This window comes from Occultella glacieicola, from assembly GCF_004353825.1.
Taxonomy (GTDB): domain Bacteria; phylum Actinomycetota; class Actinomycetes; order Actinomycetales; family Beutenbergiaceae; genus Occultella; species Occultella glacieicola.
In genome coordinates this window covers 568378-618250 of sequence record NZ_SMNA01000001.1, presented here as the reverse complement: position 1 = coordinate 618250, position 49873 = coordinate 568378, and the positions used below count along the sequence as shown (strand labels likewise).

Sequence of the window (49873 nt, the reverse complement as noted above, 5' to 3'; positions counted from 1 at the left end):
CGCGGCCGGCACCGCCGCGGCCGGTGCGGCACCGGTGGCCGACCCCCTGCCCGGACTCGACCCCGCCAGCCCGGCCGAGGCTCCCGCGCAAGCACCCGAGCCCCCGACCAGCACCAACGGCACAACTACGCCCACGCCCGCCCCGCCTGCCGCCGCTGCCACCGCTGCCGCGACTCCAGCAGGCCCGACCGAGGCTCCCGCCCAAGCACCCGAGCCCCCGACCGGCCCCGACGAGACAGGTGTGCCCACCGTCGTCCCGCCTGCCGCGGCTGCCTCCGGTGCAGCAGGCCCGGTCACCGCTTCCGCGGAAGCGCCCGAGCCCTCGACCGGCCCCGACGAGACAGCTGTGCCCACCGTCATCCCGCCTGCCGCGGCTGCCTCCGGTGCGGCAGGCCCGAGCGAGGCCTCCGCGCAAGCGCCCGAACCTGCGACCAGCACCAACGGGACAGCTGCGCCCACGGCCACCCCGCCCGCTACCGGCGCACCCACGCCCACTCCCGCCGCCGCTCCTGCCGCTCCTGCCACCAAGGACTGGGCCGGGCTACTCACCCGCGGACCCGCGACCTTCACCGACAACACCGGCCCAGTACCCCGCGACCTACTCGAACGGATCATCAACTGCTCCGGCGAGGTCTACCGGATCATCTTCAGCCCCGACAACGAGGTCATCAACCACGGCCGCGCGCACCGACTGTTCACCCCCTCCCAACGCCGAGCCCTCATCACCCGCGACCGCCACTGCACCGCACCCGACTGCACCGTCCCACCCGAACGCACCGAGTCCCACCACGCCACCCGATGGTGGAGCAACGGCGGCGACACCGACCTCGACCAAGCCGCACTCCTGTGCTACTACCACCACCGCTGGGTCCACACCCACAACATCACCATGACCCGACAAGCCGGCCACTGGCACTTCTACCGACCCGACGGCACCGAGATCCACCCCACGAACCCCACCTGGTGACACCACGGCTCGCGCCTGCTCTGGACAGCACGGCAGAGCGACCGCGTGCCCAGCGACCGCGGCTCACCCGGCAGGGACCGCGACGGGCGGTTCAGCGCCATGCGCCACTGACCCGGGAGCCGGGTCAGTGGCGCAACGAGTGCGAACCACCACTTGTGGAGAGTGCGAACACGGCGGCAGGCGGCGGCTCCTCGACGACGACGGTCACCGCACTGGGCTGTGCGTGTCGGTCGCGTACGAGGACTCCACGACGCGCTCCTAGGTACCCGGTGCCCGGCACCCGGCTCCAGGCACCCGGTCGGTGAACTCGACCTGGAACTGCTGCGCGGACGGGCTCGCAGCCGCCGGCTCACCCGATGCGACCTCGACTCCGTTCCCAAGCAGGATGTACGCGGTCGCGTTCGGGACCGACCACGGGTTGGCGGTGACCCCGCGCGCGGGATGGTTTCCGGCCACTCGGGCGGCATAATGCCGGGCATGGCACCCGACGCGCTCTCCGACCTCACGGAGCAGTTGGGTCGGGCCTTGATCACGGCCGCGACGATCGATGCGGGCACCCACGCCTGGCTGCGGATCGACGTCGAGTGGTCCCAGGCGGGCACGCAGCACAGCGGTCGGGCGTTCCTGACCGACACCGGTCACGCGGCGCCGCGAGCGGTGCGGGTGCCGGACGACGCCGTCAGTGCGCTCGCCGCGCTGCGGACGCGGATGAGCACGCCGAGCACGGGTGCGTGGCTGTCTGCGGCGGCGTCGGTCACGCCGGCGGGCCCGCTCGAGGTCATCTACAACTACGACCGCCGGCCCTACTGGAACGCCACCGGCGGCTCGATGCTGGACGCGCCGGACGAGCCGCCCGTGCCGACGGACGAGCGCTGGCTCGCGGACCTGCGGCGCCACCCGCGCGAGCGCGAGCACGTGCCGGCCTGGCTGACCCCGGACGTCGTGGAGGGCGAAGAGGCGGCCCGGCTGCGTGCGGCGCTGAGCACCATCGGGTACCCGCAGCGCGGTGTCGTGCTTCCCGGGGACGACCCGAACGCTGCGCTCGAGGGCACGATCGAGGTGGTCCGCTACGGTCCGCGCCACTACGGCGTCCAGATCGAGGACTACGGCCAGCACGAGCTCCTCGCCGAACACTTCACCGAGCGGGACGCGTGCGCCACCGTCTGGGGCTACCTGACCGCACCGATGCCGGAACCGCTGCGGGTCGCGACGGCGGAGATCGCCCAGCGCGCGCAGGCCGCCGGCGCCAGCTACGCCGACCTGCACCGCCGCCTCCTGCAGGCAGGCCCCGGTGGCATCATCACGAACCTCGCCGCCGGAGTGCCGTACGACCGGATCGGCGTCCTCGACGGCCTCTACTTCTACCCGTGGCGCACGCCCTGGGAGCAGCGCTCGCTGCCGCCGGCGGCCGGCGGCGAGGGCGCGCAGGAGATCATCCTGATGGCGGTGCAGCCGGTCGAGGTGCAGGCCGAGATCGTGCCACCGTGGTTCGACCAGCCCGGCGGCGGCATCCGCTTCCACGTGGAGGGCAGGGGCCGCGGCGTGCGGGACCTGGTCCGCGCCGGGGTGCTGCGTCAGGTCCTGCCGATGGGGTGACCGCGCTGTCACCTCATCGCGACGGCGTGCGTGTAGGTGGGTGTGGAGCGCACACGAGACGGAGGCGTCATGGTGGGACCGGACCTCACCTTCGCCGACGAGGACCCGGACGCCGCGTTCGAGTCGTTCGTCCGCGAGCGGGGCGGGGCCCTCTATCGCGCGGCCTGGGCGCTTGCGCTCGACCCGGCCGACGCGGAGGACCTCACGCAGGAGGTGCTGGCCCGTACCTACCGTCACTGGCGACGGATCCGGCGTAGCGGCGCCGACCCCTTCGCCTACGCCCGCCGGGCCCTGGTGAACCTGCGAGTGGACCGCTGGCGACGGCGGAGCCGCGAGTCCGCGACGCTGCAGGAGTACCTGAGCGGGACCCGGCCGGCGGAGGCGCCGTCGGCCGTCGAGGACCGCGCCGAACTGGCCGGACTGCTCGACCGGCTGTCCCTGCAGCAGCGGCGGGTCGTCGTGCTGCGCTACGTGCTGGACCTTCCCGTGGCGGTGGTGGCCCGGGAACTGCGGATCAGCGAGAGCAATGTCAAGACGACGAGCTCGCGGGCCCTCGCCCTCATGCGCGCCGGTCGGCAGAACAGTCTGGAGGAGTCATGAAGGACGTCGAGCAACTCCTGCGGGAGGCTCCGGCCACGCTGCCGGAGCCGGATCTCGACCCGGCGGCGATCGTGGCCCGAGGACGGCGCGGCCGACGGCGGTCGGCGTTCGCGGCCATGGCGAGCGGCGTGGCGTTGATCGTGGCGGTGGTCCTGGGACTGGTCCAGCTCGGCGGGCCGAACCGCACCAGCCCGCCCGCGGAGCCCACAGAGCCCGCAGCGCTGCCCGTCATCGTGGTCGAGCCGGCTTCCGTGGGGAGTGTCATGGAGGCGGGCATCGTGGGCACCCTTGAGGTCACCGCGGACGGGTGCGTCGTCATCGGGGGGGCCCTGCCCGCGTTCCCGCATGGCACCCAGGTCGGCCGCGACTCCGCCGGCGTGTTCGTGGACTTCGCCGACGGCACCCGGATCCGTGACGGCGAGCCGGTGACCGGCGTCGGCGGCGGGTACGGCGACCGCGCCTACGTGGACTCCCTGCTCCCGGACGACCTGCCGCAGGCGTGCCGGTCCCTACCGCTGGTGCAGTTCCGTCCGACCGCCGTGGCAGCCGCCCCTCTGCCCGTCCTTGTCGAGGACCACGGCGAGGTCCACATGCAGGCTCGCATCGAGGGGGTGCTGGAGGTGACCGAGGACGGATGCGTCGGCATCCGGTTCGCGAACGACCACTTCACCCTTACCGCGTTCCCGCCGGGCACCACGATCGACCAGGTGGGCGACGGTCTCGCGGTGACGTTCCCGAACGGGACCGAGGTGCCCGTCGGTACCTCCGTGGTCGGCGGCGGCGGCGGGTACGGCAACCGGGAGTTCGCCGAGAGCATGCTGCCCGCCGAACTGCCTCAGGCCTGCCGCGACCTGCCCCTGGCGCAGTTCTACCTGGAGGACTGAGACCGGACCCGTCGCCGGCAACCCGGCACCCTTGCCGGGACCGGATCGCCGATGCTACGGTTGAAATCGTTTCCAGTGGAATCGTTTCCACAGCCGTTCGACGACGAACAGAGGTGAAGATGGGCAGGGTCACCCTGGCGGATGTGGCACGCCGAGCCGGCGTCTCCCTCGCGTCGACGTCGCGGGCACTGAACGGGCAGGTGGCGAGTGCCGCGACCGTGGAACGGGTGCGCCGGGCCGCGGACGAACTCGGGTACATCCCGGACGCCTCGGCCCGGTCCCTTCGACTGCGCCGCACCGGACAGCTGGCGTTCGCCGTCGCGGACATCGGCAACCCGGTCTACGTCGAGATGATGCGCGAGATCGAGTCCGTCGTGGCCGCCGAGGGATATCGCCTGGTGGTCTCCCGGACCGGAGACGCCGATGCCACCCTCGACCTCGTCCGTGACCTCAACCAGGGCTACGTCGACGGGCTGATCCTCTCCCCGCTCCGAGTGACCCCGGCCCTGGTCGAGGCCCTCGAGCAGACCACCGTGCCGACGGTCGTCGTCGGCCGCCTGCCGGAGGGTGCCCGCGTGGACACCGTGCTCGCGGACTCCGAGGGCGGCGTGGCGCTGGCGGTCGACCACCTGATCCGCACCGGTGCCCGTCGCATCGCGTTCCTGAACGGGCCGGTGGACACCACGCCGGGCCGGTTCCGGCAGCTCGGGTTCCGGGAGGCGACGGCGGATCGCACCGAGGTGGTGACCGGCGAGTTCCACGCCGAGGACTTCACGATCGACGCCGGCTACGCCGCGGCGCGGGTGATGCTCGCGGCCGACGAGTGGGACGCGGTCATCGCCGTCAACGACCTCGTCGGCATCGGCATCCTGCACGCCGCCCACGAGCGTGGCATCGCGGTGCCCGACGAGCTGGCCGTGATCGGCATCGACAACACCACCCTCGCGGACGTCTGCCACCCCGGCCTGACCAGCGTGGACCTGGGCGCCGCTCGGCGCGGGCACAAGGCGGCCAGGCTGATCCTCGCGCGGATGGAGGACGGCGACCTGCCGCCGCGGGCCGTGCGGGTGGCACCGTCCCTGCACGAGCGCGGCTCGACGGCGGCACTCGCCGGTGCCGCCCGGCCGGGCGGCCCCGCCGCGGTGCCCGGCTCGAGGCGGGTCCGGTGAGCGCCGCCACGGCGGCTGTCGCCACGCCGTCCGCCCGGTCCGCACGGTCCAGGCGGTCCGGCGGCCCGAGCGGTCCCCGGCAGCGCGCGGAGCGGCGCGAGGCGATCGCGCTCGTCATCCCGGCGCTGCTGCCGATCATCGTGTTCTCGGTGATCCCGCTGGCGGTGGGCGTCGCGCTCGGGTTCACGAACGCGACCCTGGCCCGCAACGCCACAATCGAGTTCATCGGGTTCGACAACTTCGTCAAGCTCGCCGGCGACACCGCGTTCTGGAACTCGTTCGGCATCGGCATCGTCTGGGCGACCTCGGTGGCCGTCCTCACCGGGGTTTGCGCGCTGGCCCTGGCCTCGCTGTTGAACGCGAACCTGCGGTTCAAGCCGCTGACCCGCATCATCGTGCTGATCCCATGGGCGATGCCGCCGGTGGTGACCGGGATCGTCTGGCGGATGATCTACGACGTCAACTCCGGTCCCCTGAACGCCGCGCTCGGGTGGTTCGGGCTGGGCCCGGTGAACTGGCTCGGCGACTTCTCCACCGCGCTGCCGGCGGTGATCGTGGTGGGCATCTGGTCCGGCCTGCCCCAGACCACCGTGCTGCTGCTGGCCGGGATGCAGTCGATCCCGACCGAACTGCACGAGGCTGCGGCCATGGACGGGGCCAACGGCGCCCGCCGGTTCTGGCACGTGACCCTGCCGGGGCTGCGCTCGGTGCTGATCGCGATCACCAGCATCGACTTCATCTGGAACTTCAACGACTTCGGCATCGTCTACGTCCTCACCGAGGGCGGGCCGGGCGGTCGGACCATGATCCCGCCGCTGTTCACCTATCTGGAGGCGTTCCGGAACCGGGAGATCGGCTACGCCTCCGCGATGGGCGACGTCCTCGTGCTGGCGATCCTGCTGATCCTCTCCGTCTACATCGTGGTCCAGTTCCGGCAGCAGAAGGAGGGGCGGTCATGAGGACGAGCCCCCGGGTGCGGGCCGGGCAGTACGTGCTGCTGGCCGGCTTCCTGCTGTTCCTCGGGTTCCCGGTGCTGTGGATCGTCTCGGCCTCGTTCAAGTCCTCGGCCGAGCTCAACTCGCTCAGTGCGAGCCTCATCCCGAACGAGTGGGTGTTCACGAACTTCACCGAGGCGCTGGAACGGCAGAACCTGCTCCGGTCGGCGGCCAACTCGTTCCTGGTCGCGGTGTGCACGATGGTGCTCGGGGTCGTCCTGACCCTGCCGATGTCCTATGCGCTGGCGCGGTTGCGTGGCAAGCTCCGCGCGGCCGGCACCGTGTGGATCCTCGCCACCCAGGTGTTCCCCCAGATCCTGATCATCATCCCGCTGTTCCTCGTGCTGCGGACCGTGATGCTCAACGACACCCTGTTCGGGCTGATCCTCGTGTACGTCACGTTCACGCTGCCGTTCACGCTGTGGATGATGCAGGGCTACGTGGCCGCCATCCCCCGCGAACTCGAGGACGCCGGCGCCATGGACGGGGCCAACCGGTTCCGGGTGCTGCTGCACATCGTGTTCCCGCTGCTGCGCCCGGGCCTGATGGCGACGGCGATGTTCACCTTCGTCTCGGCGTGGAACGAGTTCTTCCTCGCACTGGTGCTGCTGCAGAGCCCGGAGCTGTACACGCTGCCGATCACGCTGCGTTCCTTCCTCGGCGCCGAGGGTCAGACCCAGCTCGGTCCGCTCGCGGCCGGCGCCGTGCTCGCGACGATCCCCTCAGTGATCGTCTTCGGATTCCTCCAGAAGAAGCTCACCGGCGGCATGCTCGCCGGTGCCGTCAAGGGCTAGACCCGGAAAGAGAGACAACCATGAAGAAGAACCACGGCATCGTCGCCCTGGCTCTGCTCAGCGCGGGCACCCTCGCCCTGGCGGGCTGCCAGCAGGGCAGCGCGAGTGGGGGTGGTGAGGACGGCGACGGTGGGGACGGCGCCGTCACGTTGCAGTTCCAGTCGCTGTCCGACCAGCCGGGTGCGCAGGCCGCCGTGAGCGCGGCGGTCGACTCCTGGAACGCCGACAACCCGGACGTGCAGGTGGAGATCCTCCAGGCCGGCTGGGACGGGGCGTACGACAAGCTGATCACCCAGTTCACCGGCGGCACGGCACCGGACATCATCCACTTCGACGCCGCCAGCATCGTCCCGTTCGCGAGTGACGGCTACCTCGCCGACCTTTCCGACGGGCTCAGCGACGAGGTCCTCGCGGACGTGCCGGAGGGGATCTGGGACTCGGTGACCGTGAACGATCAGATCATCGCCTACCCGTCCACGATGCAGTCCTACATGGTGTTCGCCAACGCCGACCTGCTCGCGGCGGCCGGGGTGGAGGTGCCCACCGGTGACTCGATGACCTGGGACCAGCTCCGTGAGATCGCGCAGGCCACGACCACGGCCGACGTGTACGGCCTCGGCTGGGGTCTGGGCTCGCCCGCGGCGACAGTGATGACCCTCGCCCAGGGCTTCGGCGGCGACTTCTTCAGCGGCTCCGGAGACGACGTCCAGATCGAGGTCGGGCCGAACGAGCTCGAGGTTCCGGAACGGATCCACCAGATGGCGTACGAGGACGCGTCCCTCGACCCGGTCAGCCTGACCCAGTCCGGCTCGGACGTGCTCGCCTCCTTCTACGGCGGCACCGTGGCGATGACCGTGCAGGGCTCGTTCCAGGCGGCGAACATGGCGGGCGACGCCCCCGAGGACCTGAACTGGGTCACGCTGCCGCCGCTCGCGGGGTCCGAGGGTGCGCTGCAGGCCGCGAACCCGCAGACGTACTCGGTGAACATCGACTCCGCCCACGTCGAGGAGGCGACCGCGTTCCTGAACTACTTCGCCTCGGGCGAGACGATCGGCGCGATCGCGCAGGCCGACGCCCTCATCCCGGCCTCGACCTCGGCGCGGGAGATCGTGGCCACCGAGACCGGCGGGGAGAACGGTTGGGACCAGATCCTGGCCAGCGCCGACGGCCTCGTCGGCGCCCCGTTCCTGCACGCGGACGCGTACGCCGCCTGGAAGGACACCGTGCTGAACCCGGCCCTGCAGCAATACCTCGGGGACCAGATCACGGCGGACCAGTTGGCCCAGCAGCTGACCGAGGGCTGGGGCTGACCCGAGACCGCAGTGCCCCGCCGTCCGCTCCCGGGCGGCGGGGCCCGCCACGGTGACGCACCGCGCACCCCCGGAAGGAACGGAACGACGATGGAGGCAACCAGCGTGACCTGGCTGGAGGATCGGGTGGCGGGCGTGCTCGCGGGCGCCGCCGTGGGCGACGCGCTCGGGGGCGCCACCGAGGGGTGGACCCCCGAGCAGATCGAGGAGCGGCACGGCGGCCGGGTGACCGGCATCGTGGGCCCGTTCCTGCCGGACTGGCGCACCGCACGCCCGATCGCGCCGTACCACAAGGGCGACGGGCACGTCACGGACGACACCCTCATGACGCACGCGCTCGTGGAGGTGTACGCGACACGGCGCAGCCATCTGGACGCGTTCCACATCGCCGGCGACCTCGTGCCGCTCATGATCGGCGAGCGGCGCTGGGTCCCGGAGCTGGAGGACGAAGCCCTCATCCTGCAGCGGGTGTTCCTCGCCGAGAAGTGGCTCGTGGCCCGCCTGCACTACGGGCATGTCGACCCGCGCGAGGCCGGCGTCGGCAACATCGTCAACTGCGGCGCCACCATGTACATGGCACCGGTGGGCCTGGTGAACCTCGGCGACCCGGACGGCGCCTACGCCGAGGCGATCGAGCTCGCGGCGGCGCACCAGTCCTCCTACGGCCGGGAGGCCGCCGGGGTGTTCGCCGCGGCGGTCGCCGCCGCGTGCACCCCGGGTGCGGGCGTGAGCGACGTGATGGCGGCGTGCCGCAGGCTCGCCAAGGACGGCACCGCCGCCGCGATCGACGCGGTGCTCACCGCGGTCGAGACCTTCACCGCCACGGGCGGGGCCGAGGACCCACGGGAGCTGAACCGGGTGGTGCGTGCCGCCGTCGCGCCCTTCGACACGGTCGGGGAGACCTACCGGGCGCCGTCGATGGACGCCCGGCTGCCGTCTCGGACGAAGTCGATCGAGGAACTGCCGGTCGCCCTCGGGCTGGTCCTGGCCCACCGGGGTGACCTGCGCGGCGCGGTCCTGGACGCCGTCAACTACGGCCGGGACTCCGACTCGATCGCCACCATGGCGGCCGCCATCTGCGGCGGCCTGGGCGGGCTGGACGCGGTGCCGGCCGAGTGGGTGAGCGAGGTGACCCGCGCGAGCAGACTCGACCTGGACGCTGTGATCGCGTCGATGACCGGGAGCGTGCGCACGATCGCCGCGGACGACGCCCGCCGGGCCCGCGAACGCGCGCAGGCCCTGGACGCCCTCCTCGGAGGGAACGCGTGAGGCTGACCTGGGCACAGCCGGAGGACCTCGTCGCGCATGAGTTCGTCGCGCTCGCCGAGCAGGGCGTCGACGCCGGCTCCCTCGCCGCGGTGGCGGCGCGATGGGAGCAGGCCGGCGGTTCCCTGCATCCCGAGCGGGCCGGTGCCGGTTCGGATCCGGCCGGACCCGAATTGCGCGCCCGGGCGCGCGCGGTCCTGGACGAGCTGGCCGACCTGGCTCCCGACAGTCCCGACGAACCGGACGACTGGGACGCGATCGCCGCGCTGCTGACGGCGCAGCGCGGCCCTGGTGCACGGGTGGCCGAGGCGGACCGGGTGGCCGGCGCCTGGTTTGGTCGCTGCGCCGGCTGCCTGCTCGGGAAACCGGTCGAGAAGCTCCCCCGGGAGGGCATCGAGGAGATCGCCCGCGCGACCGGCACCTGGCCGGTCACCGGGTACTTCACGGCGCGCGGACTCCCGCAGGACGTGGCCGTGCGCTGGCCCTGGAACCGCCGGTCGGCCCCGACGTCGCTGGTCGAGAACATCGACGGGATGCCCGAGGACGACGACCTGAACTTCCCGCTGCTCGCGCTGGACCTCCTCGAGGCCCACGGCCCGGGGCTGACCACCGAGGACGTGGCGCAGGCCTGGCTGGCCAACCTGCCGGCCGGCCGGGTGTTCACCGCCGAGCGCGCCGCCTACCGGAACCTGCTGGAGGCCCGCCCGGTCCCGGAGACGGCGACCCACCACAACCCGTTCCGGGAGTGGATCGGCGCCCTCATCCGTGCCGACGTGTACGGCTGGGCCCACCCCGGCGACCCGCTCGCCGCCGCCCGGCTGGCCTGGGTGGATGCACGGCTCAGCCACACCCGCAACGGCCTGTACGGGGCCATGTGGGCGGCGGCGCTGTGTTCGGCGTCCCTCGTGGCGGGCTCCGTGGACGAGGTGCTCGACGCCGGCGAGTCGGTGCTGCCGCCCCGGTCCCGGCTGCTCGCCGTGGTGCGCCGCGGCCGCGAACTCGGCGCCTCCATGCGCGCCGGCGACCTCACCGACGCCGGGGCCCTGGACGCCCTGCACACCGAATTCGGTCACCTGCACTGGGTGCACACGCTCAACAACGCGGCCCTGATCGCCTGCGCCCTTGCCGCCGCGGGGGCCGACGGCGGGTTCGGGCGGTTCGGGCACGGCATCGCACTCGCCGTCACCGCCGGCTGGGACACCGACTCGGCCGGGGCCACGGTCGGATCCGTACTGGGCGCGCTGCACGGCCGCGACGGGATCGAGGCGGCCTGGACCGACCCGCTGCACGGCCGCCTGGCGACGTCGTTGCCCGGGCCGCCGGAGCGCTCGCTCGCGGGCCTGGCCGAGCGCACCCGCGCCCTACCGGACAGGATGCGAGCATGACCGTCGTCGTCGTGGGCAGTGTGAACACCGACCTCGTGGCGCGGGTCCCGCACGTGCCCAGGCCCGGCGAGACCCTGCTCGGCTCCGATCTGGCCCGGCATGGTGGCGGCAAGGGTGCCAACCAGGCGGTGGCCGCGGCCCGGGCCGGCGCGGTGCCGGTCGCGTTCGTGGGCGCGGTCGGATCCGACCCCGACGGCGAGGCGCTGCGCGGCGCGCTCGTCGCCGACGGGATCGACACGGCCGGGCTCGTCACGGTTCCCGGACCGTCCGGGATGGCCCTGATCACCGTCGCGCAGGACGGCGAGAACGCGATCGTGGTCGCGCCGGGTGCCAACGGCGCGCTGAGCACTCTCACCGACGTCCAGCGCCGCGTGGTGGCCGCCGCGGACGTGGTGGTGGCGCAGCTGGAGGTGCCGGTCCCGCTGGTGCTGGATGCGGCGCGCACCCGGTCCGACCACGCCCTCCTGGTCCTGAACGCGGCGCCCTCCGCGCCGCTGACCGACCCGGGCACCGCCGCCGACCTGCTCGCCGTCACCGACGTGCTCGTGCTCAACGAGCACGAGCTCGCGGACGTCGGCGGGCCGAGCCCGGCCGGCTCGGCGGGCACGGCGGGCACAGCGGGCACAGCGGGCAAGGCAGGCACGGACACGCCGGAGGCGATCGCGCGGGTGGCCGACCGGGTCCCGGCCCTGATCGTGACCCTGGGCTCCGACGGTGCGGTGATCGCGGTCGGCGACGACCGCCGTCGGGTGCCGGCCTTCCCGGCGAGGGCCGTTGACACCACCGGCGCCGGGGACACCTTCTGCGGCGTGCTCGCCGCGGCCCTCGCCGGTGCCGGAGGCGGTTCCGGCGAGCGGCGGGTCCCGCCGATCGACGCGCTGGCGCAGGCCGCTCGGGCGGCCTCGGCCGCGGCGGCCCTGGCCGTCGGCCGGGTGGGCGCCCAGGCGTCCGTGCCAACCGCCGCCGAGGTCCGTGATCTGCTCGCCGGCGCACCGAAGGAGCACGCATGAGTGGCGGCTTCGACCCGCTGGTCCCCCGCCCTCTCGACCTCCCCACCGACGTCCCGCTGGGGGCGGACCTGACCTCCGGGGAGCGGGCCGAGGTCCTCGACGAGGCGAAGATCCTCGCCGCGCCCGGCACCCCGGCCAACCCCCCGGACCAGGCCACGCTCGCCGCGTGGCGGGCCCAGCTGCACGCCTGGCGCCGCGGCGCGCGGGCCCGGTACGGGACGCCGTCGCGCTACGACGACCCGGCCGCAGCCTGGGCCTCACGCTGCTTCACGGTGGCGCAGGTGTGGCTGTGGGACGAGCTGTTCTTCGACTTCGACGCCCAGGCCTTCACCCCCGAGCGGTTCCTCGACGACGCCCGCGAGCGGTTCGGGGGCCTCGACGGTGTGGTCCTGTGGCACGCCTACCCGGTGATCGGCATCGACGACCGGAACCAGTGGGACTTCTACGACGTCCCCGGGTTGGCGGAGGCCGCCCGGGCCCTGCACGAGGCGGGCGTCGCGGTGTTCGTCGACTACAACCCGTGGGACACCGGCACCCGTCGTGCGGACGGGAGCGACGCCGTCGAGCTCGCCGCCGTGGTCCGCCGTCTCGACGCCGACGGAGTGTTCCTGGACACCCTGAAGAAGGCCGACCCTGACTTCGTCGCGGCCCTCGAGTCCGCCCGCCCGGGGATCGGCCTGGAAGGGGAGTCGAAGCTCGTCACGGAGCGGATCGCCGACCACGCCCTCTCCTGGGCGCAGTGGTTCGCCGACTCCGAGATCCCCGGGGTGCTGCGGGCGCGGTGGTTCGAGCGGCGACACATGCAGCACCACATCCGCCGGTGGAACCGCGACCACGGCGCGGAACTGCGCTCGGCCTGGCTGAACGGTGTCGGGGTGATGGTCTGGGAGGTCGTCTTCGGCGTCTGGGTCGGCTGGAACGACCGGGACGCGGCCACGCTGCGGCGGATGCTGCCGGTGCAGCGGACCCTGCACGCGTGGCTCACCGACGGTGAGTGGACCCCCCTCATCGTGTGCGAACCGCCGCTGTACGCGTCCGCCTTCGACTTCGGCGGTGTGCGGCTGTACACCCTCGTGAACACCTCCGCCGCGGACGCCACCTACCTGGCCCGCGGCCGGGGTTCGTGGCTGCCGCTGCACGACGGCGACGGCGTCGCCCGACCGGGTCCGGTCGAGGTCACCGTCCCCGCGGGCGGCATCGCCGCCCTGGTCCGAGTGCCCGACGGCGGTGCGTGGCCGGAGGAGGTCGCCCACCTCTCGCGGGAGCTCGCCGGGCAGCCGCCGGTGGCGGACGCCTCGTTCCCGCACCGGCGCGCGGTCCGACTGGCGGCACCGGAGTGGACCGGTCCGGTGGCGGAGCCGGCCGCGGCGGCCGGGCTCCGGTCGGGTGCGGTGCCGGTCCCAGCGGGCGAGCGGGTGCTCACGGTCCGGTTCCGGCAGCGTGAGACCGGCATGTACGACGGCGCCCCGTACGTCGAGGAGTGGAAACCGCTGCCGCCGCGGCTGCACGACCAGCGCACGCTCGAGCGCGCCGTGACCATCCGTCCCGGCGTCCGGGTCGGGGCCCTGGAGGTCTCCGCGACCGACTACGCGAGGTTCCTCGAGGACATCGGCGAGGCACCGCCGTCGGGCGGGATCGGCACCGGCTCGGCGACCGGCGTGAGCCTCGCGCGCGCCCGCGAGTTCGCCGCCTGGGCCGGGGGGCGGCTGCCCACCGAGGACGAGTGGCAGCTCGCCGCCGCACGGCCCGGCTTCGGCCGGCGGACCCCGGCGGTGTGGAACTGGACCGAGTCCGAGCACTCGGACGGCCGGACCCGGTTCGTGATGCTCAAGGGCGGTTCCGAGCATGTCAGCCAGGGTTCCGACTGGTACACCGACGGAGGCGTCCGGGAGCCCGAGTTCGCGCTCAAGTTCCTGCTGCCCGGGCTGGGCGTGGACGCCTCGCCCTCGATCGGGTTCCGGGTCTGTTGGGATGCGGGCTGGGAGGATGGGCCGTGAGCACGCCGCTGGAGGATCTGTTCGTGGTGGACGCGTCCACCCTCTTCGCCGGGCCGATGGCGGCGATGCACCTGGGCGACCTGGGCGCGCGGGTGGTCAAGGTGGAGCACCCGCGCCGGCCGGACCCCTCCCGTGGGCACGGGCCCGCGAAGGACGGCGAGAACCTGTGGTGGAAGACCCTCGGCCGGAACAAGCAGACGGTCACGCTCGACCTGCACACCGACGGCGGGCAGGACGCGTTCCGCCGGCTCGCGGCGCGCGCGGACGTGGTCATCGAGAACTTCCGGCCGGGCACGCTCGAGCGGTGGGGGCTCGGGTACGACCGGCTCAGCGCGCTCAACGAGCGGCTGGTGCTGGCGCGGGTGACCGGGTTCGGGCAGACGGGTCCGTACCGGTCCCGGCCCGGGTTCGGGACGCTGGCGGAGGCGATGAGCGGGTTCGCCGCGATGACCGGGGAGCCGGACGGGCCGCCGACCCTGCCGCCGTTCGGTCTCGCGGACGGGATCGCGTCGCTGACGACCGCGTATGCGGTGATGGTGGCGCTGCACGGCCGGGCCCGCACGGGCCGCGGGCGCGAACTCGACATCGCGATCATCGAACCGATCCTGGCGATGCTCGGCCCGCAGATCACCCGCTGGGACCAGCTCGGCACCGTGCAGCCCCGGACCGGCAACCGGTCGGCGAACAACGCACCCCGCAACGCCTACCTGACGGCGGACGCGAAGTGGGTCGCGGTGTCCACCTCGGCCCAGTCGATCGCCGAGCGGGTGGTGCACCTCGTCGGTCGCGGCGACCTGGCGGAGGCGGACTGGTTCGCGACCGGGGCCGGCCGGGCGGCGCACGCCGACGAGCTGGACGAGGCGGTCGGAGCCTGGATCGGGCAACGGACCCGGACCGAGGTGATCGAGGAGTTCGAGCGGGTGCACGCCGCCGTCGCCCCGATCTACGACGCCGCGGACATCGCGGCCGATCCACAGTTCCAGGCGCTCGGGACCGTGCACCGGATCACCGACCCGGTGCTAGGCGAGATGTCGATGCAGGGGCCGCTGTTCCGGATGTCGGAGGGCGAGACCCGGATCGAGTGGACCGGGCGGGCACCCGGCGCCGACACCGCGGCGGTGCTCACCGAACTGGGCTTCTCCGAGCGGGAGGTCGCCGAGATGCGGGAGGCTGGTGCATGCTGACGTCGTTGTACGTGCCCGGGGACCGTCCGGACCGGGTGGCAAAGGCCCTCACCTCCGGTGCCGACTGCGTGATCGTCGACCTGGAGGACGCGGTCGCGGCGCCGCACAAGGCCCAGGCCCGGGCGGCGTTGGCGGACACGCTCGGCGGGACGCTCCCGGTGCCGGTCCAGGTCCGCGTGAACGCACCCGGATCCCGGTGGCACGAGGCCGACCTCGAGGCGGTGGCGGACCTGTCCCTCGAGATCGGGCTGCGGCTCCCGAAGGTGACCGGGCCGCAGGACGTCGACGCCGTCCGCGAGCGGCTGCCCGGGCGGGAGGTGCACGCCCTCATCGAGACGGCGCTCGGGCTGGAACGGGCCTTCGAGATCGCCTCGGCGTCGGTGGCGTCGGTGGCGCTCGGGGAGGCCGACCTGCGCTCCGAACTCGGCCTCGCCGCCGGCCCGGCGGCTGCGGCCGGTGAGCAGGGACTCGCCTGGGCCCGTTCCCGCCTCGTGGTGGCCGCCGCGGCCGCCAATCTCCCGGCGCCCCAGCAGAGCGTGTACGCCGACGTCCGGGATCTCGACGGGCTGGCCCGCAGCTGTGCGGCCGGCCGCGCTCTCGGCTTCGTGGGCCGGACCGCGATCCACCCGGTGCAGCTGCCCGTGATCAGGGAGGCGTTCGCGCCGACCGACGCGCAGATCTCCCGGGCCCGCGAGATCGTCGAACGGGTCGGCGCCGCGCAGGCCGACGGTGCCGGCACCGTGGTGCTGGCCGACGGCACCTTCCTCGACGTGGCCATGGTGCGTTCCGCGAGGCGGGTGCTCGACCTCGCCGCCTCCCTTAGGGTCGACGGATGAGCCACGACTTCGCCGCGAAGCCGGTGCTGACCGGCGAGCTGGTCACCCTCCGTCCGTTCACCGAGGCCGACCTGCCGGCGATCGCCGAGGTCCTCAACGACCCGGACGTCGGCCGGATGACCATGAGCTACACGAGCACCGCGGAACTCGAGGCCGACCACACGGGCGTCGAGGACGTGCGTGAGTTCTACCTGCGCAACGCCACGGCGACCGACCGCCTCGACCTGGCCATCGTGGACAACGCGAACGGCGCCGTCGTCGGCGAGGCGGTCCTGAACGACTACGACGCCGCGACGTCCTCCGCGAACTTCCGGATCCTGATCGGCCCGGCCGGCCGCGGCCGCGGGCTTGGCACCGAGGCGACCCGGCTGATGACCGACCACGGCCTCGACGTGATCGGGCTGCACCGGATCGGCCTGGACGTGTTCTCCTTCAATCCGGCCGGCCGCCGCGCCTACTCCAAGGCCGGGTTCGTGTACGAGGGCACCAAGCGCGATGCCGCGGTGTTCGACGGCGAACGCATCGACGAGCACTTCATGTCCCGCCTCGCCACCGACCCCCGGCCCTGAGCCGCCCGACACGGGCAGAACGGCCCATTCCGGGGCCGCGACCGCCGTCGGGCATCTCCTAGGCTGGGGACCAGATGAGCAACCCGGCCCCCACCCCCAGGCGTACCCCGGCGGGCACGCGTACCCGCAAACGCGTGTCCCGGACCCTCGGCACGATCCTCACCACCGTCGGCGTGCTGTCCACCGCGGTGACCTGCGGCGCGCTCGAGACGACGTATTCCGGTGGCCTCGCGGCGGTCGACGCGATCATCGCGGTGGCCTTCGTGCTGATGGTCGTCACCGCGGTCATCGGCGCGATCTGGGCGTCGGTGGTGCTGATCGGGCAGGCCGTCGTGCGGATCCCGCGGCGCCGCCGGCTGCGGGAGTGGGCCGGCCGGGTGGGCTGGGCGTGGTTCGCCAAGGGCAAGCAGATCCCGCCCGCGCACACCTCTGCGCTGCGGGCCTGCCAGCCGGTCAACGGTCACAACGAGGACAAGCGCGCCAAGTACTCCGAACTACTCACCGGCACCTACCGCGGCCGGGAGGCGCTCGCCTACCACTTCGAGCGGGGCAGCGGGTACCTGCTTGAGGTGGACCAGATCATCGCCCGGCGGCTGCGGAACGTGCTGCCGACGGTGAGTTTCGTGGACCGGGCCACCGACGACGTGTTCACCGGCCAACAGGTGCGCTTCGAGTCAGCCGCGTTCAACCACCACTGGCGGGTGGACGCCGAGGAACCGCGGTACGCCTCCGCGTTCACCCACCCCCGGCTGATGGAGCTGCTCAACCACGCCGACGCCTCCGTCACCGAGATCCACCTGCGTGGGGACTATCTGATCTCGCACGCCCCCACGAACCTGACCCCGTCGATCCTCGAGGACCACCTGCGCGTCCTGGCCGCGATCGACGACGGCATCCCGGAGTGGGTGTGGCGCGAGTACGCCGGCCGGATCAGCACCGACCGCCTGGGTGGGGCCCGGTCATGAGCACGGACCGCCTGCGCTCCTGGGGCACCGAGCTGCGCGCCGTGCACGCCCGGCTGCGGGAGGCGCTGGCACTGGCCCGGGAGACGGTCGAGGACTCCGATGCCATGGGGAGCACGGGGGCCGCCGGACCTGCGGGGACCGCAGGGGCCGCTTCACGGGACCTGCTGCTGTACTGCTGGGGCTTCTGCGCCGCCCTGTCCGGTCACCACCGCAGCGAGGACGCGGCCCTGTTCCCCCAGATCGAGGCGGCCCATCCGGATCTGGCCCCCGTGCTGCAGGGGTTGACCCGGGACCACTCGATGCTCGACCACCTGATCGGCGAGCTCGGCCGCACCCTCGAGGCCGGTGCGCTGCGGGAGGAGACACTGCGCCACCTCGACGGTATCGAGGCGGTCATGGAGACCCATTTCCGGTTCGAGGAGAAGCAGCTGATCTCGGTGCTGGACGCTCTCGACCTGCCCGACGGCGGCCGGCAGCACTACCTCGGCCCGCTCGTCTAGCCGCGTGGTTGCGCCGGCTTGGGTCCGCAGCCGGCGGGTGCGAGGCTAGAGCCATGACGGATGATGTGTCGCAGCAGCGCTGGGTCGGGACGAACGAGGCGTCGAGCGCGTGGGCGGATGCGGCCCGTGAGGTCCTCGTCGAGGTGGCCGGACACTACCCCGGCCTGATCACCTACGCCGATCTCGCCGAGCAGGTCCAGGTGCGCACCGGACTGCGCACCCGCTCGCCGTTCCGCTCCTGGATCGGTGGCGTCCTGGCGACCGTGGTCGCCCGCGTGCGTGCCGACGGGTTGCCGCCGTTGACGTCCCTCGTGGTCAACCGCACCGATGGCGAGGCGCAGACCGAGGAGGCCGTCGCCCACGCCCGGCTCACCTGCTACCGCCGCTACGCCGATGACATCCCCGCCGAGGTGATCGCCGCCGCGGACGCCGAGGCGCGGGCCAAGGAGGTGCAGGCGCAGGAGGCCGCCCGCGCCCGCAGCGTTCGCCCGAGCCGGCCGCGCACGCCTCGGGCACCCCGTGAACGCGCGCAGCCGACCCCCGAGGCGGCCCCGAAGATCTGCCCGACGTGCTTCGTGCAACTGCCCGCGTCCGGGATCTGCGACGAGTGCGGGTAGCAGGCTGAATGCGGCGCGGCTGGGCCGGCGCGCCTGACAGGATGGCGCCATGACCACTCCGCCGGCCAACGGCGTACCCGACACGCTGCCCGCAGCAGTGACCGCGTTCCTCACCGACTTCCGCGCCCTCGCGCACCTGGCCGAGGAGTTGCACGCCCGCGACGACGCCGGCGGAGAGCCGCTGTTGCCCGTGCTCACCGCCCACCTGGGCATCGACCCACGCACCCCGGCCACGCTCACCGAGGAGATCAGCCCGCTCCGGACGGCGGACGCGGACGTCGCCCTGGAGCACGTGATCGCAGCGCACGGCGGCGGCACCCAGCTCGGCATCGGGGGCGGCGACCAGCGCTGGCACAACTCGCTCAGCGAGATCGTGCAGTACTCCGGCCAGCACGGCATGTTCCCGATCGGGCCGGTCGAGTTCCGCCCGGTCCCGGTGGGCCCGGACGCCGAGCGCTCCGTGGTCGCCTTCGGCCTGCACCTGTTCACCTTCGACACCCATCCGGTCGCCGTGCTGCAGCGGGGCAGCAATCCGCAGTTCGGGGCCGCGGCCAAGCTCGAGGTGCTGACGCCGGACCGGGAGGTCGCGACCGCCTTCCTGACCGAGGTTCGCGCCGCGATGAACGCCCACAGCGTGCTGCGCCGGCAGGTCGTCACGTTCACCAGTTCCGAGTACGGGCCCAGCGCGGGCGGGGTCACGTTCCATGCCCGCCCCGCCGTCGGGGCCGGTGACATCGTGCTGCCCGAGGGGACCTTGCACCGGATCGAACGGCACGTGCTCGGCATCGGCGCCCACGCCGAGGCGCTCGCCCGCGCCGGCCAGCACCTCAAGCGCGGGGTGCTGCTGTACGGGCCGCCGGGCACCGGGAAGACCCTGACCGTGCGGTACCTGGTGGGTGCCGCGAGCGACGCCACCGTGATCCTGCTCTCCGGGCAGACCCTTGCGCTGGTGACCCTGGCCGCGGAGACCGCCCGCACCCTGGCCCCGGCGATCGTGGTCCTGGAGGACTGCGACCTCGTGGCGGGAGCCCGCAACCCGCACACGTCCTCGCCGTTGCTGTTCGAGGTGCTCGACGCCCTGGACGGTCTCTCCGCCGACTCCGACGTCACGTTCCTGCTCACCACCAACCGGGTGGACGTGCTCGAGCCCGCGCTCGCGCAGCGGCCAGGCCGGGTGGACCTCGCCGTCGAGATCCCGCTGCCCGACGGCGCGGCGCGGCGGGCGCTGCTGGACCTGTACGCCGATGGTCTGGGCTTCTCCGAGGCGGCCCGCGCGGAGGTCGCCGAGGGAGCGGCGGGCGCGACCGCCAGTTTCGTCAAGGAACTCGTGCGACGCGCGGTGCTGCTCGCCGCCGAGGCCGGAACGCCGGAACGGATGGGCGACGAGCAGTTGCGCTCCGCCCTCGCGGAGATGATGTCCGACGGCGAGGCGATCACCCGGGCCACGCTGGGCGGCTCGCGGACGGACGAGGTCGACGACTTCGACGTCGGCGACGATGACGAAGCGGGTATGGGCTGGTTCGCGTGCGAGGACGACCGCTGACCCCGCTGCGCTCCATTTGCACTTGACGGCCCGGGGGCCTGCTACGCCACCCTGGGACGCCCACCTGTTCGATCCACCCTGGAAGGCCACCTCGATGTCACTGCGCTGGAGCACCCTGGACACCGACTCCGTGCCCGCCTGGGCCGAGCTGACGAACCTGCTCGCCAAGGTCGACCGCACCGAGGAGTACTACGAGGCGGAGGATCTGGCCGAGGAACTCGGCGAGCCGGGCTTCGACCCCGCGCTCGACTCGATCGCGGTGTGGGACGGCGACACCCTGGTCGCCTACAGCCAGCTCCGGGTCTCCCTCGCCCTCACCTACGAGGGCACGGCCCGGGCGATGATCGGCGGCGGGGTGCACCCGGACTGGCGCGGCAGGGGCATCGCGACCCGGATGTTCGACGAGATGGAGCCGCGCGGCCGAGCGCTGGCGGCCGAGCGCCACCCGGGCGAGCCGTTCGAGCTGCGCGCGTCCGGCGGCCTGGAGTCCGACCCGGTCCGGCCTCTGCTGACCGGGCGCGGCTACGAGATCGTCCGCTATTTCACCGCGATGCAACGCCCCCTGCCCGGCGACCCGCTGCCCGAGGTCACCGACCCACGGGTGGTGCCGGTCACCGAGGAGCTGGCCGAGCCGCTGCGGCTCGCGCACAACGAGGCGTTCGCCAGCCACTGGGGCTCCGCGCCACAGGAACCGGAGCAGTGGGCCAAGGGCATGGAGGCACGCTCGCTCCGGCCGGCGACGTCGCGGGCCGCGGTGGCGGACGGCGAGGTGCTCGCCTACGTGATCACCGGCCAGTGGGTGGACCGCGAGCTCTATATCAGCATCGTCGGCACCCGCCCGTCCGCGCGCGGCCAGGGCCTGGCCCGCCAGGTGCTGACCGCGAGCCTGAGGGCGGCCGTGGCCACCGGCGAGTACGACCTGGTCGAGCTCGACGTCGACTCGATCAACCCGACCGGCGCCGGCCGCCTGTACGAGTCGGTCGGCTTCACACCGGTCCGCACCACCGCGACGTTCGCCAAGGTCGACCGGACCGACTGACTGATCCGGTCCCACGCGGGCACCGGAACGGATCGGGCCCATGGACCTAGCCCGACTTAGTCCGATACCCTGCAGGCATGGCGCGACAGGTCAATGTCCACGAGGCGAAGTCCAGCCTCTCGAAGCTGCTGGAACTCGTGGAGGCGGGCGAGTCCGTAGTGATCGCGCGCGCCGGGCGTCCGGTGGCCGACCTCGTTCCGCATCGCCGCACCGACATCACGTTCGGGACCGCGGCCGGGTTGCTTCACTACGACTCCGAGACGTTCGACGACCCCCTCGACGACATCGTCGATTCGTTCGAGGGCTCGGCGCAGCTCTGATGCTCCTCGACACCCACGTCGTTCTGTGGCTGACCGCCGACGACGGCCGGCTGGGCAGCAGTGCCCGCCAGCAGATCGCCGGGAGCGGAGCGGTGCTCATCTCGGCAGCGAGCCTCTGGGAGATCGCGATCAAGGCCGAGCTTGGCAAACTGGGCGTCCCGGACGACCTACCGGAGCGACTCGACCGGTCCGGGCTACGGTGGCTGCCGGTGACGGCCGCACACTCGTGGGCGACTCGTGACGTGCGAGGACTACCTCACCGCGATCCGTTCGACCGCCTGCTCGTCGCGCAGGCCGTGAGTGAGGGCGTGCCCCTGCTGACTGCCGATGCCGCACTTCTCACGGCCCATCTCGAGCCAGCGGTCACCCTCATCGACGCTCGGCGGTGAGGCGGTGCGCGTGAGGCCGCACTACTCGGGGCGCTGCGCGACGTAGACCCACTCCCGGCCGGGCCGGTCCGGTGCGTCACGCACGTCGCAGACGACGTAACCGGCCTCGACCAGCGAGGCCTCGACCTCCTCACGCCCGCGGAACCGCAGCCTCGACGTCGACTCGATGCGGACGCCGTCGGCGTGGAAGAGGGTCGGTGAGGCGAACTCGAGCACGCCGCCCGCGTAGGAGACGACCTCGACCCAGTCCTCGACCAGGCCGGCCGGGCCGCAGTCGACGACCTGACGCGTCGCCTCCGGCGTCCAGCCCTCCCAGGCACGCGCCTCCGGCCGGCGGGCCTCGAACACCAGGTGCCCGCCGGGCCGCAGCGCCCGGTGGATGCCGGCGAGCGTCGCGACCCAGTCGGCGTCGCTGAGGAACACCTGCGCCACGTTCGCCGTCATGGTCGCGACGTCCACGCTCAGGTCCGGCAGCAGGTCCGACACCGTGGTCGCGTCCCCGTCGAGCCAGCGGACCCGGTCGGCTCCCCGCTTGCCGCGGGCAACCTCGACGCTCGCCCGGGCGGGATCGACTCCCACGACGTCGATCCCCCGGTCGGCCAGCATCAGCGCGAACGTGCCCGTGCCGGAGCCGACGTCGAGCACGCTGCGGGCGCCGAGCTCATCGGCGACCAGGGCGACATAGACGTCAAGGTCACTACGATCGGGGTCGAGGGCGTCGTAGACGGCGGCGAGTCGGGGCTCGTCGAAGATCGGATCCGGCATACCGGCACGCTACCGAGCGCGACCAACCGAATTCCTGGGTTCGTTCGGGCGGTCGGGTGCCTCAGGCCTGGATGATCACCGGCTCCCCGTTCGCGACCAGGCGCCAGTCGGTCGCCGAGAACGTCGAGGAGTCGATCTGGCCGACGGCCGTGACCCAGTCGATGATGAGCTGACGGATCTCCACCTGCGCGTTGTAGACCACCGGGGCGGTCGTCACGCCCGGGAAGTTCCCGCCGCCGGACTGGCGGTAGTTGTTGATCGCGATGACGAACCGTTGCGCGGTGTCGATCGGGACGCCGTCGTAGCTCAGGCCGACGATGCGCGATCCCGGCGCCTGCGCGATGTCGATGTCGTAGGTGAGCGGCGCGGTGAAGCCGCCCATGATGTCGTAGTTGTAGTCGGGGGTACCGTTCGGCGCCGTCGGGGTGACGGCGTTGGTGACGTCGTCCGGGGCGAACGGGCCGGTGCCGGAGACCTGCTTGAAGTACGCGGCGGACTGCTCGAGGTAGGCGAGCACCTCGGCGCCGGTGAGCGTGATCGCGAGCAGGGTGTTGTCGAAGATGTACATGCCGGCGACGTCGCGGACCGTGACCTCGCCTGCGGGGATGGCGGCGTCCCGGTTGAACGGGGCCGCGATGGACAGCACCGGCAGGCCCGCCTCGGGAGTTCCGGCGAGGGCCTGGGTGACCGCGTCCGACTGGACGTGGTTGATGAAGTCCATCGCCGCGGTGTCCTCATAGCGCGAGGTCTGCGCGGACATCGCGGTCAGGTTCGTGCCGATGACCGAGTTCACGTAGTCGCGGACGATCTCGTGGTCGGCGGTGAGGATCTCCACGATCGCCGGGTCCTGCGGCACACTGTTCGCGTTCAGCAGGTGGGCGCGGGCGGACTCCACGCGCCAGCGGCCCCGCTCCTCCACCAGGTCCAGGTCCATGACGCTCAGCCGCATGCCCCAGCGCAGCGGTTCGGTGAGCAGCACCTGCGTGCCGGTGGCGGTGTTGGTGACGAACCTCTCCACGATCTCGGCGTGGGCGTGGCCGACGAGGATCGCGTCGATGTCCGGCACCTGTTCGGCGACCAGCGTGGCGGCGTTCTCCGGGTAGGGCAGCGCGTCCCCGTAGGAGGAGGAGGTGTCCGCGCCGGAGTGGGCCGAGACGATGACGATGTCCGCTCCCCTGCGCTTCATCTGCGGCACGAACACCTGCGCCTGCTCGACCAGGCCCGGGAAGTGCAGGATGCCCTCCACGTTCGCCTTGTCCCAGATCGCCACGCCCGGGGTGACCAGGCCGAGGATGCCGACCTTGATCGGGCGGGCACCGCGCGGGCGGACGGTGTGGATGACGTAGGGCTCGTAGGCGGGCTGCCCGGTGAAGTCGTCGACGGCGTTCGCGCAGAGCAGCGGGAAGTCCAACTGGTCGACGAACGTCTGCAGCGTGTCGAGGCCGTAGTTGAACTCGTGGTTGCCCATCGCGGCGGCGTCGTACCCGATCGCGTTCATGGCGGCGGCCATCGGGTGCACGTGCCCGCCCGTGATCGGGTCGATCTTGGCGTAGTAGTACGCGAGCGGGGTGCCCTGGATCGTGTCGCCGGCGTCCAGCAGCAGCGTGGTGCGCTCACCACGTTCGGTCCGCATCGCACTGACCAGGGTGGAGATCTTCGCGAGGCCGATGTCGTTGCCCGCCGAGTCCGTGTACTCGGCGTCCTTGAAGTAGTCCCAGTTGAACACGTTGCCGTGCAGGTCGGTGGTGCCCAGGACGGTCAGCCGCCGGCGGTGCGCGTCGTTGCGCCCGGGACCGTCCGGCGCGGCGTGTGCGCTCGGGCTGCCGACGATGCCGGCAGCCGCGGTGCCCGCGGTGCCGACGGCGGCCATCCCGAGCAGCCGGCGCCGGGTCACCTCCGAGTTCAGGAGGGCGGCGTGCGCGGTCTTCGCGTCGGAGGTGGGGGTGGGCTTGTGGGCCATGGGGACTCCTCGTCGAATCGCCGGCGGCCTGGTGGGCCACCGGGGTGGGGCGTCCGTCGGGGGGCGGACCGCGACGACACTACTCAGGACGACCCGGCTTGCACAGCGTCGGGACGGTGAACAGACGGCGACCGCCTCCGCTGGCTCGTGCGACGCAGGCCACGGCGCCGATCCTCAACCGACCCCGGGTTCTACCGACTACGGTCGCAAGCGCACCGACCATCAGGCACTGCGAAAGGACGTCCGATGACCATCAGAGCGCTCAGCATCATCGTCGAGGACGCCAGCGAAGCCGCCCGAGAGGTCTCCGAACAGTTCGGCTGGCCACGCGGACAGAGCGACTTCCACGAGTTCGCAGACGTCCACGCCGACGGCGTCGACCTGTGGTTCAGCACGTCGTCCGCGGTCCCGTCCGGACAGGTCGACGGCGTCACTCTGCATGTAGTCGTCGACGACGTCGACCAGCGCACCCACGAGATCCAGGCTCGCGGCGGGGAGCTCATCCTCGGACCCGTGACGCAGGACTTCGGCATGCGAAGCGCGATCTTCCGAGGGCCGGGTCGCCTCCTCATCGACGTCTGCGCCGAGGTGTCCGCATAAGAGCGTCACACACGGGCAGCCGTGGCCGAGTTGTGGTCGCTCACTCCACGGCGGCGATGTCCGTCCGGTACTGGCCGCCGTCGATCGTGATCGCCTCCACACCCGCGTAGGCGGCCGCGCGAGCGGCCGGCAGGTCGGCGCCCGCACCGACCACGGACAGCACGCGCCCACCGGCGGTGACCAGGCCGCCGTCGACCATGGCCGTACCCGCGTGCAGCACGTGCACGCCCTCGAGCGACTCCGCGTCCTCGACGCCGGTGATCGGGTCGCCGGAGCGGACCTGCCCGGGGTAGCCATGGGCGGCGATCACGACCGTGACGGCGGCGCCGGAGGACCAGCGCAGGTCCGGCAGCGCGTCCAGGGACCCGGTGGCGGCGGCATGCAGGGCAGTGGCGAGGGAGGACTCGAGCCGGGCCAGCACCACTTGCGTCTCGGGGTCCCCGAACCGGGCGTTGAACTCGATGACCCGCAGCCCGCGCGAGGTGAGCGCGAGGCCGCAGTAGAGCAGGCCGACGAACGGGGTGCCGCGGCGGGCGAGCTCGCGCACGGTGGGCAGTGCGACCCGGTCGACGACCTGCTCGACGAGGTCGTCGGGCGCCCAGGGCAGCGGCGAGTAGGCGCCCATGCCGCCGGTGTTCGGGCCGGAGTCGCCGTCGCCGAGTCGCTTGAAATCCTGCGCGGGAGCGAGCGGGACCACGTTCTCGCCGTCGCAGAGGCAGAACAGGGAGACCTCGGGGCCGTCGAGGAACTCCTCGACGACCACGGTGGCCCGGCGGCTGCGGTTCACGCACTCGGTGGCGTGGGCGAGGGCGACGTCACGGTCCCGGGTGACGACCACGCCCTTGCCGGCAGCCAGACCGTCGTCCTTGACCACGTACGGGGGGCCGAACGCATCCAGCGCAGCCTCGGCCTCGGCGACGGTGCGGCACACGTGCGCCATCGCGGTCGGGACGCTCGCCGCGGCCATCACGTCCTTCGCGAATGCCTTCGACCCCTCCAGGGTGGCCGCGTCGCCGTTCGGTCCGAACACGGGGATCCCGGCGGCGCGCACGGCGTCCGCGACCCCGGCGACCAGCGGCGCCTCGGGGCCGACCACCACGAGGTCGGCGTCGAGCTCGCGGGCGAGCGCGGCGACGGCGGCCGGATCGTTCGCGTCCACGTCGGCGTTGGTCGCGACCTCGGCCGTGCCGGGGTTGCCCGGGGCCACGGTCAGCGTGGTCGTCGCGGGGTCCGAGGCGAGCGAGCGGGCCAGGGCGTGCTCACGGGCACCGGAGCCGATCAGCAGGATCTTCACGGAACGCGAGCCTACCGGCCCACCCCGGCGCCCGAGTGCGCGCGATCACGAGTGCCGTGACCGCGCGCACCGATCTACCCCGGGGTTCAGCGCAGGTACTCGCGGTAGCCGCGGAGGGTGAAGAACTCCTCGAGCTCCTCACCGAGGGCGACGTCGCAGAACAGCCGGACGGCGTCGGCGAGCAGCGGGTGACCACCCGGTTCGGCTTCGCCGTGGATCCGCTCCGCCTCCTCCGCCACGAGGCGGCGCACCAGTGGCTCGGTGACCTCGATGCCCTCCTCGAGGACGACCCCCGCCCGACGCCACTGCCAGACCTGGGACCGGGCGATCTCCACGGTGGCGGCGTCCTCCATCAGGTTGTTGATGGCGACCGCCCCCTGGCCGCGCAGCCACGCCTCGAGGTAGCGCAGCGACACCGCGATGTTCGAGCGCAGCCCGACCAGACTGGCCCCGCCGCCCGCCGAGTCCACCTCGAGCAGGTCGGCCGGGTCCAGGAGGTCGTGCCGCTGCCGCTCGAGCTGGTGGTCACGTCCGCGCAGCACGCCGGTGAAGGCGTCCCGGGCCGTTGGCACCAGCCTGGGGTGCGCCACCCAGGAGCCGTCGAACCCGTCCTCGGCGTCCCGGTCCTTGTCCGCCCGGATCCGCCGCAGCGCGTTCTCGGTGGCCCGCTCGTCGGTACGGTTCGGCACGAACGCGGCCATCCCGCCGATCGCGTGGGCGCCGCGCCGGTGACAGGTGGCCACCAGCCGCTCGGTGTAGGCACGCATGAACGGGACGGTCATGGTGATCGTGTCCCGGTCCGGCAGGGTCACCCCGGTCCGCCACAGCGTCTTGACCAGCGAGAACAGGTAGTCCCACCGCCCGGCGTTCAACCCGGCCGAGTGTTCGCGCAGCTCGTAGAGCATCTCCTCCATCTCCAGCGCCGCCGGCAGCGTCTCGATGAGCACGGTCGCCCGCACCGTGCCGCGCGGGATCGAATACCGGTCCTGCAGGTAGCAGAACACGTCGTTCCAGAGCCGGGCCTCCAGGTGCGACTCGAGCTTGGGCAGGTAGAAGTACGGCCCCTGCCCGCGTTCGATCATGGCCGTCGCGCAGTGGTGGAAGTACAGCGCGACGTCGGTCAGCGACGCCGACGTCTCGCGCCCGTCGATCAGCAGGTGCTTCTCGCTCAGGTGCCAGCCGCGCGGGCGCATCAGCACCGTGGGGGTGCGCGCACCGACGATGTACTCCTTGCCGCCGGGCCCGGTGAAGTCCAGCTCGTCGCGGGTGAACCGGATCAGGTTGTGCTGCGCGTCGATCAGGTTCGCCCAGGTCGGGCTGGTCGCATCCTCGAGGTCCGCCATCCACACGTCCGCGCCGGAGTTCAGCGCGTTCACGGCCATCGCCCGGCTCGCCGGCCCGGTGATCTCGACCGTGCGCCGGCTCAGTCCGGGCGCCGGCGGCGCCACCTGCCAGGTGGGGTCGGCGCGGAGGTCCGCGGTCTCCTCGAGCAGCCCGAGTTCGTCTCCTCGGGCGAGCGCCTCCCGACGCTGCGCTCGACGTTCGAGGAGGCACCGCCGTCGGGCATCGAAGCGGTGGTGCAGTTCGACCACGGTGGCCAGGGCGCCCGGGGTGAGCACGATGTCGTCGCCGGGCACCCGCGGTGCCGTGATCGTCATGCCCGACGGCGTGGCGAGCCTGGTGCCTTCCGGTTCGGTCGGGTGCGTGGTCGGGTCGGCAGCAGTGGCCGACGGCGTCGGCTCGCCCGCGTAGGTGCGTGGCTGCGTGAGCGTGGTCATCAGAACTGCTCCTCTTCCGTCGAACCCGTCAGCGCGAGCGTGCCGGACGTCGGGTTCAGGGCGGTGGCCACCCGGTCGAAGTAGCCGGTGCCCACCTCCGCCTGATGCTTCACGGCGGTGTAGCCCCGCTCGGCCGAGGCGAACTCGGCCTGTTGGAGCTGCACGTACGCGCTCATCCCGGTGCGGGCGTAGCCGTGCGCCAGGTCGAACATCGAGTGGTTCAGGGCGTGGAAGCCGGCCAGGGTGATGAACTGGAACGCGTACCCCATCGCACCGAGCTCGCGCTGGAACCGGGCGATCGTGCCGGAGTCGAGGGCGGCGGACCAGTTGAACGACGGCGAGCAGTTGTAGGCGAGCTTCTTGCCGGGGAACTGCGCGTGGATCGCCTCGGCGAACGCCCGCGCGAACTCCAGGTCCGGCTTCCCGGTCTCCACCCAGATCAGGTCGCAGTACGGCGCGAAGGCCAGGCCGCGGGCGATCGCCGCCTCGGGCCCTGGGGTGACACGGTAGAAGCCCTCGGTGGTCCGCTCGCCGGTGAGGAACGGGCGGTCCCGCTCGTCGGTGTCGGTGGTGAGCAGGTTCGCACCGAGGGAGTCGGTGCGGGCGATGATCAGGGTGGGCACGCCGGCGATGTCGGACGCGAGCCGGGCCGCGTTCAGGGTCCGGATGTGCTGGGCGGTCGGGATGAGCACCTTGCCGCCCATATGGCCGCACTTCTTCTCCGAGGCGAGTTGGTCCTCCCAGTGCACACCCGCGGCGCCGGACGCGATCATCGACTTCATCAGCTCGAACGCGTTCAAGGGGCCACCGAACCCGGCCTCGGCGTCCGCGACGATCGGCGCAAGAAAGTCGCGTTCGTCCTCACCCTCACTGTGGGAGATCTGGTCCGCCCGCAGCAGCGCGTTGTTGATGCGGCGCACCACGGCCGGCACCGAGTTCGCCGGATAGAGGGACTGGTCCGGGTAGGTCTGCCCGGAAAGGTTCGCATCCGCAGCCACTTGCCAGCCGGAGAGGTAGATCGCCTCGAGCCCGGCCTTGACCATCTGCACCGCCTGGTTGCCGGTCAGGGCACCGAGGGCGTTCACGTAGTCGCGCGAGTGGATCAGGTCCCAGAGCCGCTGCGCGCCGCGGCGGGCGAGGGTGTGCTCCTCGGCCACCCGGCCGCGCAGGCTCACCACGTCCTCGGCGGCGTAGCTGCGCTCGATGCCGCTCCAGCGCGGGTCGGTGGCCCAGTCGCGGCGCAGCTGCTCGGCCGGGTCGAGCCGGACGGCCCGGCCCTCCTCGCTGTGCTGGGTGGACGGGTTCGGGGACTGGTGGGTCGTGGTCGTCACGGTCATTCACTCCTTCTCGGATGCGTCGTTCGGTGCTCGGTGGCCGCCTCGGGTGTGGCGGCTGTTGACGACTCTGCTGCAAGAACCAGTGCCCTTCCACGGTCAACTGTTGGAAAGATTCGCTTCTCTTTCGCTAACGTGAAGGCGTGAGCGCCGAGATCACCGATCCGCAGACCACCGTCCTGACCATCGGGCGGCGGATCCGGCACTTCCGGAGCACCGCCGGGATGACGTTGGACGACTTGGCCGGCCAGGTCGGCACCGCCCCGAGCCAGCTCTCGCTGATCGAGAACGGTCACCGCGAACCCCGGCTCACCCTCCTGCAGGCGATCGCGACCGCGCTCGGCGTCGAGCTCGCCACCCTGCTGGACGCCGAGCCGCCGAGCCGGCGCGACGGCCTCGAGATCGCCCTGGACGCCGCCCAGCGCGGACCGCTCTACGCGGCGCTCGGCCTGCCCCGGGTCCGGGCCGGCAAGCGGCTGCCCACCGAGGCCCTGGAGGCGCTGGTCGGGCTACACACCGAACTGGCCCGACGCTCCAGCGAGGCCAGCGCCACCCCCGAGGAGGCCCGGCGTGCGAACACCGAGCTGCGCCGGGCCATGCGGGCCCGGGACAACTACCTCGAGGAGATCGAGGACGCGGCCGAGGCACTGCTGGTCACGGTCGGGTACTCCTCCGGCCCGCTGACCCACCGCACGGTCGAGCAGCTCGTCTCCCATCTGGGATTCAGCCTCCATCACGCCCGGGATCTGCCCTCCTCCACCCGGACCGTCACCGACCTGGAGCACGGCCGGATCTACCTGCCGCCGGCGTCACTGCCGGGCGGGCACGGGCTCCGTTCCCTGGCTCTGCAGGCGGTCGCGCACCGGGTCCTCGGGCACACCCATCCCGGTACCTACGCGGACTTCCTGCGCCAGCGTCTGGAGATCAGCTACTTCGCCGCGTGCGTGCTGATGCCCCGGCACGCCGCCACCGAGTTCCTGCTCGCGGCCAAGCGGAACCGGGACCTCGCCGTCGAGGACCTCCGGGACGCGTTCGGAGTCACCCACGAGAGCGCGGCGCACCGGTTCACGAACCTCGCCACCTCCCAGCTCGGCATCACGGTGCACTTCGCCCGGGTCGGCCGGGACGGCACCCTCTACAAGGGCTACGAGAACGACGACGTGGACTTCCCGACCGACGTCACCGGCGCGATCGAGGGGCAGACGGTGTGCCGGCACTGGACCTCGCGCACCGTGTTCGACCACAACGACCTGGCCGGTGAGTTCCACCAGTACACCGACACCCCGTCCGGCACCTACTGGTGCAGCGCCCAGACCGGCCAGGGCGCCGACGGCGACTTCTCGGTCACGCTCGGCGTCCCGTTCGCGGCCGCGAAGTGGTTCCGTGGGCGCGAGAGCACATCCCGCTCGGTCTCGCGCTGCCCGGACCCGACCTGCTGCCGGGAGCCCTCCGCCGACCTCACCGCGAAATGGCGGGGCGCCGCCTGGCCCAGCGCGAAGCTGCACACGCACATCCTCGGCGCCCTCCCATCCGGCACGTTCCCCGGAGTCGACGATGCGGAGGTCTACGCCTTCCTCGAGGCGCACGCCCCGCGCTGACGGGTGCCGGGCGAGTCCGGGGTCCCGTCGCCGCTACGGGCGGCGGCGCGGCGGCTCGACCAGGCCGTCCTCGATCAACGTGCGGGAGACGTGCTCGGTCAGCCGGTCGCGCACCATCGCCCGTTGCGCGGCCACCATCTGCCGGCGCTCCGTGCGGAACTGTTTCAGGCAGGCGAAGACCATCAGCACCATCACCACGCTGAACGGGAGCGCGATGGCGATCGCGACCCCGCGCAGTGCCATCAGGCCGCCGGCGAATACCAGGGCGAGCGCAACGGCGCCCTCGAGCACACCCCACAGCACCCGGCTCCATGTCGGTGGCTCCGGATTGCCCCCGGAGGCGAGCATGTCCACCACCAGGGAACCCGAGTCCGAGGAGGTCACGAAGAACAACACCACGAGGAGGATCGCCAGACCGGCGACCACGGTCCCACCCGGCAGCCCCTCGAGCATTCCGAACAGTGTGTTCGACTCGTGCACGACGTTCTCCCCGGCAGCATCGGTCCTGACCAGGCCACCCTCCCCGAACACTTCCCGATACATGGCGGTGCCGCCGAGGACCGTGAACCACAGGAAACTGAAGACGGTCGGGACGAACAGCACGCCGAGCACGAACTCCCGGACCGTCCGGCCCCGGGAGATCCGAGCGATGAACACGCCGACGAACGGTGCCCACGAGATCCACCAGCCCCAGTAGAACGCCGTCCACCAACCCTGCCACTCCACGCCCTCGGCGTTGGTCACGGCGAGCGCCGAGGTGGAGAAACTCAGCCGAACGAGGTCGTGCAGGTACGCCCCTGTCGCCTGGATGTATTCCCTCAGGAGGAACAGGGTTGGCCCGGCGATCAACACGAAGACGAGCAGGCCGATCGCCATGCCCATGTTGATGTTCGAGAGCCACTTCATGCCCTTCTTCACCCCGGTGACCACCGAGATGACCGCCAACAGCGTGATCGCGCCGATCAGGACTGCCAGGGTCAGGTTGGACGGGGTACCGATGATCTCGAGGAACTCCAGGCCGCCCGCGACCTGGGCGACACCGACTCCGAGCGAGGTGGCCACACCGAAGAGGGTGCCGACGATCGCGGCGACGTCGATGACGTCGCCGAGCCAGCCCTTGACCCGGCCCCCGAAGAGCGGTTCGAGTGTCCACCGGATCGAGATCGGCCGCCCTTTGACGTGCACGGCGTAGGCGACCGCCAGGCCGACGACCACGTAGATGGCCCACGGGTGCAGGCCCCAGTGCAGGAAGGTCATGACCAGGGAGTCCTCGATCCCCTGTTCGTCCATCGCCGCGACCCCGGACGCCCGGTTCGGGATCCCGGCGAAGTGGTGCAGCGGTTCCGCCACCCCCCAGAACACGAGCCCGATGCCCATTCCCGCGGCGAACAGCATCGCCAGCCAGCTCCCGATGGAGAACTCGGGGTCCTCGTCGTTCTTGGCGAGCTTGATGTCACCGAAGTGGCCGAACCCGCACCAGAGCGCGAACAGCACGAACCCGGTCACGATGACCGTGTAGTACCAGCCGAAGCCGCCGACGATCCCGGACTGGAGCGTCGCGATCGCCTCGGTGACGGCATCGCCGCCGAGGGTCGCGATGGCGACGAAGGAGACGACGATGATCAGAGCCGGCCAGAACACCGGCGGGTGGATCGACTGATACCAGCGCCCCCGCGGCGACGGAGTCGGCGGCGGCGGATTCGAGGGCGGCAACTCCCCCGGCGTGGCCTCGGTCTCGCTCGTCTGCATGCGGTGTTCTCCTCGACGGCTGGTTCGGGATGAACTCGACGTTGCGGGCACGCTATCGACAGACTCCTCGCCCAGCACCTCGGAACCCGACCTTCGTCGGTAGCGCTCCAGACGTTCGGGCGCTGTTGCCCGCGGCCCGAGGCTTGATGGACTGACGGTCCACCGGCGCACCCTGCGCCACCGACCCGAGGAGTTGTCGCACCCGATGCCGACACCGCAGCGAGCACATCCACCGATCCCGCGGGTCCTTCCGATCATCACCGTGGTGCTGACCGTCGCCGCCATTCTCGGCCTCCCCGGCCCTGCCGCGGCCGGGCCCGGTCGGACCGTGGTGGCCACGGACGGCGGTCTGGTCCGGGGCACGCTCCACGACGGGACCCGCACGTTCCAGGGCATCCCGTACGCGGCCCCGCCCGTTGGCGAGCTTCGCTGGCGCGCTCCGGAACCCCCCGAGCCGTGGCGCGGCGTGCGTGATGCCACCACCCCGGGGCCCGCCTGTGCGCAGAACCCGGGCGAACTGCCGGAGGGCAGCACCAGCGAGGACTGCCTCTCCCTGAATGTGACCACCCCGGCCGGAGCCACGGACGAACCGCTGCCGGTGATCCTGTGGGTGCATGGTGGCGGCTTCTACCAGGGCGCGAGCCACAACTACGACGCGACCCGGCTCGCGACCCGGGGCGACGCCGTCGTGATCACGATCAACTACCGCCTCGGGATGTTCGGTTTCCTCGGCCTGCCCGGCCTCGAGGGATCGGGCACGTTCGGGCTGGCCGACCAGCAGGCCGCGATGGCGTGGGTGCAGCGCAACGCCGCCGCATTCGGCGGCGACCCGGACAACGTCACCCTCGCGGGCCAGTCCGCCGGTGCCGTCAGCACGTGCGCCCAACTAGCCTCGCCGGGCGCGGCCGGGCTGTTCGACCGGGCGATCATGCAGAGCGGTTCCTGTGACCTGGCCTGGCTGGCGAACACCGTGTACCAGGGCCAGCCGGCCGATGACATCCTGCTCCCGGTGGCGACCGTCCAGGAGCGTGGCCGGGCACTCGCCACGGAACTCGGCTGCTCGAGCGATCACCCGGACGCGGTCCTCGACTGCTTGCGGGCCCTCCCCGTGGAGACCCTCAGGCCGGTCATGGACGGGTTCATCCAGCCCGCGTACGGCACCGACCTGCTCCCCATCGAACCGAGCGAAGCGATCGCGACCGGCGCCTTCAACCGGGTCCCGGTCCTCTCCGGGCACACCCGCGACGAGTCGACGCTGGAGGTGGTCGGCTACGAGGGCGGCGCCGGGCCGATGGGCGAACAGACCTACGAGGAGGTGATGACCGAGACGTTCGGCGAGGACCGGGCGGCCGTCGAGGAGGTCTACCCGAGGAGCGCCTACCCCTCCGGCGCGGCGGCGTGGGCCGCGATCGCCACCGACTCCAAGTGGGCAGCCGGCCAGTACGCGACCTCGGCCGCGTTGTCGAGGTACGTGCCCGTCCACCAATACGAGTTCTCCGACCCAGCCCCGCCGTTCAGCAGCCCGGCCCCGATGAACATGGGGGCCTACCACACCTCCGAGCTCTGGTCCTTCTTCTCGCTCAGCGGCGTCGAGCCGACGCTCACCCCCGCGCAGCAGCACCTCGCGGACCAGCTGATCGACTACTGGGCCGCCTTCGCCGCCACCGGGGACCCGGGCTCCGCCGCGGGCCCGGCCTGGCCGAGGTTCGACGGCACCGCGGACACGCCGTACGTCCAGTCGTTCGCTCCCGGTGCGATCGCGCCGGTGGACGTCGCCGCCGAGCACCACCTGGACTTCTGGCGGACCCTGATGTCCGGTCGGTGACGACCACGGTGCGCGTCGGGGCCCGAGGCGAGCCCGCCGTCCGGGCCGGACGCTTCAGTCGAGGAGGTCGTGGCGGACGATCGTGGCCTCACGGTCCGGGCCGACGCCGATGGAGGAGATCCGGGTGCCGGACATCTCCTCCAGGGCGAGCACGTAGCGCTGGGCGTTGACCGGCAGCTCCTCGAACGTGCGGCAGTGCGAGATGTCCTCCCACCAGCCGTCCAGTTCCTCGTAGACGGGCTTCGCGTGGTGGAACGCGGACTGGTCCACGGGCATCTCGTCGTGGCGCACCCCGTCGACGTCGTAGGCCACGCAGACCGGAACCTTCTCCTGCCCGGTGAGCACGTCGAGCTTGGTCAGCACCAGGTCGGTGAGGCCGTTGACCCGGCCGGAGTACCGGGCGATGACGGCGTCGTACCAGCCGGTGCGGCGTGGGCGGCCGGTGGTCACGCCGTACTCGCCGCCGGTCTTGCGCAGGTGCTCGCCCAGGTCGTCGTGCAGCTCGGTCGGGAAGGGGCCCTCGCCGACGCGGGTGGTGTAGGCCTTGATGACGCCGACCACCCGGTCCACCCGGCTCGGGCCGATCCCGGCACCGGTGCACACCCCGCCGGCGGTGGCCGAGGAGGAGGTCACGAACGGATAGGTGCCGTGGTCCACGTCGAGCATGGTGGCCTGGCCGGCCTCGAACACCAACGTCTTGCCGGCGTCGAGCGCCTGGTTGAGGACGAGTGAGGTGTCGGCGACCATCGGGCGGACCCGGTCGGCGTAGGAGAGCAGCTCGGCGGTGACGGCGTCGACGTCCGCGGCCCGCCGGTTGTAGATCTTGACCAGGATCTGGTTCTTCTGGGTCAGGGCGCCCTCGACCTTCTCCCGCAGGATCTTCTCGTCGAAGAGGTCCGAGATGCGGATCCCGACGCGGTTCATCTTGTCCGCGTAGGTGGGGCCGATGCCACGGCCGGTGGTGCCGATCTGGCGCTTGCCGAGGAACCGCTCGGTGACCTTGTCCAGCGTCCGGTTGTAGCTGGGGATGACGTGTGCGCTCGAGGAGATGAGGAGCCGGGACACGTCGACGCCCCGGGAGGTGAGCGCCTCGAGTTCCTCGAACAGGACCTCCAGGTCCACGACCACGCCGTTGCCGACGACCGGCACGCAGCCGGGTGAGAGGATCCCAGAGGGGAGCAGGTGCAGGGCGTACTTCTCGTCGCCCACCACCACGGTGTGGCCGGCGTTGTTGCCGCCGTTGAACTTGACGACGTAATCCACCCGCGAACCGAGTTGGTCGGTCGCCTTGCCCTTGCCTTCGTCGCCCCACTGGGCGCCGAGGACCACCACCGCTGGCATCGAAGAGTCCCTTTCGTCGCGGAACCGCGTATCGGGCCCCCGGCTAGGTTACTGGGATCAGAGGGAGCGTGCCGCCGGGTCCGAGTCGTCCGCGAACGTCCGGCACCGCTGCGCCTCCTCGGTCTCCCCGATCTGCTCGGCGGCGTCCGCGAGCGCGAGCAGCGCGATCAGGAAACCCTGGTTCGGTGCGTGGTCGGCGGGGATCGGCCCGTGGCCCTTCCAGCCGGACCGGCGCAACGCGTCCAGGCCCCGGTGGTAGCCCGTGCGGGCGTAGGCGTAGGCGGCGACCGGGTCGCCGGCGGCGAGGGCCTCGCGGGCCAGCATGCCCCAGGCGTAGCTGGCGGCGGGCAGGCGGGCGGCGACGGCGCGCAGGTCCTCGCCTGCCGCGAGCGCGGCACGCGCCGCGACGTCGGGGTGGTCGGCGGGCAGGAGGGTGGGCGCGGGGCCACCCAGCAGATTCTCGGCCATGGGGTCCAGTCTCGCACCACTCGCGTATCACCAGGCCCGGCCGGTCCCGACGGCGTGGGCCGGGCTCGACATGCGGGTCACCGGTACCGCAACTACCCTCGCACGAGAGCGGGACGGGAGGTCCGGCGTGATCGATGTGTCGGCCTCGGCGTCCGAGGCGCTCGTCACCGTGACAGGCGATCTTGACCTGTCCGCGAGCGAGAGCGCTCCGGCGGCCCTGCGCCGGGCTGGTCAGCTCGACTCCGAACGACTCGTCCTGGACGTCTGCGGGATGGGCTTCATGGACTCCAGCGGGGCGACCTGGCTGATCACCCTCGCCGACCGGGTCCGGCGCCGCGGCGGCACCACGGTCCTGCGGGGCGCCAGCGACCGCGACATGTTCGTGCTCAGCGTGACGGGGGCCATCGACCTGTTCGAGATCGACGCCACCCACCGGTGCTAGCGCCCTAGAGGAGGCCTTCCGGGATCTCCTGGCGCATCCGCGCCCACACGACCTTGCCGGCCCCCGACGGGCGCCAGCCCCAGTCGGCCAGCCGAGTGACGATGCGCATGCCATAGCCGCCGACCCGCGCGGGGTGCACCTCGAGCGAGGTCGGGGGGACGGGGTTGCCGTCCTCCACCTCGATCCGGAGGCCGTCCCCCGGATCCTTCAGACTCAGGACCACCGAGCCCCACCCGTGCAGAACCGCGTTCGAGACCAGCTCGGCGACCACCAGCTCCGCGGCACCGGCGTTGGCCACCCCCCAGAGCTCGCAGGTACTGACGGTCAGCCGCCGAGCCATGCGCACCGAGTCGGTGTCCGACGAGAGGCGCCAGCGCGCCTGCCTCGGGCTCCGCGCCCCCGCCGGGCCGGTCGGCTCCGGGAGCCGGATGATGACGACGGCGATGTCATCCTCGGGCGGCTCGGACAGCCTGCGCAGCAGCGCCTCGCCCACATCGGCGGCGCCGGTCGCGGCGGCCGCCGCCTCCTGCAGGATGCCGCGCACCAGCTGCACACCGTCCTGGATCGTCCGGGACCGGCGCTCGACCAGTCCATCGGTGTAGAACATCACGACGTCACCGGGACGGACCCGGACCGTCGCCGTCTCGCGTTCGGCCCCTCCGAACCCCATCAGCCGGCCGGGGGCGCCATCGAGGTCGCGGACCTCGCCCCCGCTGATCAACAACCCGGGCAGGTGGCCCGCGCGGGTGTAGTCGAGCACCCAGGTGCCGGTCTCCTCATCGGCCGGCGTGAGCGTCGCGTAGACCAGGGATGCCGGCCGCGGTATCCGCATGCCCTCGAGGATTCCGTCCACCTTCGTGAGCACGGTCCCGGGGTCGATGAGTTCCGTCGCGAACGCTCGCACCACGGACCGCAGCTGGCCCATCGAGGCGGCCGCCTCCACGTCATGGCCGACCACGTCCCCCACCACGGTCGCGACGGTGCGCTCGTCCAGGTGGACCACGTCGAACCAGTCCCCGCCCACCTGCGCGTGCTCGGCGTTGGGCGCGTAGTACGTCCACACGTCCAGTCCGTCGACCTGGTCCTGTTCGGGCAGCATCGCCCGCTGCAGGGCCTCGGCGACCCGGTGCTCGGCCTCGTACAGCCGGGAGTGGTCCATCGCGAGCCCGACCCGGCGGGCGACGAGTTCCAGGACGGTCTCGGACTCCTCCTGGTCATCGCCGACCCCACGCTGAACCACCGCCATGACCCCGAGGGTCCGGCCCCGCCCGAGCAGCGGGAGCACGAGCAGCTCACCGCCCGGAGCGAGCGTTCCGCCGAGCGCCGCGCGGGCGTGCTCGACGAGCTGCGCGCTCGGACTGCCGGCCGACTCCACCGAGTCAACGCCGATGCGGACGCGCCGCATCAAGGTGGCCCCCAGCAGCCGGCCGACGGGATCGTCCTGATCGGCCACCGCCCGCCCCGGCGGCCGCTGCCCGGCGGCCACGCCACCGGCGAGGCCGCTGATCGGCGTGAGGACACCGTCGTCGGCGAAGAAACCGCACCAGGGGTACAGGTGTCGCGTGAGCAGTCGACCGATGGCGTCCAGCACCTGGTCGTCACCGACCTGCGACAAGATATCGGAGACCCGGGCAACGGTCTCCAGAGCGTGCCTCGAGTGGTAGCCGAGGTCCGGCGACGGAGTGGCGACCGGCTCGAGCGCGCCGAACTGCACGGCAACGAAGAAGTCCAGCGAGTCCCGCCCATCGAAGTGCGGAGTGATCATCACGGGCACGGCCACCTCCTCGCCGTCCGGACGCAACGTCGGCAGGGTCATCGGGAACGGCTCGCGGTCCATCGCATGTTCGGCCAGCCGGGCCAGCACCACCGACCGGTAGCCGGGGCTCAGGATGTCCCCGTCACGCGCCTTGGCCTCGGCGAGGCTGTACCCGCTGGCCCGCTCGAACGCCGGATTCATCCACGTCAGTTCCGGCCCGTTGCTGGTCACACCGATCACGACGACGGCGTGATCGCCGTTCAGCACGGTCTCGGCGGCCACGGCCCGGGCCGCGGTGAGCCGACGCTCGGCCACGTCCCGGCCACCGGCCACCTGCCGTGTGCGAGTCCCTGACGGCGATCCGAAACTCACCTCCACATCCTCGGCCGGGGACGGGATATTCGTCACCTGCATCCTCCATCGTCTACGGTGTGACCTGTCGGCGGACGGCGAGTGTGAGCCCGTCCCTATACAGCCTGAGGAGGCATGTGTGGCAGACGCTAACAGCCCGGGCAGCCCGCCGTCTTCGGTGCCCGATCACGGTGGGTCGGTACACGCCCTCCTCGAGTCCGAATGCACCCGCCTGATCCTCTCCGGCGAGATCGACCTGTCTCTGAACGCCGACCTGACGGAGGCTGTCGCCGACGCCGAGGCGGCCGGACTCCCGGTCCAGGTGGACACCCGTCACGTCACGTTCATGGACTCCTCCGGGATCGCGCTGCTGGCCAGGCTGGCGAGCCGGACCCCCGGCCGGCTCACCATGATCAAGCCGCCGGACGTGGTCCGCTTCCTGCTCGAGGTGACCCGGATCGGGGAGATGGTGGACGTCGTCGACACCGACGAGCCCGCCCCCGCGGCCACGAACTCCGCGGCGCCCCCGCCGGAACCGGCCTGACCGGCCGCCGAACGCGACCCGCCCCGCTCGGCGGATGCTGCGCCGTCGGCCACCGAACGACGAGATCCCCCGCCGGACGGCGCGAACGGGCCGACCGACGAGGGATCGAGGGCGGAGGCCCTCAGCTCAGCTTCTGACCTGCCGAACGCAACTGCTGCGCGGCCTCGACGATGCGGGCCGCCATGCCACCCTCGGCCAGCTTGCCCCAGGCCCGCGGGTCATAGGCCTTCTTGTTGCCGACCTCGCCGTCGACCTTCAGCACGCCGTCGTAGTTGCTGAAGATGTGGCCGACCACCGGGCGCGTGAACGCGTACTGGGTGTCGGTGTCGATGTTCATCTTGATGACACCGTTGTCCACGGCCAGGGCGATCTCGTCGGCCGTGGAGCCGGAGCCGCCGTGGAAGACCAGGTCGAACGGGTTCTCCTTGCCCACCTCGGCGCCGACCGCCTGCTGGATCTCGCCCAGGATCTCCGGGCGGAGCTTCACGGCGCCCGGCTTGTATACGCCGTGCACGTTGCCGAAGGTGAGGGCGGTCAGGTAGCGGCCCTTCTCGCCGGTGCCGAGCGCGCGGACCGTGGCCAGACCGTCCTCGACCGTCGTGTAGAGCTTGTCGTTGATCTCGTGGGAGACGCCGTCCTCCTCGCCACCGACCACGCCGACCTCGATCTCGAGGATGGTGCGGGCGGCCTGGGAGAGCTCGAGCAGCTCCTCGGCGATGACCAGGTTCTCGTCCAGCGGCACGGCGGAGCCGTCCCACATGTGCGACTGGAACGAGGGCAGTTTGCCGGCCTTGACCTGCTCGGCCTCGATCGCCAGGAGCGGGCGGACCCAGCTGTCCAGGTTGCCCTCGGCGCAGTGGTCGGTGTGCAGCGCGACGGTCACCGGGTAGTTCTTCGCGACCTCGGCGGCGTAGGCGGTCAGGGCGAGCGAGCCGGCGATGCGGTCCTTGATGGTGGAGCCGGAGGCGTACTCGGCACCGCCGACGGACACCTGGATGATGCCGTCACTCTCGGCCTCGGCGAAGCCCTGCAGCGCGGCGGTCAGGGTCTGGGAGGAGGTGACGTTCACGGCGGGGTAGGCGAACTTGCCGGCCTTCGCCCGATCGATCATCTCGGCGTATACCTCGGGGGTGGCGATGCCCATGGTCTCTCCTGTGTCTTGATTTCTGCTGTCGCTGAAGTCTCCCACGGATCCCATGCCCGACGGCGGTCGCGCCCCGTGCGTGGACGCTCGGCCGGGCGCGCGGTCGGGTGGGGCGTCAGCGGGCGTGCTGGAGGATCCACTGGTGCATCGCGACGGCGGCCGCGGCGCCGGCGTTGATGGACCGGGTGGAGCCGTACTGGGTGATGTGCACGATCACGTCGCTGGCCTCCTGCGCGGCCGGCGTCAGCCCCTGCGACTCCTCACCGAACAACAGCACGCACGCCCGGGGCAGGGTCCGACCCTCGATCGGGACGGACCCCTCGATGTTGTCCACCCCGACGATCGGGACGCCCTCGGTCGCCGCCCAGACGGCGAAGGCCTCGATGTCCTCGTGGTGGCGCAGGTGCTGGTAGCGGTCGGTGACCATCGCCCCGCGACGGTTCCACCGCCGTCGCCCGATGATGTGCACCTGCGCGACCGCGAACGCGTTCGCGGTGCGGACCACGGAGCCGATGTTGAAGTCACGGCCCCAGTTCTCGATCGCGACGTGCAACGGGTGCCGGCGGGTGTCCAGGTCCGCGACGATCGCCTCCAGGCGCCAGTACCGGTAGCGGTCCACGACGTTGCGGGCGTCCCCGGCGGCGAGCAGCTCCGGGTCCAGCCGCGGGTCGTCGGGCCAGTGCTCCGGTCCGCCGGGCCACGGGCCGACGCCGACCCCTCCGTTCTCCTCCACGTGAGGCAGTATGCCTCGGCTGCCAGGCCGGCCCGCGCCCGAGGCGGTCCGCACCGAGGGCAGGTCCTCCCGGTTCGTGCGGGAGGCCCTGCCTCGGCGCACGGAGGCCTGTTCCACCGCCTACGCTGGGGGCAGGCCGGCCACGCGCGCAAGGAGCACCGAGATGACCGAACCGATCACCGCCTGGCTGACCGACATGGACGGCGTGCTCGTCCACGAGGAGTCGGCCCTGCCGGGCGCCCCCGAGTTCATCGCCACCCTGCGCCAGAAGCAGGTCCCGTTCCAGATCCTCACGAACAACTCGATCTTCACCCCGCGCGACCTGGCCGCCCGGCTGCGCGTCTCCGGGATCGAGGTCGAGGAGTCCTCGATCTGGACCTCGGCGCTCGCGACGGCGACGTTCCTGGCCGATCAGATCCCGGGCGGCAGCGCCTACGTGATCGGCGAGGCCGGGCTGACCACGGCGCTGTACGAGCGTGGGTACACCCTGACCGACACCGACCCGGACTACGTCGTGCTCGGGGAGACCCGCACCTACTCGTTCTCGGCCATCACGCGGGCGATCCGGCTGGTCGCCGCCGGTGCCCGGTTCATCGCCACGAACCCGGACGTGACGGGCCCGTCCGCGGAGGGCCCGCTGCCGGCCACCGGGTCCGTGGCCGCGATGATCACGGCCGCGACCGGACGCAAGCCGTACTTCGTCGGCAAGCCGAACCCTGTGATGATCCGGACCGCGATGAACCGGATCGAGGCCCATTCCGAGCACACCGCGATGATCGGGGACCGGATGGACACCGACATCGTGGCCGGGATGGAGGCGGGCCTGCGCACGTACCTGGTACTGACCGGATCGACGAAGCGGGCCGAGGTCGAGGGCTACCCGTTCCGGCCGAGCGCGGTGCACGACGGGATCGCCGACCTGATCGGCGAGCTCTAGCCGGCACAGATCCGGCTCGAGAGAGCGCAAGTGGCAGCCACAACAGCACCCTCACCACGGATGACTCGCGGACGCCGGGCTCGAGAGAGCGCAAGTGGCAGCCACAACAGCACCCTCACCACGGCGGGCCCGGGTCGCTGGGACGGCGAACGCCCCAGCACCGCGCGGGTGCTGGGGCGTTCCGTGCTGCGATCGGGTCAGCGCTGCGGGGGCTGACCGCCCTGGCCGGGGTAGCTGCCGCCCTGGCCGGGGTACTGACCACCCTGGCCGGGGCCCTGCTGGAACGGCTGGCCGGGCTGGTAACTGTTCGGCTGGTAGCCGCTCGACCCACCCTGACCCGGGGCACCGGGACCGCCGGGCTGGGTGCCTGGCTGCACGGGCGAGTCGGTCGGGCGCGGCTGCGGGGCCGGGGTGTTCTGGTTGTACTGGCCGACGTTGCCCTGGGTGTCCTGGAAGGACACCCGCGGCGCGGTCCGCACGGCCGGGTCCGTGACCTCGAAGTACTCCGCGCGGGAGAACTTGAACATGCTCGCGATGATGTTGGGCGGGAACGTCTCGACCTTGGTGTTCAGGTCCCGCACGTTCGCGTTGTAGAACCGGCGGCCCGCGGCGATCCGGTCCTCGGTGTTCGTCAGCTCGTTCTGGAGCTGGGTGAAGTTCTCGGCCGCCCGCAGCTGCGGGTAGGCCTCGGCGACGGCGAACAGCCGGCCGATCGCGTTCGAGAGCTGGTCCTCCTGGACGGCCTGCTGGGCCGGCGTGGCCCCGGGCGTCGCGGCCGCGGCGCGGGCGCGGGTGACCTCGTCGAAGACGGCGCGCTCGTGGGCTGCGTAGCCCTTCACGGTCTCGATCAGGTTCGGGATCAGGTCATAGCGCCGGTGCAGCTCGACGTCGATCTGACGCCAGGCCTCCTGCACCAGGTTCCGGAGCCGGACGAACCCGTTGTAGGTCGCCACCGCCCAGATGACCACGATCAGAATCAGGGCAACCACGATGAGGATGACGATCAGGCCTGCATCCATGGCGCTCACCTCCTGTACTCGTCGATGCCGGAAGGGGTCCGCCCCTTCCGCGGCGAGGTACCTGTGCGGCCCCCGTGCGGTCGATACTACTGGGGCGCGAGTCCCAGATCGGCTGCCGAGAGCACCCAGAGATAGGGCAGTTCTGCCCCGTCGATCGCCTCGCGGGCACCGGTGTCCCGGTCCACGATCGACGCCACCGCCACCACCTCCGCGCCGGCCTCACGCGCCGCGGCCACCGCGGTCAGGGCGCTGCCGCCGGTGGTGGAGGTGTCCTCCAGGACCACCACCCGGCGCCCGGCCACGTCCGGCCCCTCGACCTGTCGCTTCATGCCGTGTCCCTTGGCCTCCTTGCGGACCAGGAACGCGTCGAGCGCGAGGCCCCGGCTGGCCGCGGCGTGCTGGACCGCGCATACCACCGGGTCGGCTCCGAGGGTCAGTCCGCCGACGGCGTCGATCTCCCCGGGGCCGAAGCCCGCCTCCTCGAGGACGTCCAGGAGCAGGTGCCCGATCAGTGGTGCCGCCTCGTGGTGCAGGGTGGCCCGGCGCATGTCGACGTAGTAGTCGGCCTCGCGGCCGCTGCTCAGGGTGACTCGGCCGTGCACCACGGCCAGTTCGTTGACGAGTTCGGCCAGTCGCTGTTTGGGCGTGGTGTCGGTGGTCACGGGCGCCATCGTATCGGCGCACCGCGGCGTCGGCCCCGACGGATACGGTGAGGGCGTGCGAGTGGCGACCTGGAATGTGAACTCGATCAGGGCCCGGCTGGACCGGGTCACCGCCTGGCTGGAGCGCTCCGGCACCGACGTGCTGGCGATGCAGGAGACCAAGTGCGCCGACGATGCCTTCCCGTACCTGCCGTTCGAGGCCCTCGGATACGAGGTGGCCCATCACGGGCTGAACCAGTGGAACGGGGTCGCGATCGCGTCCCGGGTCGGGCTGACCGACGTGCACCGCGCCTTCCCCGGGCAGCCCGGCTGGGGCGATCCCGCAGGAGTCGAGGCCCGCGCGATCGGGGCCACCTGCGCGGGGCTGCGGATCTGGAGTCTCTACGTCCCGAACGGGCGCACCCTCGGCGACCCGCACTACGAGTACAAGCTCGCCTGGCTGGCCGCGCTGCGCGAGGCGGGCACGGGATGGTTGACCGCCGACCCCGCCGCGATGATCGCTCTGGTCGGCGACTGGAACGTCGCGCCCCGGGACGACGACGTCTGGGACATGTCCGTGTTCGAGGGCGCCACCCACGTCTCCCCACCCGAGCGGGCCGCGTTCGCCGCGATCGAGGCGGCCGGCTTCGCCGAGGTGACCCGCGCGCACCTGCCGCAGGTGTACACGTACTGGGACTACCAGCGGCTCCGGTTCCCCCGGAACGAGGGCATGCGGATCGACTTCGCGCTGACGTCGACGGGGTTCGCGGAGCGGGTGCGCGGCGTCGCGGTGGACCGCAACGAGCGCAAGGGCAAGGGCGCCTCGGACCACGTGCCGGTGGTGCTGGAACTGGACCCGCCGACCCTGTGACCGTGCGAGCGAGCGGTGGTCCGCCCCGGCGCCGGGGACGTTAAGGTCGGTCCATGACGCAGACCCCGCCATGGCCCGACGGCCCGAGGGCGGACGCTCCCGACGGCGCTGCCGGGCGCGCGAACCCGACGGCGAAGCCGAGCGGGTGGGCCGACCCGGGTTCGGGCTGGGGGAACCCGGGCGGCCCGTCGGCGCCGGCGGCCCCGGGCGGGCCCGTTCCGTCGTCCGGCGTAGCCGTACCGGCACCGGGCGGTCAGGCACCGCCGCAGGGTGGGTATGCGCCACCACAGGGCGGTGGGTACGCGCCACAGCAAGGTGGGTACGCGCCACAGCAGAGCGGATACGTGCCACAGCAGGGCGGATACGCGCCACAGCAAGGCGGGCAGCCGCCACAGCAGGGCGGATACGCGCCACAGCAGGGCGGCTACCACTTCCCGGAGCCGGGCGGCGCACCCGGCGCCGTGATCCCTCCCATCCCACACGCGGGACCGCAGGCACCGGCGCAGCCCCGTGGGCAGAGCCCCTACGGCAGCCGCCCGGCACCGAACCCCGGCCCGCAGCCGACCGGCAGCGGCGGTTACGGGCAGTTCACCTTCCCGGCCTTCGAGAAGCAGAAGCTCGAACCGATGGCGGTCGCGAGCGTCGCCACCTCACCCCTCGGCCCCGTCGGCCTGGTGCTGGGCCTGCTCGCGCGACCGCGCGTGCGGCGCACCCGTCGCCGGAGCATGAACCTGGCCTGGACCGGGATCGTTCTCGGTGGTCTGTTCACGGTCGCCTGGGCCTTGGTCGCCGTCACGCTCACACTGAACGGGACGGTCGCGCGAGCCACCGAGCGCCCCGTCGCCGGAGACGTGGAGACCGCCCGCAACGTGGCCTCGGCGAACCTGGCCGAGGGCAACTGCATCTACACGCTGCCGCCCTCGCAGTCCGTCGGTGAAGTGCGACTGGTGCCGTGCGCCGAGGCCCACATCGCGCAGGTGACCGCCACCCATGAACTCACCGGGGACTTCCCCGGCCCGGAGGCGGTGGCCACCGAGGCGACCGAGCTGTGCGACGCCGACGCCGAGGCGCTCGACGCCGGCGATGTCGAGGTCGTCCCGTGGCACCTGGCCCCGAGTGCCGACGGCTGGCAACAGGGCAACACCACCGTGATCTGCCTGGTGCGCGGCGCGACCGGCCCGTTCGAGGGCGACCTCGTCAACTGAGCCGGCTCCGACCGTCGGCACCGGGGCACCGGTGGCGCGAAAATGGGCCGAAGTGCCCATGAGACACGTGTGACGGGCGCGTCCGCAGCGCCTAAAGTTCGCATCATGAGCACCTCGTGGGATCCCTACCAGCAGCAGGGTCAGCAGCCCGGGTACGGGCAGCAACCCGGCTACGGCCAGCAGCCCCCGCAGCAGGGCGGGTACGGGCAGCAGCCCCAACCGGGCGGCTACGGGCAACAGCCACCACCCGGCGGCTACGGTCCGGGCTCGGCGCCCACCTACGGGCAGCAGCCGCCCCAGACCGGGTTCGGCGCCCCGCCCCAGTCCGGGTACGGCCAGGCCTCGCAACCGAGCTTCGGCGGCTACAGCCAGCCCGGCGGATCCGGCTACTACGGCGGTCCGACGCCGCCGTCGACCAGGAACACCGGAGCCATCATCGGCATCGCGATCGGCGTCGTGGTCCTGCTGGTGGTCGGGTTCTTCGTGGTGCGCGGGCTGAGCAGCGGTGGTGGCGGCACCGAGGCGAACCCGAACGACGTGTCCGAGCCCACCGAGATCGCCGACGTCGACCTCGTCCCCGGCAACTGCCTGTTCACGCTGGACTACAACGAGAACCGGCTGCTCGACCAGGTCCCGTGCGCCGATCCGCACGGCTTCGAGGTCGTCGCCGAGCAACTCGTCGAGGACTCGGAGTTCTCCGACGACTTCCAGAGCCGTGCGGACGACTTCTGCTTCGACGCGATCGGTGAGGTACTCCCCTCGGACTTCGACACCGAGCACATCGGCTACCACACGCTCTACCCGTCCGAGGACACCTGGGACGCCGGGGACCGCAAGCTGACCTGCCTGGTCACCGCGACCGACGGACTGGAGTTCACCGGCAGCTTCACCGCGGGTGACGCCGCGATCGGCTGACCGATCGCGGCGTCACCGCAGGTCAGCCGGCGCGCAGCACCAGGCCGGCCCGCTCGAAGTCGTCGGAGACGTCCACGGCGACCCGGTCGCCGTCGTCGATCTCCCCCGCGAGCAGCATCCTGGCGAGCGGGTCGCCGATCTGCCGCTGGATCAGCCGGCGCAGCGGGCGCGCCCCGTAGGCCGGGTCGTACCCTTCCAGCGCGAGCCACTCCCGGGCCGCGGAGGTCACCTCGAGGTCGAGCCGGCGCTCGGCCAGCCGGTCGGCGAGCCGCGCGACCTGCAGGTCCACGATCTCGCCCAGCTCGGCGACGGTGAGCGCGTCGAAGATGACCACCTCATCGAGCCGGTTCAGGAACTCGGGCTTGAACGAGGCGCGCACCGCGGACATGACCGCCTCGCGCTTCGCGTCGTCGGACAGGCCCGGGTCCACCAGGAACTGGGAGCCGAGGTTCGAGGTGAGCACCAGGATCACGTTCCGGAAGTCCACGGTGCGCCCCTGACCGTCCGTGAGCCGCCCGTCGTCGAGCACCTGTAGGAGGATGTCGAACACCTCTGGGTGCGCCTTCTCGACCTCGTCCAGGAGCACCACGGAGTACGGCCGGCGCCGCACGGCCTCGGTGAGTTGCCCACCCTCCTCGTAGCCTACGTACCCGGGCGGGGCACCGACGAGACGGGCCACCGAGTGCTTCTCGGAGTACTCGCTCATGTCCACCCGCACGATCGCGCGCTCGTCGTCGAAGAGGAAGTCGGCCAGGGACTTCGCCAACTCGGTCTTGCCAACTCCGGTCGGGCCGAGGAACAGGAACGACCCGGTCGGACGGTCGGGGTCGGAGATGCCCGCCCGGGAGCGCCGCACCGCGTCGGAGACGGCGCGAACGGCGGACCGCTGACCGATCAGCCGCTCCCCCAGCACGTCCTCCATGTGCAACAGCTTCTGCGACTCGCCCTCGAGCAGCCGTCCGGTCGGGATCCCGGTCCAGGCGGCCACCACCTCCGCGATCTCCTCCGGTCCGACGCGATCGGCAATCATCGGCTCGGTGTCCGCGGCCGAGTCCGCAGCCTCGGCGGCCTCGGCCTGGGCGATGTCGCGCTGGATCGCGGGGATCTCCCCGTACAGCAGGCGGGACGCGTTCTCCAGGTCACCCTCACGCTGGGCCCGTTCGGCCTCGGTGCGCAGGGCATCCAGGCGCGACTTCAGGTCCCCGACGCGGTTGTGTCCCGCCTTCTCGGACTCCCACCGGGCGTTCAGCGCGGCGAGTTCCTCGGAGCGGTCGGCGAGATCCGCCCGCAGCTTGTCGAGGCGGGCCTGGGAGGCCTCGTCGTCCGACTCGGACAGGTAGGACTCCTCCATCTTGAGACGGTCTACGGCGCGGCGGAGCTCGTCGATCTCGATCGGCGAGGAGTCGAGCTCCATGCGCAGCCGGGAGGCGGACTCGTCGATCAGGTCGATCGCCTTGTCCGGCAGCTGCCGGCCCGGGATGTACCGGTCGGACAGCTGTGCGGCCGCCACCAGGGCGCCGTCGGAGATCGTGACCTGGTGGTGCGCCTCGTACTTGGGCGCGATGCCGCGCAGGATGGCGACCGTGTCCTCGACCGAGGGCTCACCGACGAAGACCTGCTGGAACCGGCGCTCCAGCGCCGGGTCCTTCTCGATGTGCTCACGGAACTCGTCGAGGGTGGTGGCGCCGACCATCCGCAGCTCGCCGCGGGCGAGCATCGGCTTGAGCATGTTGCCGGCGTCCATGGACCCCTCCGACGCGCCCGCACCCACCACGGTGTGCAGCTCGTCGATGAAGGTGACCACTTCGCCGTCGGAGGCCTTGATCTCGTCGAGGACGGCCTTGAGCCGCTCCTCGAACTCGCCCCGGTACTTCGCGCCGGCGACCATGGCGGACAGGTCGAGAGCGATCAGCCGCTTGTCCCGCAGCGAGTCCGGTACGTCGCCGTCCACGATCCGCTGGGCCAGGCCCTCGACGACCGCCGTCTTGCCGACGCCGGGCTCGCCGATCAGGACCGGGTTGTTCTTGGTGCGCCGGGACAGCACCTGGACGACCCGGCGGATCTCCGCGTCCCGGCCGATGATCGGGTCGATCTTGCCCTCGCGGGCGGCCTGGGTGAGGTCCTGACCGTACTTCTCCAGGGCCTGGTAGGTGCCCTCCGGGTCGGCCGAGGTCACCTTGGCGCTGCCCCGCACCCGGGGCAGGGCGTCGAGCAGCCGGTCGCGATCCGCCCCCGCCGACCGGAGCACGTCCCCCACGGCGCCGGTGTCCTTCGCGAGGCCGAGCAGCAGGTGCTCGGTCGACACGTAGGCGTCGCCGAGGGCCGTCGCCTCATCGCCGGCCGCCTTGACCCCGGTCGCGAGCGACCGGGACATCTGCGGCTGGTTCACCGAGGAGCCGGAAGCCGCCGGCAGCGCCACCAGGATGGCGCGCAGACGGTCACCGATCGCGGCGCGGTCGGCCCCGACGGCGTCCAGCAGTGCCGCGGCGACGCCGCCGTCCTGCTCGATCAGGGCCTGGAGCAGGTGCGCGGGCTCCAGTTGCGGGTTGCCGGCAGCCGTGGCGGCCTGCAGCGCGGCGGCGACCGCCTCCTGGGACTTGGTGGTGAGTTTGGTGTCCAATCGAACCTCCGGATTTCAGTGCTGTGTCTGATCGTGACAACGCCACCC

At 72.0% G+C, this 49873-nt stretch carries 45 protein-coding genes; 31 read left to right on the top strand and 14 right to left on the bottom strand.

What is annotated here, in order from left to right; translation table 11 throughout:
- From EXU48_RS24710 to EXU48_RS02755, 22 genes are all read left to right on the top strand, one after another.
- A partial coding sequence (locus EXU48_RS24710) for an HNH endonuclease signature motif containing protein (RefSeq protein ID WP_207947590.1) occupies nucleotides 1-967 on the top strand: 967 nt, incomplete at its 5' end.
- Between the two features lie 477 nt (nucleotides 968-1444).
- Nucleotides 1445-2563 (top strand): TNT domain-containing protein, encoded by a 1119-nt coding sequence (locus EXU48_RS02855; RefSeq protein WP_133106036.1) that lies wholly within the window; start codon nucleotides 1445-1447, stop codon nucleotides 2561-2563.
- Nucleotides 2564-2632: 69 nt separating this feature from the next.
- Nucleotides 2633-3163, top strand: a complete 531-nt coding sequence (locus tag EXU48_RS02850) for a sigma-70 family RNA polymerase sigma factor (protein WP_133106035.1) — start codon at nucleotides 2633-2635, stop codon at nucleotides 3161-3163.
- On the top strand, nucleotides 3160-4047 hold the full coding sequence (locus tag EXU48_RS02845) for a hypothetical protein (RefSeq protein ID WP_133106034.1): 888 nt from the start codon (nucleotides 3160-3162) through the stop codon (nucleotides 4045-4047). The genes EXU48_RS02850 and EXU48_RS02845 overlap by 4 nt, the downstream gene beginning before the upstream one ends.
- A gap of 119 nt (nucleotides 4048-4166) precedes the next feature.
- A complete protein-coding gene (locus EXU48_RS02840) occupies nucleotides 4167-5216 on the top strand; it encodes a LacI family DNA-binding transcriptional regulator (RefSeq protein ID WP_133106033.1) in 1050 nt (349 codons plus the stop codon).
- Complete coding sequence (locus tag EXU48_RS02835) at nucleotides 5213-6175, top strand: carbohydrate ABC transporter permease (RefSeq protein WP_133106032.1); 963 nt, start codon at nucleotides 5213-5215, stop codon at nucleotides 6173-6175. Before EXU48_RS02840 ends, EXU48_RS02835 begins: the two co-directional genes overlap by 4 nt.
- Nucleotides 6172-7005, top strand: a complete 834-nt coding sequence (locus EXU48_RS02830) for a carbohydrate ABC transporter permease (protein WP_133106031.1) — start codon at nucleotides 6172-6174, stop codon at nucleotides 7003-7005. Before EXU48_RS02835 ends, EXU48_RS02830 begins: the two co-directional genes overlap by 4 nt.
- Nucleotides 7006-7025: 20 nt before the next feature.
- Nucleotides 7026-8315, top strand: a complete 1290-nt coding sequence (locus tag EXU48_RS02825) for an ABC transporter substrate-binding protein (RefSeq protein WP_133106030.1) — start codon at nucleotides 7026-7028, stop codon at nucleotides 8313-8315.
- Nucleotides 8316-8405: 90 nt separating this feature from the next.
- Nucleotides 8406-9584: an ADP-ribosylglycohydrolase family protein gene (locus EXU48_RS02820; protein WP_133106029.1), complete on the top strand. Its 1179-nt coding sequence runs from the start codon at nucleotides 8406-8408 to the stop codon at nucleotides 9582-9584.
- Entirely contained in the window at nucleotides 9581-10966 is a 1386-nt protein-coding gene (locus EXU48_RS02815; RefSeq protein ID WP_133106028.1) for an ADP-ribosylglycohydrolase family protein, read from the top strand. Before EXU48_RS02820 ends, EXU48_RS02815 begins: the two co-directional genes overlap by 4 nt.
- Complete coding sequence (locus EXU48_RS02810) at nucleotides 10963-11976, top strand: PfkB family carbohydrate kinase (protein ID WP_133106027.1); 1014 nt, start codon at nucleotides 10963-10965, stop codon at nucleotides 11974-11976. Before EXU48_RS02815 ends, EXU48_RS02810 begins: the two co-directional genes overlap by 4 nt.
- Nucleotides 11973-13973, top strand: a complete 2001-nt coding sequence (locus EXU48_RS02805) for an SUMF1/EgtB/PvdO family nonheme iron enzyme (protein ID WP_133106026.1) — start codon at nucleotides 11973-11975, stop codon at nucleotides 13971-13973. Before EXU48_RS02810 ends, EXU48_RS02805 begins: the two co-directional genes overlap by 4 nt.
- On the top strand, nucleotides 13970-15157 hold the full coding sequence (locus tag EXU48_RS02800) for a CaiB/BaiF CoA transferase family protein (protein ID WP_133106025.1): 1188 nt from the start codon (nucleotides 13970-13972) through the stop codon (nucleotides 15155-15157). Before EXU48_RS02805 ends, EXU48_RS02800 begins: the two co-directional genes overlap by 4 nt.
- Entirely contained in the window at nucleotides 15151-15993 is an 843-nt protein-coding gene (locus EXU48_RS02795) for an HpcH/HpaI aldolase/citrate lyase family protein (RefSeq protein WP_133106024.1), read from the top strand. Before EXU48_RS02800 ends, EXU48_RS02795 begins: the two co-directional genes overlap by 7 nt.
- Nucleotides 15990-16562: a GNAT family N-acetyltransferase gene (locus tag EXU48_RS02790; protein WP_133106023.1), complete on the top strand. Its 573-nt coding sequence runs from the start codon at nucleotides 15990-15992 to the stop codon at nucleotides 16560-16562. Before EXU48_RS02795 ends, EXU48_RS02790 begins: the two co-directional genes overlap by 4 nt.
- Before the next feature lie 74 nt (nucleotides 16563-16636).
- Entirely contained in the window at nucleotides 16637-17527 is an 891-nt protein-coding gene (locus EXU48_RS02785; protein WP_133106022.1) for a hypothetical protein, read from the top strand.
- On the top strand, nucleotides 17524-18027 hold the full coding sequence (locus tag EXU48_RS02780; RefSeq protein ID WP_133106021.1) for a hemerythrin domain-containing protein: 504 nt from the start codon (nucleotides 17524-17526) through the stop codon (nucleotides 18025-18027). The genes EXU48_RS02785 and EXU48_RS02780 overlap by 4 nt, the downstream gene beginning before the upstream one ends.
- Nucleotides 18028-18080: 53 nt before the next feature.
- Complete coding sequence (locus tag EXU48_RS02775) at nucleotides 18081-18644, top strand: hypothetical protein (RefSeq protein WP_133106020.1); 564 nt, start codon at nucleotides 18081-18083, stop codon at nucleotides 18642-18644.
- Between the two features lie 49 nt (nucleotides 18645-18693).
- The gene (locus tag EXU48_RS02770; RefSeq protein WP_133106019.1) at nucleotides 18694-20187 is read left to right on the top strand and encodes an AAA family ATPase; all 1494 of its coding nucleotides are present in this window, start codon (nucleotides 18694-18696) and stop codon (nucleotides 20185-20187) included.
- Between the two features lie 94 nt (nucleotides 20188-20281).
- Nucleotides 20282-21226: a GNAT family N-acetyltransferase gene (locus EXU48_RS02765; protein ID WP_165962663.1), complete on the top strand. Its 945-nt coding sequence runs from the start codon at nucleotides 20282-20284 to the stop codon at nucleotides 21224-21226.
- Between the two features lie 77 nt (nucleotides 21227-21303).
- On the top strand, nucleotides 21304-21546 hold the full coding sequence (locus EXU48_RS02760) for a type II toxin-antitoxin system Phd/YefM family antitoxin (protein ID WP_133106017.1): 243 nt from the start codon (nucleotides 21304-21306) through the stop codon (nucleotides 21544-21546).
- A complete protein-coding gene (locus EXU48_RS02755) occupies nucleotides 21546-21935 on the top strand; it encodes a type II toxin-antitoxin system VapC family toxin (protein WP_133106016.1) in 390 nt (129 codons plus the stop codon). The genes EXU48_RS02760 and EXU48_RS02755 overlap by 1 nt, the downstream gene beginning before the upstream one ends.
- 21 nt (nucleotides 21936-21956) lie before the next feature.
- Here the strand turns inward: EXU48_RS02755 and EXU48_RS02750 are convergent, their stop codons facing one another.
- Together EXU48_RS02750 and EXU48_RS02745 are read right to left on the bottom strand one after the other, a co-directional pair.
- Complete coding sequence (locus tag EXU48_RS02750) at nucleotides 21957-22700, bottom strand: class I SAM-dependent methyltransferase (protein ID WP_133106015.1); 744 nt, start codon at nucleotides 22698-22700, stop codon at nucleotides 21957-21959.
- Nucleotides 22701-22761: 61 nt separating this feature from the next.
- The gene (locus EXU48_RS02745) at nucleotides 22762-24660 is read right to left on the bottom strand and encodes a bifunctional metallophosphatase/5'-nucleotidase (RefSeq protein ID WP_207947589.1); all 1899 of its coding nucleotides are present in this window, start codon (nucleotides 24658-24660) and stop codon (nucleotides 22762-22764) included.
- Nucleotides 24661-24906: 246 nt separating this feature from the next.
- Here EXU48_RS02745 and EXU48_RS02740 point away from each other — a divergent pair, with 246 nt between their 5' ends.
- Nucleotides 24907-25260, top strand: coding sequence for a VOC family protein (locus tag EXU48_RS02740; RefSeq protein ID WP_133106014.1), 354 nt, complete (start codon nucleotides 24907-24909; stop codon nucleotides 25258-25260).
- 40 nt (nucleotides 25261-25300) lie between these two features.
- Here the strand turns inward: EXU48_RS02740 and purD are convergent, their stop codons facing one another.
- The 3 genes from purD to aceA all read right to left on the bottom strand — a co-directional run bounded on the left by purD (nucleotide 25301) and on the right by aceA (nucleotide 29669).
- On the bottom strand, nucleotides 25301-26554 hold the full coding sequence (gene purD, locus EXU48_RS02735; RefSeq protein ID WP_133106013.1) for a phosphoribosylamine--glycine ligase: 1254 nt from the start codon (nucleotides 26552-26554) through the stop codon (nucleotides 25301-25303).
- Between the two features lie 86 nt (nucleotides 26555-26640).
- Nucleotides 26641-28332: a malate synthase A gene (aceB, locus tag EXU48_RS02730; protein WP_165962662.1), complete on the bottom strand. Its 1692-nt coding sequence runs from the start codon at nucleotides 28330-28332 to the stop codon at nucleotides 26641-26643.
- On the bottom strand, nucleotides 28332-29669 hold the full coding sequence (gene aceA, locus EXU48_RS02725) for an isocitrate lyase (protein ID WP_133106012.1): 1338 nt from the start codon (nucleotides 29667-29669) through the stop codon (nucleotides 28332-28334). The genes aceB and aceA overlap by 1 nt, the downstream gene beginning before the upstream one ends.
- Nucleotides 29670-29809: 140 nt before the next feature.
- Between aceA and EXU48_RS02720 the strand changes: the two genes are divergently transcribed.
- Nucleotides 29810-31264: an XRE family transcriptional regulator gene (locus EXU48_RS02720; protein WP_268958137.1), complete on the top strand. Its 1455-nt coding sequence runs from the start codon at nucleotides 29810-29812 to the stop codon at nucleotides 31262-31264.
- Between the two features lie 33 nt (nucleotides 31265-31297).
- Here the strand turns inward: EXU48_RS02720 and EXU48_RS02715 are convergent, their stop codons facing one another.
- Nucleotides 31298-33013, bottom strand: a complete 1716-nt coding sequence (locus EXU48_RS02715) for a BCCT family transporter (RefSeq protein ID WP_133106011.1) — start codon at nucleotides 33011-33013, stop codon at nucleotides 31298-31300.
- Between the two features lie 205 nt (nucleotides 33014-33218).
- Between EXU48_RS02715 and EXU48_RS02710 the strand changes: the two genes are divergently transcribed.
- Nucleotides 33219-34838 (top strand): carboxylesterase/lipase family protein, encoded by a 1620-nt coding sequence (locus EXU48_RS02710; RefSeq protein ID WP_133106010.1) that lies wholly within the window; start codon nucleotides 33219-33221, stop codon nucleotides 34836-34838.
- 54 nt (nucleotides 34839-34892) lie between these two features.
- On the opposite strand, the gene EXU48_RS02705 is transcribed toward EXU48_RS02710, so the two are convergent.
- The gene (locus EXU48_RS02705) at nucleotides 34893-36179 is read right to left on the bottom strand and encodes an adenylosuccinate synthase (protein WP_133106009.1); all 1287 of its coding nucleotides are present in this window, start codon (nucleotides 36177-36179) and stop codon (nucleotides 34893-34895) included.
- 57 nt (nucleotides 36180-36236) lie between these two features.
- Nucleotides 36237-36647, bottom strand: a complete 411-nt coding sequence (locus EXU48_RS02700) for a DUF3151 domain-containing protein (RefSeq protein ID WP_133106008.1) — start codon at nucleotides 36645-36647, stop codon at nucleotides 36237-36239.
- A gap of 127 nt (nucleotides 36648-36774) precedes the next feature.
- Between EXU48_RS02700 and EXU48_RS02695 the strand changes: the two genes are divergently transcribed.
- A complete protein-coding gene (locus tag EXU48_RS02695) occupies nucleotides 36775-37089 on the top strand; it encodes an STAS domain-containing protein (protein WP_133106007.1) in 315 nt (104 codons plus the stop codon).
- Between the two features lie 4 nt (nucleotides 37090-37093).
- On the opposite strand, the gene EXU48_RS02690 is transcribed toward EXU48_RS02695, so the two are convergent.
- Nucleotides 37094-39253 carry an ATP-binding SpoIIE family protein phosphatase gene (locus EXU48_RS02690; RefSeq protein WP_165962661.1) on the bottom strand — a complete coding sequence of 720 codons (2160 nt, stop codon included), beginning with the start codon at nucleotides 39251-39253 and terminating at the stop codon, nucleotides 37094-37096.
- Between the two features lie 82 nt (nucleotides 39254-39335).
- On the opposite strand from EXU48_RS02690, the gene EXU48_RS02685 reads away from it, so the two are divergent.
- Complete coding sequence (locus tag EXU48_RS02685; RefSeq protein WP_133106005.1) at nucleotides 39336-39740, top strand: STAS domain-containing protein; 405 nt, start codon at nucleotides 39336-39338, stop codon at nucleotides 39738-39740.
- 121 nt (nucleotides 39741-39861) lie between these two features.
- On the opposite strand, the gene fbaA is transcribed toward EXU48_RS02685, so the two are convergent.
- Together fbaA and EXU48_RS02675 are read right to left on the bottom strand one after the other, a co-directional pair.
- On the bottom strand, nucleotides 39862-40884 hold the full coding sequence (fbaA, locus tag EXU48_RS02680) for a class II fructose-bisphosphate aldolase (RefSeq protein ID WP_133106004.1): 1023 nt from the start codon (nucleotides 40882-40884) through the stop codon (nucleotides 39862-39864).
- A 115-nt stretch (nucleotides 40885-40999) separates the two neighbouring features.
- Nucleotides 41000-41617, bottom strand: a complete 618-nt coding sequence (locus tag EXU48_RS02675) for a TrmH family RNA methyltransferase (RefSeq protein ID WP_235856800.1) — start codon at nucleotides 41615-41617, stop codon at nucleotides 41000-41002.
- Between the two features lie 163 nt (nucleotides 41618-41780).
- On the opposite strand from EXU48_RS02675, the gene EXU48_RS02670 reads away from it, so the two are divergent.
- Complete coding sequence (locus tag EXU48_RS02670; RefSeq protein WP_133106003.1) at nucleotides 41781-42554, top strand: HAD-IIA family hydrolase; 774 nt, start codon at nucleotides 41781-41783, stop codon at nucleotides 42552-42554.
- 197 nt (nucleotides 42555-42751) lie between these two features.
- Here the strand turns inward: EXU48_RS02670 and EXU48_RS02665 are convergent, their stop codons facing one another.
- Together EXU48_RS02665 and pyrE are read right to left on the bottom strand one after the other, a co-directional pair.
- The gene (locus tag EXU48_RS02665; protein WP_133106002.1) at nucleotides 42752-43573 is read right to left on the bottom strand and encodes a LemA family protein; all 822 of its coding nucleotides are present in this window, start codon (nucleotides 43571-43573) and stop codon (nucleotides 42752-42754) included.
- A gap of 86 nt (nucleotides 43574-43659) precedes the next feature.
- Nucleotides 43660-44244 carry an orotate phosphoribosyltransferase gene (gene pyrE, locus EXU48_RS02660; RefSeq protein ID WP_207947588.1) on the bottom strand — a complete coding sequence of 195 codons (585 nt, stop codon included), beginning with the start codon at nucleotides 44242-44244 and terminating at the stop codon, nucleotides 43660-43662.
- A 46-nt stretch (nucleotides 44245-44290) separates the two neighbouring features.
- Between pyrE and EXU48_RS02655 the strand changes: the two genes are divergently transcribed.
- The 3 genes from EXU48_RS02655 (at nucleotide 44291) to EXU48_RS02645 (ending at nucleotide 47205) form a co-directional block, all read left to right on the top strand.
- Entirely contained in the window at nucleotides 44291-45085 is a 795-nt protein-coding gene (locus tag EXU48_RS02655; protein WP_133106000.1) for an exodeoxyribonuclease III, read from the top strand.
- Nucleotides 45086-45138: 53 nt separating this feature from the next.
- Complete coding sequence (locus EXU48_RS02650) at nucleotides 45139-46290, top strand: DUF4190 domain-containing protein (protein ID WP_133105999.1); 1152 nt, start codon at nucleotides 45139-45141, stop codon at nucleotides 46288-46290.
- Nucleotides 46291-46395: 105 nt separating this feature from the next.
- On the top strand, nucleotides 46396-47205 hold the full coding sequence (locus EXU48_RS02645; protein ID WP_133105998.1) for a septum formation family protein: 810 nt from the start codon (nucleotides 46396-46398) through the stop codon (nucleotides 47203-47205).
- 22 nt (nucleotides 47206-47227) lie between these two features.
- Here EXU48_RS02645 and clpB read toward each other — a convergent pair whose 3' ends face one another.
- Nucleotides 47228-49825, bottom strand: coding sequence for an ATP-dependent chaperone ClpB (gene clpB / locus EXU48_RS02640; RefSeq protein WP_133105997.1), 2598 nt, complete (start codon nucleotides 49823-49825; stop codon nucleotides 47228-47230).
- Nucleotides 49826-49873 lie beyond the last annotated feature (48 nt).

Bases quoted from the DNA above. Each gene is read 5' to 3' on its own strand.
- EXU48_RS02855 (WP_133106036.1), top strand. From the start codon at position 1,445: ATGGCACCCGACGCGCTCTCCGACCTCACGGAGCAGTTGGGTCGGGCC.
- EXU48_RS02850 (WP_133106035.1), top strand. From the start codon at position 2,633: ATGGTGGGACCGGACCTCACCTTCGCCGACGAGGACCCGGACGCCGCG.
- EXU48_RS02845 (WP_133106034.1), top strand. From the start codon at position 3,160: ATGAAGGACGTCGAGCAACTCCTGCGGGAGGCTCCGGCCACGCTGCCG.
- EXU48_RS02840 (WP_133106033.1), top strand. From the start codon at position 4,167: ATGGGCAGGGTCACCCTGGCGGATGTGGCACGCCGAGCCGGCGTCTCC.
- EXU48_RS02830 (WP_133106031.1), top strand. From the start codon at position 6,172: ATGAGGACGAGCCCCCGGGTGCGGGCCGGGCAGTACGTGCTGCTGGCC.
- EXU48_RS02825 (WP_133106030.1), top strand. From the start codon at position 7,026: ATGAAGAAGAACCACGGCATCGTCGCCCTGGCTCTGCTCAGCGCGGGC.
- EXU48_RS02820 (WP_133106029.1), top strand. From the start codon at position 8,406: ATGGAGGCAACCAGCGTGACCTGGCTGGAGGATCGGGTGGCGGGCGTG.
- EXU48_RS02810 (WP_133106027.1), top strand. From the start codon at position 10,963: ATGACCGTCGTCGTCGTGGGCAGTGTGAACACCGACCTCGTGGCGCGG.
- EXU48_RS02805 (WP_133106026.1), top strand. From the start codon at position 11,973: ATGAGTGGCGGCTTCGACCCGCTGGTCCCCCGCCCTCTCGACCTCCCC.
- EXU48_RS02795 (WP_133106024.1), top strand. From the start codon at position 15,151: ATGCTGACGTCGTTGTACGTGCCCGGGGACCGTCCGGACCGGGTGGCA.
- EXU48_RS02790 (WP_133106023.1), top strand. From the start codon at position 15,990: ATGAGCCACGACTTCGCCGCGAAGCCGGTGCTGACCGGCGAGCTGGTC.
- EXU48_RS02785 (WP_133106022.1), top strand. From the start codon at position 16,637: ATGAGCAACCCGGCCCCCACCCCCAGGCGTACCCCGGCGGGCACGCGT.
- EXU48_RS02780 (WP_133106021.1), top strand. From the start codon at position 17,524: ATGAGCACGGACCGCCTGCGCTCCTGGGGCACCGAGCTGCGCGCCGTG.
- EXU48_RS02775 (WP_133106020.1), top strand. From the start codon at position 18,081: ATGACGGATGATGTGTCGCAGCAGCGCTGGGTCGGGACGAACGAGGCG.
- EXU48_RS02770 (WP_133106019.1), top strand. From the start codon at position 18,694: ATGACCACTCCGCCGGCCAACGGCGTACCCGACACGCTGCCCGCAGCA.
- EXU48_RS02765 (WP_165962663.1), top strand. From the start codon at position 20,282: ATGTCACTGCGCTGGAGCACCCTGGACACCGACTCCGTGCCCGCCTGG.
- EXU48_RS02760 (WP_133106017.1), top strand. From the start codon at position 21,304: ATGGCGCGACAGGTCAATGTCCACGAGGCGAAGTCCAGCCTCTCGAAG.
- EXU48_RS02755 (WP_133106016.1), top strand. From the start codon at position 21,546: ATGCTCCTCGACACCCACGTCGTTCTGTGGCTGACCGCCGACGACGGC.
- EXU48_RS02750 (WP_133106015.1), bottom strand. From the start codon at position 22,700: ATGCCGGATCCGATCTTCGACGAGCCCCGACTCGCCGCCGTCTACGAC.
- EXU48_RS02745 (WP_207947589.1), bottom strand. From the start codon at position 24,660: ATGGCCCACAAGCCCACCCCCACCTCCGACGCGAAGACCGCGCACGCC.
- EXU48_RS02740 (WP_133106014.1), top strand. From the start codon at position 24,907: ATGACCATCAGAGCGCTCAGCATCATCGTCGAGGACGCCAGCGAAGCC.
- aceB (WP_165962662.1), bottom strand. From the start codon at position 28,332: ATGACCACGCTCACGCAGCCACGCACCTACGCGGGCGAGCCGACGCCG.
- aceA (WP_133106012.1), bottom strand. From the start codon at position 29,669: ATGACCGTGACGACCACGACCCACCAGTCCCCGAACCCGTCCACCCAG.
- EXU48_RS02715 (WP_133106011.1), bottom strand. From the start codon at position 33,013: ATGCAGACGAGCGAGACCGAGGCCACGCCGGGGGAGTTGCCGCCCTCG.
- EXU48_RS02710 (WP_133106010.1), top strand. From the start codon at position 33,219: ATGCCGACACCGCAGCGAGCACATCCACCGATCCCGCGGGTCCTTCCG.
- EXU48_RS02705 (WP_133106009.1), bottom strand. From the start codon at position 36,179: ATGCCAGCGGTGGTGGTCCTCGGCGCCCAGTGGGGCGACGAAGGCAAG.
- EXU48_RS02700 (WP_133106008.1), bottom strand. From the start codon at position 36,647: ATGGCCGAGAATCTGCTGGGTGGCCCCGCGCCCACCCTCCTGCCCGCC.
- fbaA (WP_133106004.1), bottom strand. From the start codon at position 40,884: ATGGGCATCGCCACCCCCGAGGTATACGCCGAGATGATCGATCGGGCG.
- EXU48_RS02670 (WP_133106003.1), top strand. From the start codon at position 41,781: ATGACCGAACCGATCACCGCCTGGCTGACCGACATGGACGGCGTGCTC.
- EXU48_RS02665 (WP_133106002.1), bottom strand. From the start codon at position 43,573: ATGGATGCAGGCCTGATCGTCATCCTCATCGTGGTTGCCCTGATTCTG.
- pyrE (WP_207947588.1), bottom strand. From the start codon at position 44,244: ATGGCGCCCGTGACCACCGACACCACGCCCAAACAGCGACTGGCCGAA.
- EXU48_RS02650 (WP_133105999.1), top strand. From the start codon at position 45,139: ATGACGCAGACCCCGCCATGGCCCGACGGCCCGAGGGCGGACGCTCCC.
- EXU48_RS02645 (WP_133105998.1), top strand. From the start codon at position 46,396: ATGAGCACCTCGTGGGATCCCTACCAGCAGCAGGGTCAGCAGCCCGGG.